Annotated in this window: 58 protein-coding genes, 2 tRNA genes and 1 pseudogene (2 of these 61 running past the window's edge); 27 read left to right on the top strand and 34 right to left on the bottom strand. The window is 65.1% G+C overall.

The window, feature by feature from the left end; all coding sequences use genetic code 11:
- On the top strand, window positions 1-285 hold the final stretch of the coding sequence (locus tag MU856_RS10125) for an MFS transporter (protein ID WP_263587479.1). Its footprint begins 957 nt before the window's first position; the window shows 285 of its 1242 coding nt (coding positions 958-1242); its start codon lies beyond the left edge, outside the window; it ends in the stop codon at window positions 283-285.
- Window positions 286-490: 205 nt separating this feature from the next.
- The gene (locus MU856_RS10130; protein WP_003050239.1) at window positions 491-1495 is read left to right on the top strand and encodes a sensor domain-containing diguanylate cyclase; all 1005 of its coding nucleotides are present in this window, start codon (window positions 491-493) and stop codon (window positions 1493-1495) included.
- Between the two features lie 31 nt (window positions 1496-1526).
- On the opposite strand, the gene MU856_RS10135 is transcribed toward MU856_RS10130, so the two are convergent.
- The 10 genes from MU856_RS10135 to coxB all read right to left on the bottom strand — a co-directional run bounded on the left by MU856_RS10135 (window position 1527) and on the right by coxB (window position 10309).
- A complete protein-coding gene (locus MU856_RS10135) occupies window positions 1527-2405 on the bottom strand; it encodes a class I SAM-dependent methyltransferase (protein ID WP_217373546.1) in 879 nt (292 codons plus the stop codon).
- Between the two features lie 4 nt (window positions 2406-2409).
- Entirely contained in the window at window positions 2410-3807 is a 1398-nt protein-coding gene (thrC, locus tag MU856_RS10140) for a threonine synthase (protein WP_186402371.1), read from the bottom strand.
- A 27-nt stretch (window positions 3808-3834) separates the two neighbouring features.
- Window positions 3835-4506 carry an SURF1 family protein gene (locus MU856_RS10145; RefSeq protein ID WP_263587480.1) on the bottom strand — a complete coding sequence of 224 codons (672 nt, stop codon included), beginning with the start codon at window positions 4504-4506 and terminating at the stop codon, window positions 3835-3837.
- The gene (locus tag MU856_RS10150) at window positions 4490-4891 is read right to left on the bottom strand and encodes a DUF983 domain-containing protein (RefSeq protein ID WP_217372445.1); all 402 of its coding nucleotides are present in this window, start codon (window positions 4889-4891) and stop codon (window positions 4490-4492) included. The genes MU856_RS10145 and MU856_RS10150 overlap by 17 nt, the downstream gene beginning before the upstream one ends.
- 1 nt (window position 4892) lies before the next feature.
- Window positions 4893-5768 carry a cytochrome c oxidase subunit 3 gene (locus MU856_RS10155; RefSeq protein ID WP_003050228.1) on the bottom strand — a complete coding sequence of 292 codons (876 nt, stop codon included), beginning with the start codon at window positions 5766-5768 and terminating at the stop codon, window positions 4893-4895.
- A gap of 80 nt (window positions 5769-5848) precedes the next feature.
- Window positions 5849-6415, bottom strand: coding sequence for a cytochrome c oxidase assembly protein (locus MU856_RS10160; RefSeq protein WP_003050226.1), 567 nt, complete (start codon window positions 6413-6415; stop codon window positions 5849-5851).
- On the bottom strand, window positions 6412-6561 hold the full coding sequence (locus tag MU856_RS10165) for a hypothetical protein (protein WP_162928272.1): 150 nt from the start codon (window positions 6559-6561) through the stop codon (window positions 6412-6414). The genes MU856_RS10160 and MU856_RS10165 overlap by 4 nt, the downstream gene beginning before the upstream one ends.
- Entirely contained in the window at window positions 6558-7469 is a 912-nt protein-coding gene (locus MU856_RS10170) for a heme o synthase (RefSeq protein ID WP_062902831.1), read from the bottom strand. Before MU856_RS10170 ends, MU856_RS10165 begins: the two co-directional genes overlap by 4 nt.
- 64 nt (window positions 7470-7533) lie before the next feature.
- Window positions 7534-9201 (bottom strand): cytochrome c oxidase subunit I, encoded by a 1668-nt coding sequence (ctaD, locus tag MU856_RS10175; protein WP_003050220.1) that lies wholly within the window; start codon window positions 9199-9201, stop codon window positions 7534-7536.
- A gap of 16 nt (window positions 9202-9217) precedes the next feature.
- Window positions 9218-10309, bottom strand: coding sequence for a cytochrome c oxidase subunit II (coxB, locus tag MU856_RS10180; protein ID WP_217372446.1), 1092 nt, complete (start codon window positions 10307-10309; stop codon window positions 9218-9220).
- 233 nt (window positions 10310-10542) lie between these two features.
- On the opposite strand from coxB, the gene pyrE reads away from it, so the two are divergent.
- The 5 genes from pyrE to MU856_RS10205 all read left to right on the top strand — a co-directional run bounded on the left by pyrE (window position 10543) and on the right by MU856_RS10205 (window position 14367).
- A complete protein-coding gene (gene pyrE, locus MU856_RS10185) occupies window positions 10543-11124 on the top strand; it encodes an orotate phosphoribosyltransferase (protein WP_186402375.1) in 582 nt (193 codons plus the stop codon).
- Window positions 11121-11864, top strand: coding sequence for a pyridoxine 5'-phosphate synthase (locus MU856_RS10190; protein ID WP_217372447.1), 744 nt, complete (start codon window positions 11121-11123; stop codon window positions 11862-11864). Before pyrE ends, MU856_RS10190 begins: the two co-directional genes overlap by 4 nt.
- Before the next feature lie 121 nt (window positions 11865-11985).
- Complete coding sequence (gene acpS / locus MU856_RS10195) at window positions 11986-12387, top strand: holo-ACP synthase (protein ID WP_003050214.1); 402 nt, start codon at window positions 11986-11988, stop codon at window positions 12385-12387.
- A 2-nt stretch (window positions 12388-12389) separates the two neighbouring features.
- A complete protein-coding gene (lepB, locus tag MU856_RS10200) occupies window positions 12390-13247 on the top strand; it encodes a signal peptidase I (protein ID WP_186402377.1) in 858 nt (285 codons plus the stop codon).
- A 25-nt stretch (window positions 13248-13272) separates the two neighbouring features.
- Complete coding sequence (locus MU856_RS10205; RefSeq protein WP_234179842.1) at window positions 13273-14367, top strand: AI-2E family transporter; 1095 nt, start codon at window positions 13273-13275, stop codon at window positions 14365-14367.
- Window positions 14368-14401: 34 nt separating this feature from the next.
- On the opposite strand, the gene MU856_RS10210 is transcribed toward MU856_RS10205, so the two are convergent.
- Both MU856_RS10210 and MU856_RS10215 read right to left on the bottom strand, forming a co-directional pair.
- Complete coding sequence (locus MU856_RS10210; RefSeq protein ID WP_062902837.1) at window positions 14402-14923, bottom strand: FKBP-type peptidyl-prolyl cis-trans isomerase; 522 nt, start codon at window positions 14921-14923, stop codon at window positions 14402-14404.
- A 97-nt stretch (window positions 14924-15020) separates the two neighbouring features.
- Window positions 15021-15500: pseudogene (locus tag MU856_RS10215) on the bottom strand (DUF6456 domain-containing protein).
- Between the two features lie 85 nt (window positions 15501-15585).
- On the opposite strand from MU856_RS10215, the gene MU856_RS10220 reads away from it, so the two are divergent.
- The gene (locus MU856_RS10220; protein ID WP_186402379.1) at window positions 15586-16146 is read left to right on the top strand and encodes a helix-turn-helix domain-containing protein; all 561 of its coding nucleotides are present in this window, start codon (window positions 15586-15588) and stop codon (window positions 16144-16146) included.
- Between the two features lie 18 nt (window positions 16147-16164).
- Window positions 16165-17331, top strand: coding sequence for a glycosyltransferase (locus MU856_RS10225; RefSeq protein WP_263587481.1), 1167 nt, complete (start codon window positions 16165-16167; stop codon window positions 17329-17331).
- Window positions 17332-17335: 4 nt separating this feature from the next.
- On the opposite strand, the gene secF is transcribed toward MU856_RS10225, so the two are convergent.
- Genes secF through yajC form a run of 3 tightly spaced genes read right to left on the bottom strand, consistent with a single transcriptional unit; the run spans window position 17336 to window position 20331 of the window.
- Window positions 17336-18322, bottom strand: a complete 987-nt coding sequence (gene secF, locus MU856_RS10230) for a protein translocase subunit SecF (RefSeq protein WP_186402381.1) — start codon at window positions 18320-18322, stop codon at window positions 17336-17338.
- A gap of 16 nt (window positions 18323-18338) precedes the next feature.
- On the bottom strand, window positions 18339-19952 hold the full coding sequence (gene secD / locus MU856_RS10235) for a protein translocase subunit SecD (RefSeq protein ID WP_186402382.1): 1614 nt from the start codon (window positions 19950-19952) through the stop codon (window positions 18339-18341).
- Between the two features lie 49 nt (window positions 19953-20001).
- A complete protein-coding gene (gene yajC, locus MU856_RS10240) occupies window positions 20002-20331 on the bottom strand; it encodes a preprotein translocase subunit YajC (protein WP_003050198.1) in 330 nt (109 codons plus the stop codon).
- 254 nt (window positions 20332-20585) lie between these two features.
- Between yajC and MU856_RS10245 the strand changes: the two genes are divergently transcribed.
- The 4 genes from MU856_RS10245 to MU856_RS10260 all read left to right on the top strand — a co-directional run bounded on the left by MU856_RS10245 (window position 20586) and on the right by MU856_RS10260 (window position 26072).
- A tRNA-Pro gene (locus MU856_RS10245) sits at window positions 20586-20662 on the top strand.
- A 194-nt stretch (window positions 20663-20856) separates the two neighbouring features.
- Window positions 20857-22098 carry an NAD(P)/FAD-dependent oxidoreductase gene (locus MU856_RS10250; protein WP_217372451.1) on the top strand — a complete coding sequence of 414 codons (1242 nt, stop codon included), beginning with the start codon at window positions 20857-20859 and terminating at the stop codon, window positions 22096-22098.
- Window positions 22099-22190: 92 nt separating this feature from the next.
- Window positions 22191-24005, top strand: a complete 1815-nt coding sequence (locus MU856_RS10255; protein WP_263587482.1) for a DUF885 domain-containing protein — start codon at window positions 22191-22193, stop codon at window positions 24003-24005.
- A 165-nt stretch (window positions 24006-24170) separates the two neighbouring features.
- The gene (locus MU856_RS10260) at window positions 24171-26072 is read left to right on the top strand and encodes an AsmA family protein (protein WP_263587483.1); all 1902 of its coding nucleotides are present in this window, start codon (window positions 24171-24173) and stop codon (window positions 26070-26072) included.
- Between the two features lie 2 nt (window positions 26073-26074).
- On the opposite strand, the gene MU856_RS10265 is transcribed toward MU856_RS10260, so the two are convergent.
- The 9 genes from MU856_RS10265 to MU856_RS10305 form a co-directional block, all read right to left on the bottom strand.
- Window positions 26075-26407, bottom strand: coding sequence for a DUF4102 domain-containing protein (locus tag MU856_RS10265; RefSeq protein WP_062902845.1), 333 nt, complete (start codon window positions 26405-26407; stop codon window positions 26075-26077).
- A 158-nt stretch (window positions 26408-26565) separates the two neighbouring features.
- A tRNA-Met gene (locus MU856_RS10270) sits at window positions 26566-26642 on the bottom strand.
- 59 nt (window positions 26643-26701) lie between these two features.
- On the bottom strand, window positions 26702-27187 hold the full coding sequence (locus tag MU856_RS10275) for a 2'-5' RNA ligase family protein (protein ID WP_062900328.1): 486 nt from the start codon (window positions 27185-27187) through the stop codon (window positions 26702-26704).
- A gap of 230 nt (window positions 27188-27417) precedes the next feature.
- Entirely contained in the window at window positions 27418-28179 is a 762-nt protein-coding gene (locus MU856_RS10280; RefSeq protein WP_263587484.1) for an alpha/beta fold hydrolase, read from the bottom strand.
- 2 nt (window positions 28180-28181) lie between these two features.
- Entirely contained in the window at window positions 28182-29114 is a 933-nt protein-coding gene (gene mltG / locus MU856_RS10285) for an endolytic transglycosylase MltG (RefSeq protein ID WP_263587485.1), read from the bottom strand.
- Window positions 29115-29243: 129 nt separating this feature from the next.
- Window positions 29244-30503, bottom strand: a complete 1260-nt coding sequence (gene fabF, locus MU856_RS10290) for a beta-ketoacyl-ACP synthase II (RefSeq protein ID WP_058811978.1) — start codon at window positions 30501-30503, stop codon at window positions 29244-29246.
- 169 nt (window positions 30504-30672) lie between these two features.
- Window positions 30673-30909 (bottom strand): acyl carrier protein, encoded by a 237-nt coding sequence (locus MU856_RS10295; protein WP_003039428.1) that lies wholly within the window; start codon window positions 30907-30909, stop codon window positions 30673-30675.
- 222 nt (window positions 30910-31131) lie between these two features.
- Window positions 31132-32892, bottom strand: coding sequence for a tetratricopeptide repeat protein (locus MU856_RS10300; RefSeq protein WP_263587486.1), 1761 nt, complete (start codon window positions 32890-32892; stop codon window positions 31132-31134).
- Between the two features lie 519 nt (window positions 32893-33411).
- On the bottom strand, window positions 33412-33963 hold the full coding sequence (locus tag MU856_RS10305) for a DUF3617 domain-containing protein (RefSeq protein ID WP_062900331.1): 552 nt from the start codon (window positions 33961-33963) through the stop codon (window positions 33412-33414).
- A 53-nt stretch (window positions 33964-34016) separates the two neighbouring features.
- Here MU856_RS10305 and uvrB point away from each other — a divergent pair, with 53 nt between their 5' ends.
- A complete protein-coding gene (gene uvrB, locus MU856_RS10310; RefSeq protein WP_263587487.1) occupies window positions 34017-36203 on the top strand; it encodes an excinuclease ABC subunit UvrB in 2187 nt (728 codons plus the stop codon).
- Window positions 36204-36300: 97 nt separating this feature from the next.
- On the top strand, window positions 36301-37806 hold the full coding sequence (locus MU856_RS10315) for a S10 family peptidase (RefSeq protein WP_263587488.1): 1506 nt from the start codon (window positions 36301-36303) through the stop codon (window positions 37804-37806).
- A 104-nt stretch (window positions 37807-37910) separates the two neighbouring features.
- Here the strand turns inward: MU856_RS10315 and MU856_RS10320 are convergent, their stop codons facing one another.
- Window positions 37911-38348 carry a hypothetical protein gene (locus MU856_RS10320; protein WP_263587489.1) on the bottom strand — a complete coding sequence of 146 codons (438 nt, stop codon included), beginning with the start codon at window positions 38346-38348 and terminating at the stop codon, window positions 37911-37913.
- Window positions 38349-38476: 128 nt separating this feature from the next.
- On the opposite strand from MU856_RS10320, the gene MU856_RS10325 reads away from it, so the two are divergent.
- The gene (locus tag MU856_RS10325) at window positions 38477-39172 is read left to right on the top strand and encodes an NRDE family protein (protein WP_062900334.1); all 696 of its coding nucleotides are present in this window, start codon (window positions 38477-38479) and stop codon (window positions 39170-39172) included.
- A 10-nt stretch (window positions 39173-39182) separates the two neighbouring features.
- Here the strand turns inward: MU856_RS10325 and infC are convergent, their stop codons facing one another.
- Together infC and MU856_RS10335 are read right to left on the bottom strand one after the other, a co-directional pair.
- Entirely contained in the window at window positions 39183-39719 is a 537-nt protein-coding gene (infC, locus tag MU856_RS10330; RefSeq protein WP_003039450.1) for a translation initiation factor IF-3, read from the bottom strand.
- Between the two features lie 185 nt (window positions 39720-39904).
- On the bottom strand, window positions 39905-41092 hold the full coding sequence (locus MU856_RS10335) for a penicillin-binding protein activator (RefSeq protein ID WP_062900335.1): 1188 nt from the start codon (window positions 41090-41092) through the stop codon (window positions 39905-39907).
- Window positions 41093-41102: 10 nt separating this feature from the next.
- Here MU856_RS10335 and rsmI point away from each other — a divergent pair, with 10 nt between their 5' ends.
- From rsmI to MU856_RS10355, 4 genes are read left to right on the top strand one after another with little or no spacing between them, the layout of a single operon-like run.
- Window positions 41103-41963, top strand: coding sequence for a 16S rRNA (cytidine(1402)-2'-O)-methyltransferase (gene rsmI, locus MU856_RS10340; protein WP_263587490.1), 861 nt, complete (start codon window positions 41103-41105; stop codon window positions 41961-41963).
- A 14-nt stretch (window positions 41964-41977) separates the two neighbouring features.
- Window positions 41978-42328, top strand: a complete 351-nt coding sequence (locus MU856_RS10345; protein WP_263587491.1) for a YraN family protein — start codon at window positions 41978-41980, stop codon at window positions 42326-42328.
- Window positions 42329-42339: 11 nt separating this feature from the next.
- Window positions 42340-43290: a glutathione synthase gene (gene gshB, locus MU856_RS10350; RefSeq protein ID WP_234179774.1), complete on the top strand. Its 951-nt coding sequence runs from the start codon at window positions 42340-42342 to the stop codon at window positions 43288-43290.
- Window positions 43291-43312: 22 nt separating this feature from the next.
- Window positions 43313-43921: a DedA family protein gene (locus MU856_RS10355; protein WP_003039464.1), complete on the top strand. Its 609-nt coding sequence runs from the start codon at window positions 43313-43315 to the stop codon at window positions 43919-43921.
- Here MU856_RS10355 and MU856_RS10360 read toward each other — a convergent pair.
- From MU856_RS10360 to MU856_RS10380, 5 genes are all read right to left on the bottom strand, one after another.
- A complete protein-coding gene (locus MU856_RS10360) occupies window positions 43918-44811 on the bottom strand; it encodes a tyrosine-type recombinase/integrase (protein ID WP_062900339.1) in 894 nt (297 codons plus the stop codon). The two genes, MU856_RS10355 and MU856_RS10360, sit on opposite strands and share 4 nt — an antisense overlap.
- Before the next feature lie 97 nt (window positions 44812-44908).
- Window positions 44909-46054, bottom strand: a complete 1146-nt coding sequence (gene hemW, locus MU856_RS10365; RefSeq protein ID WP_263587492.1) for a radical SAM family heme chaperone HemW — start codon at window positions 46052-46054, stop codon at window positions 44909-44911.
- A 155-nt stretch (window positions 46055-46209) separates the two neighbouring features.
- The gene (gene rdgB, locus MU856_RS10370; protein ID WP_263587493.1) at window positions 46210-46833 is read right to left on the bottom strand and encodes an RdgB/HAM1 family non-canonical purine NTP pyrophosphatase; all 624 of its coding nucleotides are present in this window, start codon (window positions 46831-46833) and stop codon (window positions 46210-46212) included.
- Between the two features lies 1 nt (window position 46834).
- On the bottom strand, window positions 46835-47551 hold the full coding sequence (gene rph, locus MU856_RS10375; RefSeq protein WP_186402404.1) for a ribonuclease PH: 717 nt from the start codon (window positions 47549-47551) through the stop codon (window positions 46835-46837).
- Between the two features lie 45 nt (window positions 47552-47596).
- Window positions 47597-48397 carry a dienelactone hydrolase family protein gene (locus MU856_RS10380; RefSeq protein WP_263587494.1) on the bottom strand — a complete coding sequence of 267 codons (801 nt, stop codon included), beginning with the start codon at window positions 48395-48397 and terminating at the stop codon, window positions 47597-47599.
- Between the two features lie 182 nt (window positions 48398-48579).
- On the opposite strand from MU856_RS10380, the gene MU856_RS10385 reads away from it, so the two are divergent.
- The 5 genes from MU856_RS10385 to grpE are packed head-to-tail and all read left to right on the top strand — an operon-like array spanning window position 48580 to window position 52540.
- Complete coding sequence (locus tag MU856_RS10385; RefSeq protein ID WP_263587495.1) at window positions 48580-49275, top strand: ferritin-like domain-containing protein; 696 nt, start codon at window positions 48580-48582, stop codon at window positions 49273-49275.
- Window positions 49272-49742, top strand: coding sequence for a GtrA family protein (locus MU856_RS10390; protein ID WP_186402407.1), 471 nt, complete (start codon window positions 49272-49274; stop codon window positions 49740-49742). Before MU856_RS10385 ends, MU856_RS10390 begins: the two co-directional genes overlap by 4 nt.
- A 1-nt stretch (window position 49743) precedes the next feature.
- Complete coding sequence (locus tag MU856_RS10395; protein WP_263587496.1) at window positions 49744-50931, top strand: glycosyltransferase family 4 protein; 1188 nt, start codon at window positions 49744-49746, stop codon at window positions 50929-50931.
- Between the two features lie 9 nt (window positions 50932-50940).
- Window positions 50941-51984 carry a heat-inducible transcriptional repressor HrcA gene (hrcA, locus tag MU856_RS10400; protein WP_062900347.1) on the top strand — a complete coding sequence of 348 codons (1044 nt, stop codon included), beginning with the start codon at window positions 50941-50943 and terminating at the stop codon, window positions 51982-51984.
- Between the two features lie 4 nt (window positions 51985-51988).
- Window positions 51989-52540 (top strand): nucleotide exchange factor GrpE, encoded by a 552-nt coding sequence (gene grpE / locus MU856_RS10405; RefSeq protein ID WP_062900348.1) that lies wholly within the window; start codon window positions 51989-51991, stop codon window positions 52538-52540.
- A 124-nt stretch (window positions 52541-52664) separates the two neighbouring features.
- Here the strand turns inward: grpE and def are convergent, their stop codons facing one another.
- Together def and recR are read right to left on the bottom strand one after the other, a co-directional pair.
- Window positions 52665-53198, bottom strand: a complete 534-nt coding sequence (gene def / locus MU856_RS10410) for a peptide deformylase (RefSeq protein ID WP_062900349.1) — start codon at window positions 53196-53198, stop codon at window positions 52665-52667.
- Between the two features lie 31 nt (window positions 53199-53229).
- On the bottom strand, window positions 53230-53826 hold the full coding sequence (gene recR / locus MU856_RS10415; protein ID WP_062767246.1) for a recombination mediator RecR: 597 nt from the start codon (window positions 53824-53826) through the stop codon (window positions 53230-53232).
- A 121-nt stretch (window positions 53827-53947) separates the two neighbouring features.
- On the opposite strand from recR, the gene fmt reads away from it, so the two are divergent.
- Both fmt and truA read left to right on the top strand, forming a co-directional pair.
- The gene (fmt, locus tag MU856_RS10420; RefSeq protein ID WP_263587497.1) at window positions 53948-54868 is read left to right on the top strand and encodes a methionyl-tRNA formyltransferase; all 921 of its coding nucleotides are present in this window, start codon (window positions 53948-53950) and stop codon (window positions 54866-54868) included.
- A protein-coding gene (gene truA, locus MU856_RS10425) for a tRNA pseudouridine(38-40) synthase TruA (protein ID WP_263587498.1) crosses the window boundary here: on the top strand, window positions 54865-55475 show its 5' portion. Its footprint extends 130 nt past the window's final position; only the first 611 of its 741 coding nucleotides appear in the window; its start codon is at window positions 54865-54867; the stop codon falls past the right edge of the window. The genes fmt and truA overlap by 4 nt, the downstream gene beginning before the upstream one ends.

A 55475-nucleotide genomic window follows, 5' to 3' on the forward strand; every position in this document is an offset into this window, starting at 1 on the left:
ACCGCCTTCGTCGCCGGCGCGGCCTGGGTTTCGACGCTGACCACGCTCAACGTCGCCATGCAGCTCCGCTCGCCCGAAGAGATTTTGGGCCGCTGCCTGTCGATCTATCAGGCGGTAACCTTCGGCGCGATGGCGCTCGGCGCCTGGCTGCTCGGGACGCTCGCCGATCTCACCGACCTGCCGACGGCACTTTTCACCGCTGCCGGATGGCTGACTTTTACCGGTCTTTTGCTCCCGCTCATCGCCCCGATGCCGCGCCGCGATGACGGCCGCGTGATCCCCTGAAATTTTTTGTCCGTACCGGTACAAAAGACGCGCCGCGCCACCTTAAAGGCCGACGCCGGCGCCCGTTAAAGCGGGTATGACCACACATGCTACATCATCGAACGAGCCGGTAGGGCGGCTCCTTGGTTGGCTGGGGCTCCGCCACGGAAAAACCGGCGCCCAGGCAGGAGACGCGGCATCGCCCGGGGGGCGTACCCCGCGCGACATGGTGACGGAAGCCCGTCAGCAGCTCGTCGGCGCGATCGCTTCCTTCCTGCTCGACCATGATCTCGATGTATCGGCGGCCAATCTCCTGATCGCGCACAGTGCCTTTTCGGGGATCAATCCGAGGCTTGCGCGGCAGATCGCGACGCGATCGCAGACCGCCGACGGAATCACCCAGCAGTGGCTGGACGAACTGGCGCAGCAGGAACCGATCCAGCCCGACCGCGCCGAACTCGATCGCCTCGTCACCCGCCTCGAAACCAACCTCGATACTTTCCAGACCAACACCAAGGCCGCGCGCAACGCGACGAGCGATTATGGCGTCAAGCTCGAAAAACATGTGACCGACCTTCAGCAGGTGCAGGTCACGGGCGAACTCGTCACCCATCTCGCCGATCTCGCCAAGGCCATGCTCGACCGCACGCGCCATGCCGAAGAAGAAATGCGCCGCAGCGAGGATGAAGCGAAATCGCTGCGCCGCAGCCTCGCCCGCGCCAAGCGCGACGCCGAGGTCGACTATCTGACCGGCCTGCCGAACCGCCGCGCCTTCGAGGTGCTGCTCGAGCGCCATTATGAAGAAGCGCGCGCGAGCTGCGAGCCGCTGAGTGTTGCCTTTTGCGACATCGACAATTTCAAGCTGGTCAACGACACCCACGGCCATGAGGCGGGCGACCGCGTCATAAAGCTGATCGCCGATACGCTGGCGCATATCTCGAACGACCATTGCCACGTCGCACGCCACGGCGGCGAGGAATTCGTCATGCTGTTCCGCGGCCTGCCGCCCAGCGAAGCCGCCGCACGTCTCGACGAGGCACGCGAACAGCTCGCGGGCCGCCGCCTTATCAACCGCAAGACCGACGAGCCCTTCGGCCAGATCACCTTCTCGGGCGGGGTCGCCGACGTTTTCGGTTACAATAATGCGCGCGACGCGCTGAAAGCCGCCGACGACGCGCTCTACCGCGCCAAGGAAAGCGGCCGCAACCGGATCGAGCTGGCGGGGATCTGAGGCCCCCTGCCCATCGATCACCAATCGAGAGTCAGCGACTCCAGCGCGCGAAAATCGCGGTGGGCAGCAGCAGCCCCCGCGCCTCTTCGCGCACCGCAAGCTCGCCACATTCGACCTTGCCCGGCAAATCGGCGAAAATCTGCGCCAGCAGTTCGCCGATCGCCAGCGCCGACATGCGCACCGCATAAACGGTGAGGAACAGGGCGCGGCTGTCGGCATCGAGGAGCTGGCGGCAATCGGCGAGCAAGGGCGCCAGCCCCTCCTCGATCTGCCAGCGTTCGCCGCCGGGACCGCGTCCGAACTTCGGCGGATCGAGCAGGATCGCATCGTAGCGCCGCTCGCGCCGCACCTCGCGCGCGGTGAACTTGCCGGCATCGTCGACGATCCAGCGGATCGGCCGGTCGCTCATGCCCGCGAGTGCGGCATTGTCGCGCGCCTGCGCCACCGATTTCTTCGACGCATCGACATGCGTGACCGCCGCGCCCGCCGCGGCGAGCGCCTGGCTGCCGACACCGGTATAGCCGAACAGATTCAGGAACGCGGGATCGGCCTTGTCGGCGACGCAGCCGCGCAGCCAGTCCCACACCGGCGCCATGTCCGGGAAAAAGCCGAGATGGCGGAACGGGGTGCAGGACGCGGTGAAGCGCGCTTCGCGCCAAGCCAGCGGCCACCCTTCGGCCGGCACGGGGCGATGGAAATACCAGCGGCCGCCGCCATCTTCGTCGGATGCGGGGATGAATTCGCCGTCGGCGGCATCCCACTCGCTTTCGGCCAACGCAGGTTGCCACATCGCCTGCGGTTCGGGACGGATGAAACGATAGGAGCCGTAGCGTTCAAGCTTGCGCCCGCCGCCGCTGTCGAGCAGCCCGTAATCGTCCCACCCCTCGCCGACGAGCGTCGCGAGCGGCAGCAGATCAGCCACGGGCCGCCTCGCGCAGGATATGGGCCTTTACCGCGTCATAGTCGCCGGGCAACTTTTCATAGCGCTCCTCGCGGTCGAACAGATTGCCGAGGCGGGTCGGCAGCGCCGGACGAACGCCTGTCGCGCGTTCGACCGCATCGCGGAATTTGGCGGGATGCGCAGTCGCGAGCGTCACCACCGGAACGTCGGCATCGATATCGAGCGCGCGCGCCGCGGCCAGCCCGACGGCGCTATGCGGATCAATGATCTGCCCCCCATGTTCCTGCGCCCAGCGCAGCGCCAGCGTCATGCCATCGGCATCGATGCGCGCGCTCGAAAACAGGTCGCGGGCGCCGGCAAGCATATCCTCGGGAATCGTCATCGCTCGGCTGCGGTCAAATTCGGCCATCATCGCATCGATCGCAGCCCCGTCGCGACCCGCGAGGTCGAAGAGCAGCCGCTCGAAATTGCTGCTCACCTGAATGTCCATCGACGGCGTCGCGGTCGCGGTCACGCTGCCCGCGCTGTAATCGCCACTCGACAGGGCGCGGTGCAAGATGTCGTTGACGTTGGTAGCGACGACCAGCTGCGCCACCGGCAGCCCCATGCGCGCCGCGACATAGCCTGCGAACACGTCACCGAAATTGCCCGTCGGCACGCTGAACGCGATCGCGCGGTCGGGGGCGCCGAGGCGGACCGCGGCATAGAAATAATAGACCACCTGTGCCATCAGCCGTGCCCAGTTGATGCTGTTGACCGCCGACAGCGTCAGCGCGCTGCGCGCCTCGGCATCGCCGAACAGCCGCTTCACCATCGCCTGCGCGTCGTCGAAGCTGCCGTCGATCGCGATGTTGTGGACGTTGGGCGCCAGCACGGTCGTCATCTGGCGGCGCTGCACGTCGCTGACCCGCCCTTCGGGGTGGAGCATGAAGATACGGATATGCTCGCGCCCAGCGACCGCCTCGATCGCCGCCGATCCCGTATCGCCCGACGTTGCGCCGACGATGGTCAGATCGGTATCGCCGCCGCTCAGGAATTTTTCGAACAGCTGACCGAGCAGTTGCAGCGCGACATCCTTGAAAGCCAGGGTCGGACCGTGAAACAGCTCGAGCAGCCAGTGGCGATGGTCAAGCTGGACGAGCGGCGTCACCGCATCATGACTGAAGCGGCCGTAGGCGGCCTGGCACAATTCGCGCAGTTCGGCCTCGTCGAGCACGCCGGCGACGAAAGGCATCATCACGCGCACCGCGGTTTCGGCATAGTCGAGCCCCGCGAGCGCGCGAATATCCTGCGCCGACATCTGCGGCCAGGCGGCGGGGAGGTAGAGTCCCCCGTCGCTCGCAAGGCCGGCGAGGGTAGCGGCACGGAAGTCGAGGGTCGGCGCGGAGCCGCGGGTGCTGATATAGTCCATGACGGAAAAGCGCCTAGCGGCGCACCGTCACCGCTGCAAGCGGCGGCGCACCGCGATGATATAGATAATTAGCGCGATCGCCGCGAACAGGAACCATTGCACGGCGTAAGCGAGATGGTTGTTGGGCATGTCCGCCGCCGATGGCACCGCACTGGGCCGTAGTCCCACGGCGGGCTGGTCGGCGACCAGCATCGCGCGCGCCGGCACCGCACGGCCGGTCAGCCGCTCGATCAGGCTCGGCTGCTCGGGCCCCGGTACGATCGTGCCCTGAACCGCGCCGCCCGCCCATTTGGGCGGCGTGAAATCGTCGGCGATACCGATGTCGACCAGCACCCCCGGCCCCTCGGCGCCGGTGCGACAATCCGCAATCATGCGAATACCGCCTCCGCCCTCGCGATCGGTGCCGCTGCGCGGATCCCAGCGCACCGGTTCGAGACAGATAACGCTGCTTTTGCGATAGAGCATCGCGTCGGGAACCGGCGGCAGCTTCGGATAAGTCACCGTCGCCGACATCGCCCCGTTGCGCTCGTAAAGCGCGATCAGCGCTTCCTTCTCTCCCTTGCGCTGCAACTGCCAGATGCCGAGCGCGATCATCGTCGCCACGGCGGCCAGAACCAGGATCGTCGGAATCACCGGCCAGCCGCGCGGCGGCGGCGCGGCGGCTTCGCCGGGCGAAGGAGCGTCAGGCGTCGTCGTCATGCCGGTCCACCAGGCGCCCTTCCGCCGCCTTGCGCTGATGCTCGCTCGCGAGCAGCGCGGCCTTGCCAACCCGCAGGCCGTAGATGACTGCGGCGGCCGTTATCGGCACCCACAACAGCACATGCACCCACAGCGGCGGCTCGAATGCGAAATCGACGGCGATCGCCGCGGCAACGATCAGCGCACCGATGATCATGGTCAGAAACGCCGCCGGCCCGTCGCCGACATTATAGGTCGAATAGTCCAGTCCGCAGGCGCGGCAGCGCGGCGCGAATTTGGTCGGCCCGTCGAACAGCGTCGGCGCGCCGCATTCGGGGCAGAGACCGAAAAGGGCAGCGCGCCAGACCGGCGGCTGCCCCTTTTGATGCTGTTCGCTGTCCGGCAATTTAGTGCGCGGCGACCGGTGCGCCCCAGCCACCCCAGACATAGACGATGATGAAGAGGAACAGCCACACCACGTCGACGAAGTGCCAATACCAGGCAGCGGCTTCGAAACCGAAGTGCTGCGTCGGCGTGAAATGGCCCTTGTAGACGCGGACGAGGTTCACGATCAGGAAGATCGTGCCGACGAGAACGTGGAAACCGTGGAAGCCGGTCGCCATGAAAAAGGCCGAGGTATAGTTGATCGTGCCGAAGGGGAACGGCGCTTCGGCATATTCATAAGCCTGAATGCAGCTGAAGGTCAGGCCGAGGATGATGGTCAGCCACAGACCCTTCTTGAGCCCTTCGCGATCGCCGTGGATCAGCGCATGGTGCGCCCAGGTGATCGTCGTGCCCGAGCAGAGCAGGATCAGCGTGTTGAGCAGCGGCAGCGAGAAGGCGTCGATGACATGGATGCCCTTCGGCGGCCAGATCGACGCGGCAACGGCGCCTTCCTGCCCGAACAGCGAGGTCACCGCACCGTCGACGATCTCGACCGGCGCCGGGAACAGCGAGAAATCGAACCAGGCCCAGAACCAGCCGACGAAGAACATGACTTCCGATGCGATGAACAGGATCATGCCATAGCGCAGGTGCAGCTGAACGACCGGCGTATGATCGCCGGCATGCGCTTCCTTGATGACCTCGCCCCACCAGCTGAAGAAGGTGGCGATCACACCCATGAAACCGAGACCCAGCACCCATTTGCCGGCACCGCCGAAATGGTCGGCGTGCATCGCCATGACGAGGCCGAAGAACATCACCAGCGCGGCGACCGAGCCGAAAAGCGGCCAGACGCTGGGATTTACGAGGTGATAATCATGATGTTTGGCACCGGCCATGTCACAGTTCCCGTTTTTTGCCCCAGCGCGATGATCCCCATCATCTGCCGGTCCTTGGTAAGACTCTATTGGTTGCGGCCTTAGCTCGCCTTTTTGCCCTCGTCCACTGGGTAGAAGGTGTAACTGAGGGTGATTTCCTGAATGTCGCGCGCGTCGGGATCGTCCTTGATCTTGGGATCGACGAAGAACAGCACCGGCATGCGGATCTGTTCGCCCGGCTTCAGCGTCTGCTGGGTGAAGCAGAAGCACTGGATCTTGGTAAAATATTTCCCCGCCTGGTCGGGCGTCACGTTGAAGGTCGCGGTGCCGGTGATCGGGTGCGGCGAATTATTCTGCGCGATGAAGATCGCCATGTCGCGCGCGCCGATGCTGACCGTATCGGTGGGATGTTCGGGATAGAATTTCCACGGCAGCTTGGGCGATACATTGGCATCGAAGCGCACCGAGACGGTGTCGCTCAGCACCTTCGGCGTCTCGGCCGCGGCGACCGGGTCGTAACGCTGCGTCGTGCCGCCAAAGCCGGTGACGCGGCAGAAAAGATTGTAGAGCGGCACCGCCGCGAAACCCAGCCCGACCATCGCTGCCGCGAGCAAGGCCGCGAGCGCCGCGGTGCGGCCATTTTTCCGGCGTGTCGCTTCGTCCGTCATGTCGGCACCACCATGCGCGCCATCGTAATGAAGAAAAAGAGGAAAGCGAGCCCGCCGAGGATCCAGCCCATCAGGTTGGCGCGCACGCGCTGGCGGCGGCGATATTCGGCTTCGTCGAACGGCTGTTGCGGATTTTCGTCGGTCATAGCGGCAACCAGTGATCGGCGACCACCGCGCCGAAGAGGATGAAGAGATAGGCGATGGAAAAGGCGAAGAGGCGCTTTTCGGGCTGCATCCGGTCGTCCGCGCCCGCACTGCGCAAGCCGACCTGCGCCGACAGCAGCACGAACAGCGCCGACAGGATCGTCGCCGTCCAGCCATAGAGCGCGCCCGTGTAGCCGAGCGGCCACGGCGCGATCGCCGCCGCTGCCATCACGATGGCATAGAACAGAATCTGGCGGCGCGTCGCGCGCTCGCCTGCGACCACCGGCATCATCGGAATTCCCGCTGCGGCATAGTCCGAGCGCACGAACAGCGCGAGCGCCCAGAAATGCGGCGGGGTCCAGAGGAAGATCAGCAGGAACAGCGCGATCGGCAGTGGTGCGACGCTGCCCGTCGCCGCGACCCAGCCGATCAGCGGCGGGAATGCCCCCGCCGCGCCGCCAATCACGATATTCTGCGGCGTCCGCGGCTTGAGCCACATTGTGTAGATGAAGACGTAGAATAGGATCGAGACGGTCAGCAGTACCGCCGCCTGCCAATTGGCGGCGAACAGCATGAGGAAGACCGAAAAGGCAGCGAGTCCGACGCCAAACTGCAACGCCGTCTGGCGGTCGAGACGACCGGCGGGCAGCGGGCGGTTCGCCGTCCGCTTCATTTTCGCGTCGATCGTCGCTTCATACCATTGGTTGAGCGCCCCCGATGCGCCTGCCCCGAGCGCGATCGCGAGGATCGACGAAAAGGCAAGTACCGGATGAACGCTGCCCGGTGCCGCGAGCAAACCGCACAGCGCGGTAAAGACGACGAGCGACATCACGCGCGGCTTGGTCAGCGCGAACAGGTCGCGCCAATCTGCGGGAAGCGACATCTCGCCGTGGGTCAGGCTCTGCGCCATGCTAACTCCAGGCCGGAAAGCGGGACGCCCCCTGCCAAGGCTATTAGCAGGGGGCGCAGCGCAATCAGGCGATACGCGGCAGTTCGTTGAACTGGTGGAACGGCGGCGGGCTCGACAGCGTCCATTCCAGCGTCGTCGCACCTTCGCCCCACGGGTTGTCGGCGGCCTTCTTGCCCGCGAACAGCGACCAGGCGATGTTCACGAAGAAGAAGATCATGCCCACGGCCATGATCACATAGCCGAACGACGAGATATAGTGCCAATAGGCGAAGGCTTCCGCATAGTCGGGATAGCGGCGCGGCATGCCCTGCTGGCCCAGGAAGTGCTGGGGGAAGAACAGGACGTTCACGCCGATGAAGAAGATCCAGAAGTGCAACTGTCCGAGGAACTCGTTGTACATCCGGCCCGACATCTTCGGGAACCAGTAATAGAAGCCCGCGAACAGCGAGAAGACCGCGCCGAGCGACAACACATAGTGGAAGTGCGCGACGACATAATAGGTGTCGTGCAGGTTGGTGTCGACGCCGCCATTGGCGAGCACGACGCCGGTCACGCCGCCCACGGTGAACATGAAGATGAAGCCGATCGCCCAGACCATCGGGGTCTTGAAGCTGATCGAACCGCCCCACATAGTCGCGATCCACGAAAAGATCTTGATGCCGGTCGGGACCGCGATGACCATCGTCGCGGCGGTGAAGTACATCTTCAGGTTCACGCTCATGCCGACGGTGAACATGTGGTGCGCCCACACGATGAAGCCGACGACACCGATCGCGACCATGGCGTAGGCCATGCCAAGATAGCCGAACACCGGCTTGCGGCTGAAGGTCGAGATGATCTGGCTGACGATGCCGAAGCCCGGCAGGATCATAATGTATACTTCGGGGTGGCCGAAGAACCAGAAGAGGTGCTGATAGAGCAGCGGATCGCCGCCGCCCGTGGCGTCATAGAAGGTGGTGCCGAAGTTACGGTCGGTCAGCAGCATGGTGATCGCGGCGGCGAGGACCGGAAGCGCGAGCAACAGCAGGAAGGCGGTGACGAGCACCGACCAGACGAACAGCGGCATCTTGTGCAGGGTCATGCCCGGTGCACGCATGTTGAAGATCGTGGTGATGAAGTTGATCGCACCGAGGATCGATGCCGCACCCGCAAGATGGAGCGAGAAGATCGCCATGTCGACCGCCGGGCCGACCGACCCGCTGGTCGACAGCGGGGCATAGACGGTCCAGCCGGTGCCGGCGCCGAGGCCGCTGCCGCCGGGAACGAACATCGAGCCGCACAGCATGACGAACGCAACCGCCGTCAGCCAGAAGGACACGTTGTTCATGCGCGGGAAGGCCATGTCCGGCGCACCGATCATCAATGGCACGAACCAGTTGCCGAAGCCGCCGATCATCGCGGGCATGACCATGAAGAAGACCATGATCAGGCCGTGCGCGGTGATCATGACGTTCCAGAAATGCTTGCCCGCGGTCGCGTCCGCCGCGCCGCCGAGCATATGCGCCCAGCCCGGAAGATACTGGATGCCGGGTTCGGCGAGTTCGAGACGCATCATCCCCGAAAGCGCACCGCCGACGATGCCGGCGATGATCGCGAAGATCAGGTAGAGCGTGCCGATGTCCTTGTGGTTCGTCGACATGAACCAGCGGACAAAGAAGCTGGGCGTGTCATGGTCGTGGTCGTGCGCGTGGTCGTGGCCATGCGCCGGTGCAGTCGCTGCGATATCGGTCATCTGTCGGACCCCCTGATTAATTCTTGGCGGCCGGTGCGGCGGCGGGCGCCGCAGCCGGAGCCGCTGTGGTCGTGTCGGCGGCGGGGACAGTCGTCGCCGGAATCGGGCCGGTCGGGGCCGGAGCGGCGGCAGCGGGCGCTGCCGCAGCGGCGGCCTGGGCGCCGTCGGGATTGCCGCCCTTCGAGCGGACCCACGCCTTCCACTTGTCCATCGGCAGCGCTTCGACCGCGATCGGCATGAAGCCGTGGTCAACACCGCACAGTTCCGAACACTGGCCGTAATAGACGCCGGGCTTGTCGACGGTGAACGTCGTTTCGTTGGCGCGGCCCGGAACCGCGTCCATCTTGGTCCACAGCGCGGGAACCGCGAAGCTGTGGATCACGTCCGCGCCGGTGATGATCAGCTTCACCTGCTTGCCGACGGGGACGACCATGCGATTGTCCACCGCGAGGTGATAAGGCTCGCCGGCGGCGACGGCCTTGTCTTCGGGCAGCATCTTCGAGACATATTCGCCGATACCCTGGTCGGGATAGGCATAGCCCCAATACCATTGATAGCCGGTGACCTTGATCGTCAGCGCATCCTTCTTCGGCGGCTCATATTGCGCCGCGAGCAGGCGGATCGACGGAACCGCGATCACCGCAAGGATAAGGACCGGGATCGCGGTCCAGATGATTTCTATGAAGGTGTTGTGCGTCGTCTTCGACGGCACCGGATTGGCCGACGCGCGGTAGCGCACGACGACCCACAGCAGCAGACCGAGCACCAGCAGCGAGATGAAGGTGATGACGGGCAGCAGCATATAATGGTTGAACCAGTAAGCGCGCTTGCCGATCGGGCTTTCCTGCTCCTGGAAGTTCCATCCGCCCTCGACCGGCTGACCGATGCCTGCGGTCGGCTTCATCGGCACATAGGTCGCATCGCCGGCCGGTACCGCAGCCTTGTTGCCGGCGGGAGCCGCCGCATCGCTGGTCGCCGCGGCCGGAGTCGCGTTCGTCGTCGCGGCCGGCGCCGCAGCGGGAGCTGCCGCCGGGGCCTGCGCCTGCACCGCGCCCACGGTGCCGAGCGACAAAGCCGCCGCAATTACAAGGGTTTTCAAGCTCTTCATAAGGATAGTGCCGCCCGTTGCCTGTTGCTGTTCTCGATCCCCCAACCTCTCCGTCTCGGCAGCCGGGCACAGGCCCGGACAGCCCGCGAACAGGCTGAAACTCGCCGGGGCTATAGACCCGCTTGCCGCTTGCCTCAAGCATCTCTAACACTATTTTGCAGCACGATAATCTTCGTGCCCGAAACCCGCTCATCCGACGCGGGCGACTTGATGGACAAAAGACCGAACCTCCCATGACCGACGACGAAATTCTGGCCGAGTTCCGTGCCGCAGAGGCGCTGCTGCAGGGGCATTTCCTGCTCTCTTCGGGGCGTCACAGCGAATATTATCTGCAATGCGCACGGGTGTTGATGGACACCGAACGCGCCGGACGGCTGGCGATCGCCCTCGCCGCCAAGCTGCCGCGCGACCTGCGCGCGGCGATCGACATGGTCGTTTCGCCCGCAATGGGCGGCGTCATCATCGGCCATGAAATGGGCCGCGCGCTCGGCAAGTCCGCGATCTTCGTCGAACGGCCGACCGGCACATTCGAATTGCGCCGCGGCTTCGCGATCCCGGCCGGCGCCAAAATCCTGATGGTCGAGGATGTCGTAACCACCGGCCTGTCGTCGCGCGAAGCGATGGAGGCGGTCCGTGCTGCGGGTGGCGACGTGATCGCCGAAGCCGCCCTCGTCGATCGTTCGGCAGGCAGCGTCGACCTCGGCGTTCCCTTCTACCCGCTCGTCGCGATCAATTTTCCGACCTATGCCGAAGACGAACTGCCGCCCGAACTCGCTGCGACTCCCGCAGTGAAGCCGGGGAGCCGCGCGAATTGAGCGCGTCCTCCCCTCGGCGGCTACGCCTGGGCGTCAACATCGACCATGTCGCGACGATCCGCAACGCGCGCGGCGGCGACCATCCCGATCCGGTGCGCGCGGCCGAAATCGTCGCGTCGGTCGGCGGCGACGGCATCACCGCGCATCTGCGCGAAGACCGCCGCCACATCCGCGATGATGACCTCGCCCGCATCCAGGCCGCGACCGACCTGCCGCTCAACCTCGAAATGGCGGCGACCGACGAGATGCTGGCGATTGCGCTGCGCCATGCGCCGCACGCCGCCTGCATCGTACCCGAAAAGCGCGAGGAGCGCACGACCGAGGGCGGGCTCGACGCCGCCGGCCAGCACAACCATCTTGCCCCGATCGTGGCGCGCCTGTCCGACGCGGGAATCCGCGTCAGCCTGTTCATCGAACCCGACGCGCGCCAGATCGAGGCGGCGATGCGGCTGAAGGCCCCCGTCGTCGAATTCCACACCGGCCGCTATGCGCATGTGGAGGGCGAGGAACGCGCCGCCGAACTCCGCCGCCTCGCCGACGCCGCCGCACTGGCGTGGAAGAACGGGATCGAGCCGCACGCCGGCCATGGCCTGACTTATGACAATGTCATCCCTGTCGCTGCCATCCCGCAACTCGCCGAGCTCAACATCGGCCATTATCTGATCGGCGAGGCTATCTTCACCGGGCTCGAACCCGCGGTGCGCCGCATGCGCGACCTGATGGACGAGGCGCGCGGATGAAGAATTTCGTCATTGCGAGCGAAGCGAAGCAATCTCCAGCCCTCCGCCTTGCGCGAGGCCGATGGCTGGAGATTGCGGCGTCGCCTTCGGCTCCACGCAATGACGGCCTTTTGGGGTCGTCATGATCATCGGCCTGGGCTCCGATCTCTGCAGCATCGAACGCATTCAGGCTTCGCTCGACCGTTTCGGCGAGCGTTTCGAACTGCGCGTTTTCACCGAAGTCGAGCGGGCCAAGGCGGCCCGGCGGCCCTTCACCCGCGCCGGCACCTATGCGAAGCGCTTCGCCGCTAAGGAGGCTTTCTCCAAGGCCGTCGGCACCGGCTTCAAACGCGGCGTGTTCATGAAGGACATCGGCGTCGTCAATGCCCCTTCGGGCGCACCGACACTGGCCCTCACCGGCGGCGCCGCGGAGCGGCTCGCCGCGATGCTGCCCGACGGCCATAGCGCGCGCATCCACCTCACGCTCACCGATGACCATCCCTGGGCGCAGGCCTTCGTAATCATCGAAGCCATCAAGGATTGACCATGGCAAAGAACAAGACGGCAAAGAACAAGGCCGCGGACGAAGGCAGCATGCTCAAACTGCTGCGCGACATCGTCGTGATCCTGATCCTGGTGCTCGGCATCCATAGCTGCGTTGCCAAGCCCTTTTACATCCCGTCCGATTCGATGATGCCGATCCTGCGCAACGGCGACCGGCTGATCGTCAGCAAATATCCCTATGGCTGGTCCTACGCCTCGGTCAGCTTTCACCTCGCACCCAAGAAGCCGGGGCGCTGGTTCGGCAAGCTGCCCGAACGCGGCGACATCGTCGTGCTCGAACATCCCGTGACGCGCGTCGATTATATCAAGCGCGTCATCGGCCTGCCCGGCGACACGATCGAACTGCGTGGCGGCGCGCTGATCATCAACGGCAAGCCGATCAAGCGCGAGGTGCGGCCGATGCTGTCGGTGCCTGTCGATGCCAATATGCCGGGTTCGGACAGCAGCCTCGGCCGCTTCGTCACCCGCGACGCGGCCGGCAAGGCGGTGCTCGAATTGCCGATCGTGCGCGAGACGCTGCCCGGCGGAGCGACCTTCGACACGATCGACATGGGGCCAGGCTATCTGACCGATGATTACGGGCCGATCACGGTGCCCGCCGACCACCTGTTCCTGATGGGCGACAATCGCGACGGCAGTGCCGACAGCCGCGTGCCGGTCGACCGCAAGGGGCTTGGCGGCCCGGTGCCTTTCGACGCGATTGCCGGCCGGGCCGAGATCATCAGCTTTTCGACCGACGGTACCGCCGAATGGTATAACCCGCTGAGCTGGTTCGAGGCGCTGCGCCCCGGCCGCGCCGGAACCAATCTCCGGCCGGAGCGTCAGGCCAGCGAGAACTGAGGCGCAATAGCGGGGAAGCGAAGCGATGGCCGACAAGGAAACGCGGATCGAAGCCCCCGGCCCGACCGAGATCCGCAGCCAGCTCGTTCGTACCGAACTGCTCAAGGCCGGCGTTTGGCTCGGCGTCGCGCTGCTCGTCGGCGTCTGCGTCATCCTGATCCAGCCCATTCTGCTTATCTTTGCCGGGATCGTGATGGCGGCGATGCTCGATGGCGGCACCCGCCTCCTTGGCCGCGTGCTGCCGATAGGACGCGGCTGGCGCCTGCTGATCATCTGCCTGTCGCTCGTTGCATTTCTTGCCTGGACCGCGATGTTCGCAGGCTCGCAGATCGCCGATCAGGCGGCGACACTGCAAAAGGTGATCATGAGCCAGGTCGAGCGCGCCGCCAATTGGGCGAGCGAGCATGGCATGGGCACGATCGACATCGACACCAAGACGATCACCGAGAATCTCGCAGGCACCGTCGGGCGCGTTACCGCAGCGGTCGGGTCGGTGCTCGGCGCACTCACCAGCCTCGTCATGGTCGTCGTACTCGGCATCTTCATTGCGATCGAACCGCGACTCTATGAACGCGGCATCGCCTGGCTGCTGCCGATGAAGAACCGCGACGATTTCTACGTGACGACCGCGCGCATGGCCTTCACGCTGCGCCGCCTGATGGCGGGACGGCTGCTCGGCATGGCGGTCGAGGGTGTCGGCACCTGGCTTGCTTGCATGGCGGTGGGGATACCGATGGCGGCGCTCATGGGGCTGCTCACCGGCCTGCTTGCCTTCATCCCCAACATCGGTGCGATCGTGTCGGGGGTGCTGCTCGTCCTCGTGGGCTTTTCGGCGGGCACCGACACCGGCCTTTGGGCGATCGGCATCTATTTCTTCGTGCAGACCGTCGACGGCTATCTCATCGTCCCGATGGTCGCGAAGCAGACCGTCGACCTCGCCCCGGCGCTCGTCCTCGGCGCGCAGATCCTGCTCGGCACCTTGCTCGGTATCATGGGGCTGTTCCTCGCCGACCCGATCGTCGCGATGATCAAGGTCGCACTGGAGCGCGAGGCCGAGCGGAACGCGAGCGCCGCCCCCAAGAAAGCCGCCCCCAAGAAAAACGCGGCGGCGAGCGCCTAGCTCACCGCCGCGTCTTAAAAACGGAAAATCCCGATCAGGGCTGCGGCGCGGCGCCCGACGCTCCGGGTGCGCCGCCGGGGGCGCCCTGCATCATCTGTTGCTGCTGCATCATCTGCTGCATCGCGCGCACTTCGGCTTCGCTGCGGAAGTCGATCAGCTCGATGTCGAAGTGCAAGGTGCTGTTCGCGGGGATCGGCCCGGCGGCGCGGTCGCCATAGCCCAGCGCCGGCGGAATCACGACCTTGTACTTGCCGCCCTTTTTCATGCGGGTCAGCGCATCGGCAAAGCCGGGGACGACCTGCGATACCTGGAGCGGCGCCTGCTCGTTCGAATCGAACACGGTGCCGTCGTCGAGCTTGCCTTCATATTTGATGAGGACGATGTCGGCCTTGGTCGGGCTCGGGCCGCTGCCTTCCTTGACGACCTCGAAGCCGATCCGCGGCGTGTGCGTCAGGGCGAACGCGACGCCGATGCCCAGCAGCGCGATCAGGCCGATCCACAGCAGCCACAGCCCGCCCTTGCTCACCGGGCGCAATGGAACCGTCGTTACGCTCATGCTCTTGTCCTTCCCCTGCCCGTTCGGGCGAAAACATCGGCGAAGCCTATAGGCGGTGCGGTGCGCGAGGGTCCAGCGAGAAGTTGCGCCGCCCCGCTCAGCCGGTTCCATAGAAGCGCACCAGCCGGTCGAGCGCCAGCGTCAAAACCAGCTTTCCCGATCGCGATGGCCACCCCAGCGCCTTTTCGGCGCCGCCGATCCCCTCGCCCGCACAAATCACGCCTCAGCAGATGTCGGCCAACCCCGGCCCGACATGCTCCACCGCGGCGTGGAAGCGCCGATGCGCGTCGATGCGCGGCAGCGAGGCATCGGTGGCCCGGGCACCACCGCGGCTTTTCGACGGCGGCGCGGCGTCCCAGCGCATCGTCCCCCGTCCCGCCAGCCCTGCCCGCTCATAACCGGTCCGCAGCCGCTCGCGGGCGCGATACTGCGCGTCCGAGACCATCCCGCGCGCCGCGAGCCATGTCAGCGGACTTTCCGCGACATTGACGGTGACATGCCGCATCACCTGCGGCCCCGCCTTGCCGGGATCAACCCGATCGGGATGCAGGCGGGTTACGAAATGGCGCGTCGTCATGCGATTCTCCTGGCTGGGAGTGCCGGCTTGACATTGGAATATTTTGCAGGAAAGAAAAAACCGATTTGGTTATCGGAGGTTCGTCTTGATCAACAGCATCCGCGCCGTGCGCCGCGCCAAGGGACTAACGCTCGAAGAGGTTGCGCAGCGCTGCGACCCGCCGACGACCGCCCAGACGATCGGGCGCCTCGAAACGGGAACGCGCACCCTGTCGCTCGGCTGGATGAACCGCATCGCCAAGGCGCTCGGCGTCGATGCTGCCGATCTCGTCCAGCTGCCGCAGGATACCCAGCTTGCGATTACCGCGCTGCTCGGCGCCGATGGCGCCCACGCGCCGACGCGCGTCGAACAGGCGCTGACCGCGCGTCCGACCGAGGACATGATCGCGATGCGCGTCACCTCATCGATCGGCGACTATCGCGCGGGCGACGAGATATGGTGCCGCAAGGTCGAGGGCGACTGGACCAGCGCGCTCAACCGCGACCTGCTCGTGCCGCGCCCCGCGGGGCGTTACATTTTTGCGCGGCTGCTCAACGTCGATCGCGAAAAGCTGCACCTGCTGCCGCTTGGAGCCGGTCAGCGCCAGCAGGTGGTAAGCAACCCGCCATGGGCCGCGGTCGCGGTCCGCCTCATCCGGACGCTTTGATGGCGCGATGAGGCGGACATGAAGCCCCTCCGCATTCTGTCGGTCGCCACGCTCTTTCCAGATGCGGCGCGCCCCAATTTCGGCCTTTTCGTCGAAAAGAGCCTGCTTGCGCTCGCCGCGCAGCCGGGCGTCATGCTGACCATCGTCGCCCCCATCGGCCTTCCGCCCTTCCCGCTTTCGCTCCATCCACGATATCGGGCGCTGCGCGGATTGCCACAGCGCGAGGCGTGGCGGGGCCTCATCGTCCATCGGCCGCGCTTCACGCTGATTCCGAAATTCGGCGCAGCGCGCAATCCGGCGGCCATCGCGCGCGCCGTGCTGCCGATTGCGCAGCAAGGCAGCTTCGACGTCGTCGATGCCCAATTCTTCTATCCCGACGGCCCCGCCGCAATGAATATCGCGGACGCCCTCGGTACTCCCTTTTCGGTCAAGGCACGCGGCGCCGACATCAGCCATTTCGGCCACGATCCGGCGACCCGCCCGCAACTGCTCGCCGCCGCCGAACGCGCCGCCGGATTGCTTGCCGTGTCGGAGGCGATGCGCGGTGACATGGCGGCGATCGGTATCGATGCGGGCAAGACGATGGTCCACTATACGGGCATCGACACCATGCGCTTTCACCCCGGCGACCGCCCTGCCGCCCGGGCGGCGCTCGGCATGGGGGACGCGCCCGCCATCGCGACCGTCGGCGCGCTGATCCCCCGCAAGGGCCAGGCGCTCGTCATCGAAGCGCTGCCTGCCCTGCCGGGCGTCCATTACTGGCTGGCGGGTGCGGGCGAGGAGGAAGCGCGATATCGCGCACTGGCGCAGCGGATCGGCGTCGCCGACCGGGTTCACCTGATGGGGCCCGTCGCCAACGCCGACTTGCCGCAGCTCTATCGCGCGGTCGATGCCGTGGTGATGCCGTCGGTCAGCGAGGGGCTTGCCAATGCGTGGGTCGAGGCGCTCGCCTGCGGCACCCCGATCGTCATCAGCGATGCCGGCGGCGCGGCCGAACTCGTGACCTCGCCAGCGGCAGGGCGAATCGTCGAGCGCACACCAGCGGCGATCGCCGATGCGGTGCGCACGCTATTGGCGGCGCCCGCCGCGCCGGATGCGGTCGCGGCGAGCCTTGCTGACCGCTTCAACTGGGACCGCAACGGCCGCGAGCTCGCGGAGCATCTCCGTCGCTGCGCGGGCCGCTGAGCGATCAGACGACCGCGCCGTCGTCGTCCTCTTTGCTGGTCACGCGTTCGGCGCCCTGCGTCGCGGCGCTGGTCCGCGGGACGAAACTGTCGGGACCGACCTTCAGCCACACCAGAATCGGCGCCGACATGTAGATCGACGAATAGGTGCCGACGAAAATGCCGAGCAGCATTGCAGCGGTAAAGCCGAAGATCACGTCCGGCCCGACCCACAGCAGCACCGCGAGCGCGATCAGCATCGTGAAGCTCGTCATCACCGTGCGCGCCAGCGTCTCGTTGATGCTGAGGTCGAGCAGCGGGATGATCTCCATCTTGCGATATTTCTTCAGATTTTCGCGGATGCGGTCATAGACCACGATCGTATCGTTGAGCGAATAGCCGATGATCGTCAGCAGCGCGGCCACGATGTTGAGGTCGAACTGCATCTGCGTCAGCGCGAAGAAACCGAAGGTCAGCATGACGTCGTGGAACAGCGCGAACAGCGCGCCCACCCCGAACTGCCATTCGAAGCGGATCCAGATATAGATCGAAATCGCGATCATCGCGAGCGCGAGACTGAGCACGCCGGTACGCAGCAACTCGCCCGAAACCTTGCCCGACACCGTTTCGACCGATCCGGTCTTGGCGGTCGGGAAGGCCTTGTGAATTCCGTCAACAAGCTGCTTGCCGGCCCGGTCGGCGGCCGCCTTGTCGCCTTCGGGCAGCGCGGTACGGATCGCCACCGCCTGATCGGATCCGAATTGCTGAATCGTGGCTTCGCCGAGGCCTATGTCGTTAACTTTTTCGCGGATCTCGTCGATCTTGGGCATGGTGCCCGAAAATTCGACGCGCACCGACTGGCCGCCGACGAAATCGACGCCAAGGTTCAGCCCGCGCACCGCGACGAGCGCGATCGATGCGACGATCATCAGGAAGCTGATCCCCATGGCGATGTTGCGCCACTTGAGGAAATGGATGTTGGTGTCTTCGGGGACGAGTTTCAGCAGACGCATGGGATCGGTCCCTCTATCAAATATTCAGCGACGCCGGACGCGTCTTGTGCACCCAGTGCGCGGCGAACATGCGGGTCACGGTAACTGCGGTGAAAACGCTGGTCACGATGCCGATGGTCAGCACAACCGCGAAGCCCTTGATCGGCCCGGTGCCGAACCAGAACATCAGCGCGGCGGCAATGACGTTGGTGATATTGGCGTCGAAAATCGCGCGACTGGCTTCCTTGTAGCCCAGCTCGACCGCCTGAAAAACGCGTCGCCCGCGTTTCAATTCTTCGCGGATACGTTCGTTGATCAGCACGTTGGCATCGACCGCGGCGCCGATCGTGAGTACGAATCCCGCGATACCGGGCAACGTCAGCGTCGCGTTGAAGGCGGCCATGATCGCGACGATCAGGAAGATGTTAAAGAAGAGCGCGACGTTCGCGTAGATGCCGAAGCGGCCATAGACGACGATCATGAACGCCAGCACCGCGACCGTCGCGATGATCCCGGCGATCGCGCCCTTGCGGATCGAATCGGCGCCGAGTTCGGGCGTCACCGTCCGCTCTTCGACGACGGCCATCTTGACGGGCAGTGCTCCCGATCGCAGCGAAATCGCCAGCGCATTTGCGCTTGCGACGGTGAAATTGCCCGAAATCTGCGCGCTACCGCCCAGGATCGGCTCGTTGATCGACGGCGCCGACAGCACCCGGCCGTCGAGCACCATGGCAAAGCGCTTGCCCACATTCTGCGCCGTCACCTTGGCGAAGGTCGCCGACCCACCCGAATCGAAGCGGATGGTGACGACCGGCAGGCCGCTCTGCGGATCATAGCTCTGCTTGGCGTCGATAAGCTGGTCGCCGCTGATCATGACCTGGCGGCGCAATACTTCGAACGGCACGCCATTGCCGGCGTCAGGCGAATAGGGAACGACCTCGCTGCCGACCGGGACGCGCCCCGCGGCGACTTCGTTGGGATCGGCATTGGCATCGACCATGCGGAATTCGAGCCGCGCGGTCTTGCCGATCAGATCCTTCAATTGCTGCGGGTCCTGAAGGCCCGGCACCTGCACGACGATCCGGTCGTCGCCCTGACGGATGATCGTCGGCTCGCGCGTGCCGAGCGCGTTGACGCGCTTGTCGATAATGTCGCGGGCGGTATCCATCGCACGGCTGATGGCCTGCGCCTGACCCGCCTTGGTCGGCGTCATCACGATGCGCGTCGTATCGACGACATCGATCGTCCAGTCGCGCTGGCCGGTCAGCCCCGCACCCTGCGTCTCGCGGAATAGCCGCTCGCGCGCTTCGTCGAGCTGCGCCTGATCGCGGACCAGAAAGCTGATCTTGCCGCCCGCGGTCGACAATTCGCCGATTGCGATATCGTCATCGGGTCCCCGCTCGCCGCGCATCGCGGTGCGCACGGTCTTTTCCATATTGGCAAGCTGCGTCTTCTGGAGATCGCCAAGATCGGCCTCGAGCAGCAAGTGGCTGCCCCCTGCAAGGTCGAGGCCCAGATTGACCTTCATCTGCGCGAAGGACGGCAGGCTTTCGAACTGCTTTTGGGGAAGGAAGCTGGGAATGGAAAAGATGACACCAAGCGCCAGGATGACGCTGATGCCAATGACTTTCCAGCGCGGGAAATCGAGCATGACGGGGTTCCGATGGTCTGAGCGGCGCCGGTTCCCCGACGCCGGCGCGTCAGTCGTTGGCGGGCTTGGCGCCCGGCTGGAGGACGTCGGAGATCGTCGACTTCACGATCTTGATCTTCACGCCCTGGGCGATTTCGACATCGGCGAAATCATCGTCGACGCGCGTCACCTTGCCGACAATCCCGCCGCCGGTGACGACCTGATCGCGCGGCTTCACCGATGCGATCTTGGCGCGATGCTCCTTCATGCGCACCTGTTGCGGACGGATGAGGAAGAACCAGAATACGACGAAGATCAAAAGATAGGGCACCAGCATGATGAAGCCGGCTGCCCCGCCCCCCGATCCGGCCGCCTGGGTCAGAAGCAATTGGGTCGACATGAATGAAAGACTTTCCGTTACCGTGGCGCGGCCTCTCCCCATGGAAGGACCGCGCAAAAATAAGCGCGGCGCCTATCACGCAGGGGCGTCCCGCGCAACCGTCGCTGCGCCCCTCCCCCACGGCAAGCTCCCCGCCAGATGGGGTCGACGACGGCGCGATCAAGCCCGCCGAAAGAAACACCGGCAAATGCCCATCGCCGCTTGCATCGCCAGCAAAGCCGCGCTAGGGGCCTCGCCTGCCCGAAAGGGCCGGTCGGGACGTAGCGCAGCCTGGTAGCGCATCACACTGGGGGTGTGGGGGTCGGAGGTTCGAATCCTCTCGTCCCGACCAAATTTACTGCAAAACCATATCGCAAAGCGCTCGCTGCATCTGCGCGCCATTGCTCCGCCCGTGGGAACCAGCGCGCGCGGCCGCGAGTATGCGACGGTTATGCACCCCTCGCTTCGCCTCGTCGGACTCTTGGTCAACCTCCGTTCGGCAGTCGCCTTCCCCATCAAGGGCCAACCACTCAGGGCGATGGCGCGATGACCCGCGTGTCCGAGCCTTCGGTCACCCAGCATCGCGATCTGCGAACGGGGCGCCCGATCTGGCTCCGCCACCGTCGCCTCCCGCTTGCAATCAAAGGGCTTGCACGATCGCTGCGCTGCGACGTGGCGGTCGTCGGCGCCGGCATATCGGGCGCGCTGATTGCGGAGACGCTCAGCGACGCCGGGCTCGGCGTGGTGGTCGTGGATCGTCGCGGCCCCGCCGCAGGATCGACCGCCGCGTCAACCGCGATGCTGCAATATGAGATCGACCTCCCGCTCTCGCAAATGGCCCGGCGGATCGGCACGGAACGCGCAACGCGGATCTGGCGCCGCTCGCGGCTGGCGGTCGACGCCTTGCGCGAACGAACCGAACGCCTTGGTCTCGATGTCGGCGCTGCCACGCGCTCTACGCTGTATCTCGACGGCAATATTCTCGACCCGGCCGCGCTCGCCGTCGAAGCGGATGCCCGGCGCAATGCGGGTTTCGAGATCGAATATATCGGCCCTGCCGAGGTCGAGCGACGCTACGGGATCAGCAGGCGCCATGCGATCGTCGGGTACGGCAATTACTCGGCCGATCCGCGACGCCTGGCCGCGGCCTATCTGCAGGTCGCGCAGGAGCGCGGGATGCGCCTATACGCGCCTGCCGAGGTGATCGGCGTGGATAGCAACGACAGCGGCGTCCAGCTTCAGATCGACGGCGGGGCCACGATCACCGCGGCGCACGCCGTCTTCGCAACCGGCTACGAGATGCTGAAAGGCATCTCGAAAAAGGGAAATTACATTATGTCGACCTGGTCGATCGCGACGCGTCCGCAACCGCAGCGGATCTGGCGCGACGCGGCCATGATATGGGAGGCGTCCGACCCCTATCTCTACATTCGCACAACCCCTGACGGCTGCGTCATCTGCGGCGGGGAAGACGAGGATATTTCCGATGCGACGGCGCGCGACGCGAAGATTGCGGACAAGGCGAAAACGCTCGCCCGCAAGCTCGGGGCGCTGCTTCCCGCTATCGACCCCACGCCCGCTTATGCCTGGGCCGGAAGCTTCGGCAACAGTCCGCTCGGTATCCCGACGGTGGGACGCATACCGCGCATGCCCAATTGCTATGCGGCGATGGGCTATGGCGGCAACGGAATCACTTTTTCGATGATGGCGGCTCAAATCCTGCGCAGCACCATCTGCGGCGATCGCGATCCCGACGCCGACCTGTTCAGCTTTCACCGATCTTTCTGAACGCCAACACCTGCACGGCTTCACCGCCAACGGAAATATAATTGCGCATCCTCGGACCTTGGGCAACAAGGTCCTTCGTTCAACAGGAGAATATGATGCGCCTTGCCGTTGCCCTGATGCTGCTGCCCGTCGTCCCGATCGCCGCCAACGCCCCGGCATTTGCCCAAACCGCGTCACAGACCCGAGCGCAGGATGCCGCGCTGTTGCAATTTCTCGATCAGGCTTTCGACGCGCGCCTGACGCTCAGCCCGGAATCGCAAACGCAGCTTGGCCTCAAAACCAACTACGACCGGCTCGATGACTATAGCGATGCGGCGGCATTGCGGGAGCAGGCGCTGGCCGAAACGCAGCTCAAAGCCATGCACGCCCATTTCAAGCCCGACCAGCTCGGTGAAAGCGCGCGGGTGAGCTATCGACTGTTCGAATATGAAGTCGAGCGCGGCCGCGAATCGCTTCGCTTCCGCAAACTGCGTTTTCCCGTGTCGACCAATGGCAGCCCCGCGGGCGACATCCCCGTTCTGCTGATCAACAATCACAAGATCGACAGCGTGGCAGACGCCGAAGCCTATATCGCACGACTGCGCGACACCGACCGCGTCATGCGCGAAGTCGCGGCGCGAATGCGCGACCAGGCGGCGGCGGGGATCATCCCCAACAAGGTCAATTTCGCTCCCGCCCGCGCTGATGCACTCAAAATCCTTGCCGGTGCCCCGTTCGACGGCGGCGGCGATTCAACGCTGATGGCCGACTTCCGCAAAAAAGTCAGCGCGCTCGATGCGCCGGTGGCGACGAAGGAAAAACTGCTCGCGGATGCCAGCGCGGCCCTCACCGGCCCCTTCAAGCATGGCTATGAGACATTGATCGCCGCGATCGACGAGATCGAACCCAAATCGACAGGCAATTTCGGTGCCTGGCACCTTCCCGATGGCGCGGCCTATTATGCGGACCGCCTCAAGAGCTCGACGACGACAAATCTTACCGCGGACGAGATTCACGCACTTGGCCTCGCACAAGTCGCGGCTATCCACAAAGAAATGGAAGCCGTGATGCGCGAGGTCGGCTTCAAGGGCACCCTCGCCGAATTTTTCGACAGCATCCGCACCGACCCCAAGTTCAAATATCCGAATACCGATGCGGGCCGCGAAACCTATCTGGCCGACGCGCGCGCCGTCATCTCCTCGGTAATGGAGGCCGCACCGCGCTATTTCCGCGTTCTGCCCAAGGCGCCGCTCGAAGTGCGGGCGGTCGAGAAATGGCGTGAGGCCACGGCGTCGACCGCCTTCTACAACCCGCCGTCGGCGGACGGGACGCGGCCTGGCATCTATTATGTCAATCTTGTCGACATGAACCAGACGCAGAAGGTGCAGGTCGCCGGGATCGCCGCGCATGAAGGGGCACCTGGCCATCATTTCCAGATCGCGCGCCAGCAAGAGCTGACCGGCATACCCAAATTCCGGAAATTCGGCGGTTATGGCGCCTATATGGAAGGCTGGGGCCTCTATTCGGAGCGGCTTGCGGACGAGATGGGCGTTTACAAGACGCCTTATGACCGCTTCGGCATGTTGTCGCTTCAGGTGTGGCGCGCGATCCGGCTGGTTCTGGACACCGGCATCCATTCGAAGCGCTGGACGCGCGAACAGGCCATCGCCTATTTCAAGGCCAACAGCTCGGTATCGGACACCGACATTGCGCGCGAAGTCGATCGCTATTTCAACTGGCCGGGCCAGGCGACGAGCTACATGGTCGGCCAGCTCAAGATCGCCGAACTTCGCAAACGCGCCGAAACCGAACTCGGCCCGCGTTTCGACATTCGCGACTTTCACGAGGCCGTTCTAAGCGAAGGCGCGCTGCCGCTCGACATCCTGGAAGAACAGGTCGAGCGCTACATCGCCGCGCACAAGCAATAGTCGCACCTCCCCGCGCGCCTCGCCTCACCGCGGCGCGTGGGGAACGGCGCCGGCGCCCGCGAACGACCATCAATGGCGCGCAAGGAACCTTGCGCTCGCTCCCGCATATCGAAGACGCATGTTTTCGATAACCTCCCCGACCGTTCGCGCTTGCGAGCGAACCGCGTGAACCGCCCCGCTCTGCCGCACCTGTCGCGCAAAGCGCGCGTGGCCCTTGTCGTCGCCGCGGGAGTGGTTCTTCTCGCCGCTTTGCTGCTCGCGACCTTTCCGGTGGGAATGCTGCGCGGGACGGCCGAGGCGCGCCTGAGCGAAAAATTCGGCGCGCCCGTTCATATCGGGGCGCTGGAGAGAAAGGATGTTTTCTCCTTCTCCCCCGAGATCGAAGCCCGCAGCGTCCGCATCGGGCAGCCCGCCTGGGCGGGACGCGGCGACATGGCGACGATAGGACGCCTGCGCATCCGTCTGCCCATCCTTAAGCTTCTGACCGGGACGATTGCGCCGCGCTCGATCGATATCGACGGGCTGTCGCTGGCGCTGGTGCGCGATGCCGAAGGGCGGAGCAATTGGGGTGGCCCTCGGCCCGGCGGTTCGGACAGTTCGCCGCCGCCTGCCATCGGCACCGTTCGGATAAATGAGGGCCGCTTTACGCTGAAGGATGCCAAGCGCCGCCTTGATATCGCCGGAACGATCGAAGCCAAGGACGCCAAAGGTCTCGCAATCGCCGCCGAAGGGCAATTCAACGGTGCCGCCGCGAAGCTTGGCGCGGCGGCGCGTTGGACCCCAGACGCCGATGGCCGCTGGCCCTTTTCCGCCGAACTGACGTCGGACCTGCTCCGGCTACGCGCGTCGGGCACGATGGCCGCCCCCCTCGACACCGCGCATATGACCATGCGGATGGCGGCGCGCGGTACCAGCCTCAAGCAACTCGACTATATTATCGAGGCGGGGCTGTTCGGTACCCAGGCGATCGACCTTGACGGCGCGGTGCGCCGCGACGGGACCGACTGGTTTATCGACAAGCTCGACGGGCGCATCGGTCGTTCGACGATTGCCGCCACCGCGAAGATACTGAAGCGCGACGGTCGCACCAGGATCGACGCCAGCATCGATGCGCCCCGGCTGGACTTCGACGATCTGGCCGACGACGCCGGACTTGCGGCAGCACGCGCGCAGGAAGCGCGCATCGGCCCGCGCATCTTTCCCGACACGCGGATCAATCTTGCGAAAATGGGGCCGACCGACGGTGTCATCCGCATCACGATCCATCAGTTGCTCGTGAAGGGCGGGTCGGTGTTCAAAAGCCTCAAGGGCCAGCTGTCGCTCGACCATCGGATATTGACGTTCGACAAGGCCGTCGCACAGCTTGGGCGCGGCACTATGAGCGGCCGGATAAGGGTCGATTCCCGCGGCAAGGTTCCCCTGCTGACGACCGAATTGCGTATCGACGGAGCCAGCTTCGACGATTTTGTCGGTCAGCCCGACATGATCCGCGGCCCCGTGCGCGGGCTGGTTCGGATTTCGGGACGCGGCGACACCGTCCGCCAGGCCTTCGCTTCGGGGAACGGGAAGATCGCGTTCGTTGCCAGTGGCGGCGCAATGAACCGCGCTGCGGCTTATGTGATGGCGCAGGATCTTGGCGGAGCGATCGGACAGAAACTAGGCGACGACGAGGCAATGACACCGATCCGGTGCGCGATCCTCGCCTTCTCGGCCAAGGACGGGCTGCTGACGCCCGCCCCGCTGGTCATCGACACCACCATCGCCCGGGCGCGCGGGCGCGGCCAGATAAACCTCGATGGTGAGCGCATCGCGCTGGCCATGAATGGCGCGGGGAGCGAAAAGCCGGATCTCAAGCTCGTCGACCCGGTGAAGGTCGAGGGAACGCTGTCGCAGCCCACCATCGATTTCGCGCCGCCGGGAAAGAAATCGGGCGGCGGTCTATTCGGGGCTGTGACGCGGTCGATCGGCGCGGCGCTCGGCCTGCATAAGGACCCGCAGCGCGATGCGCCGCTTCCCAAGCCCGGAACGGTCAACTGCCGCGCACTTGCCGCCGAGGCGCTACGCTAGGGTCAGGACCCCGGGTTCGGAACGCAACCCAACGGCGTACCAAGACGGCGAAGGGGCCAGACCATTTTGACCCTGCTGAGCGACGCGGCCCATTCTCGAGCTTCGTCGATTGAAAATGCCGGGTGAGCTCCCAAGATCAGTTCGACGGTTTTCTTCGTTCCGGCCCCAAGGCGCTTGAAGCGCCGCTGCTTTCTTTCATGTGCAGCGACAACGACAGACAGGCTCGGGACTTCCCGGTCGGCTAGCGCGCCACCCTTGAGCCGCTCGATATGAGCGGAAGTCAGTTTCACGGGTTTGTCCATGATGACCTCGAAGGAATCGAGGCCATGGAACATTCGCAAGAATTCTCGCAAAAGATGTGTCCAAGCAGGTTCAAATCCGATGTGATTTGTCCAGGCAACGCGCTTTTGGACGAAGATGTGTCGCCATTGGCAGCACTTCGACGAATGGCAGAAAACTGCCGGAAATGCTAGGTTTGAAGATGATTCGGACTTGGTAGCGGAGGAGGGACTCGAACCCCCGACACGCGGATTATGATTCCGCTGCTCTAACCTGCTGAGCTACTCCGCCCCGAAAGACCGCCCGTGGGCGAGCGGCGCCTATAGGATGCACCATGCGTCCGGTCAATATCATGCGCGCGGCCCGCGAAAATTCCTTGCGAATGCCGCCTCCCACGGGCCTCCGCGGTAGTGATGGGCCGCGATTCCGGTGATTTCGACCGGCCGCGGACGAAAGTTGCGCGCGAGGTCGGCAAGCAAGGCGCGCGCCTCGGCCGGAGAAACCTTGTTCTGCACCGTGACATGCAGACGCGGCGTCGCCTGATCCTGCGGCGTCAACAGTGCCGCAAAGCGATCGGCAATGCGCGCCCGGATCGCGATCAGGTCCGGGCTGTCGATCCGAAACGCAACCCCGCGCCCGAGAGAATAGACGGCCGACACGACGGCGCGCGGCGGCGGCGTATCAGCGGCGATGGCGCGGAACAGAGCCGCAAGTTCCTCGAGCAGCGACGGCGGCAGATGATGGAAAAGCGTGATATGCGCCGAGAGGTAATTGCGTTCGGGCGGGAAATGCGCGCGGCGCAGCGCATCGAAGTAGCGCTGATCGGCCGCGCCCATCGTTCCAGTGATGACGATGGGCGCGGCGTCAGCGACGCGAGCGGGAGGGGGGGTGTCCGCGCCGCCGCTTGCGAGATGGGATGGACGGTGAGCTCGGGAGGGGAGTTCGCTGTCGTCCATGGGACGCCCTTTCTCGCTGCAGCAGCCTCTGCGCCCAAGCGCGCCCGGCATCCAATCGATTAATTGGTTCAGAATGATCGCCCGAAACGATCAGAAAAATTCGGGTGCGCTTACAGGCTGTTCCAGAAAGCGTGAAGCGCCGCCGCAACCGCGTGCGGCCGCTGGGCGATCGCCCAATGTCCCGCATCCCCGACGATCGTCAGCGGCATCGCCCGATTCGCCGCGAACCGCTGTGCCACCGAAAGCTCGACATAGGGGTCGCCCGCCCCCCAGACGAGCATCCCCGCGCGCGGCAGGCGGCCCAGGTCGAGCGCCCAGCCGTGCGCGAAGCTGAGCCCATGCGCCGACCGATAGAGTTTCAGTATCGCGCGCCTTTTGTCCTTGAGCGCCCACTGCGCCGCTTCTTCCTGCGCGATGTCGGCTGGAACGCCCTGATCGATCAGTCCGCGGGCAAGCGCGCCGGGACGACTGATCGCCATGAAAGCTTCGCCCAGCAGCGGCGTGTTCCAGATGCGCGCGACCCGGTGACCGCGATAGTCGGGATCGATCACCGCATTGGAAACCGCCCAGCTCCGGATCAGGTCGGGGCGCAGCATCGCGACGCGCTGCGCAATCAGCGCCCCCCAGTCGTGACCGACGATATCGATGGGACCATGCTGGGCCGCCAGCGCCGCGGCCTCGCCGGTCGCCCAATCGGCATAGGCCTCCTTCGTCGCAGCGAAACCGGCGGGAAGCGGCCCGGTGAAGCCGGGAAGCGCAGGAACGGCAACCGGTGTATCACCCAGCGCCAGAGCATCCAGCAGCGGACTCCAGATTGCCGGACTGTCGGGAACGCCGTGCAGGAAAAGCTTTGCAGTCATTCCCCCGGTCATCGCTACATCTCCCCCCTGTCGCGGCGCAGTTCATACCATTTCTGCACATTGGCATTATGCTCGGACAGGGTGCGCGCAAAGACGTGGCCACCGTCGCCCTTCGCAACGAAATAGAGATACTCATTGGGCTCGGGGTCAAGCACTGCGGCGATCGACGCCTTGCCGGGATTGGCGATCGGCCCCTTGGGAAGCCCGGCCATGGCGTAGGTATTATAACCGTTCACCGCCTGGATTTCGGAGCGCAGGATGCGGCGACCGAGCGGCTTGCCCTTGGTGATCGGATAGATGATCGTCGGATCGGCCTGCAGACGCATCCCGATGGCGAGGCGATTGGTATAGACGCCGGCGACCGTGCGGCGCTCCGCCGCAACCCCGGTTTCCTTTTCGACGATCGACGCCAGCGTGATCGCTTCGTTGCGGTCCTTTGCCGCGGTGCGCGGGCTCCGCTTGGCCCAGAGCGCGTCGAAGGTCTTGGTCATCGCCGCCTGCATCCGCGCAACCACGGCTGCACGGCTCTCGCCGGTGGTAAAGGCATAGGTGTCGGGCAGCACGCTGCCCTCGGCGGGCACCGCGACCGTTCCCGTCAGGCGCGGCTCGGCCATCAGCCGCTCCCACACCATGATCGACGGCATGCCTTCGGGGACGGTCACGAATCGCTGGACGGTTCGGCCTTCCTGCATCATCCGCAGGATGTCGCCGGCGCCCATGCCCTTCTTCACCTCATATTCACCGGGCTTGATCGGAGCGTCGGAACCGAAGAGGCGCGCGCGGTTGCGAAAGCCGGAGGCCGAGGTTGCGCCCGCCTTTTCCAATATTTCGCCCGCTTTGGCGATGCTGGCACCGGGCGGAATAACGACCACGGTATCGCGCGGCGCGCCGCCGGAGCAGGCCGCAAGCAGCAGCGCGAGAAAGAATGTGAGGATTATCCGAGCCAAATTCCAACCTCACTTCTTTCGTCACCCTGAACTTGTTTCAGGGTCCACGGCCTGCCTCATCCATCGACGCAGCGCCAAAGGAGAGTGCGGGTCATGGATGCTGAAACAAGTTCAGCATGACGACATGGGTTAGTCGAGTGCCTTGACGATCACGCTCGCATTGGTGCCGCCGAAACCGAAGCTGTTGTTGAGCGCGGCCTTCACCGCGCGCTTCTTCGCCTTGTGCGGCACCAGGTCGACGCCCTCGGTCCCCTCGTCGGGATTGTCGAGGTTCAGCGTGGGCGGCACGATCTGGTCGCGGATCGCGAGGATGCAGAAGATCGTCTCGACCGCGCCGGCACCGCCGAGCAGATGGCCAATCGCCGATTTTGTCGAGCTCATCGATACATCGCCGATCGCGTCGCCGAACAGGCGCTTCACCGCGCCGAGTTCGATCGTGTCGGCCATCGTCGACGTGCCATGGGCGTTGATATAATCGATGTCGGCGGGCGTCATTCCCGCCTTCTTCAGCGCCATTTCCATCGACCGATAGGCGCCGAAACCGTCGGGGTGCGGCGCGGTGACATGATAGGCGTCGCCCGAAAGGCCATAGCCGACGACTTCGGCGTAGATCTTGGCGCCGCGCGCCTTGGCATGTTCATATTCCTCGAGCACGACGACGCCGGCGCCTTCGCCCATGACGAAGCCGTCGCGATCCTTGTCATAGGGGCGGCTCGCCTGTTCGGGGCGGTCGTTGTAGCTCATGTTGAGCGCGCGCGCCTGTGCAAAGCCTGCAATGCCTATCGGACAGATGGTCGATTCCGATCCGCCGGCGAGCATGATGTCGGCATCGCCATCCTTGATCATCCGCGCCGCGTCGCCGATCGAATGGGCGCCCGTCGAGCAGGCGGTGACGACCGCATGGTTCGGCCCCATCAGGCCGTATTTGATGCTGACCTGACCCGAAATCAGGTTGATGAGGCGGCCGTGGACGAAGTGCGGGCTGACACGGCCCGGCCCCTTTTCGGCGAGCAGCAGGCTTTCGCTCTCGATCCCCGGCAGGCCGCCGATGCCCGACCCGATCGAGCAGCCGGCGCGCAGCTTTGTCTCATCGTCCATCTCGGTCAGCCCGGCGTCTTCGAGCGCCTGTCCGGCGGCGTCGATGCCATAGATGATGAAGGGATCGACCTGCCGCTGCACCTTGTGGTCGACGCGCTTGTTGGCGTCGAAGCCATATTCATGGTCGGCCGGCTTGACCTCGCACGCGATCGTGCATTTCTGGTCGGAGGCGTCGAAGCGGGTGATCGTTCCCGCGCCCGACTTCCCGGCAAGCAGATTGGCCCAACTGGTTTCGACGTCTCCGCCCAGCGGCGTCACCAATCCCAAACCCGTCACCACAACCCGGCGCATAGACTTTCCTTTCGTCGGTTCCGGCCCTTGCGGAACCCGGCATCATTCTTGTCGGGGCATGCCCATAAAAAAAGCTTCCCGGCCACTGCGCGCGAGCGCTCGGGACCGGGAAGCCGGAAACGCGTGGGCAGCGTCGCCGCCGCGTCCGGCTGTGCCGGACCGGACCGCTTTAGCCCTTGTTCGCTTCGATGTAGTCGATCGCGTCCTTGACGGTGGCGATCTTTTCCGCCGCGTCATCGGGAATTTCGACACCGAATTCTTCTTCGAACGCCATCACCAGTTCGACGATGTCGAGGCTGTCAGCGCCCAGATCGTCGATGAAGCTCGCTTCTTCGGTGACCTTGTCGGCTTCGACGCCCAGATGTTCGACGACGATCTTTTTAACCTTTTCGGCCGAATCGCTCATGCACAGTTCCTTTTTTCTGACTGTCTCGTGAATGTTGGGATTTGCCCTAGTGTCCGTCGGCGGGGCTGGCAAGAGGGCTGGCGCGTTGTGGGCGCCGAAGCTCGCATCAACCCGCCCTTTCCTGCCGCGCGGCGGGTGCAGACGCCTCCCCCTTTCGTCCCCTGGGCAACCACCGCATAAATAGGAAACGGCACCGCGGCCTTCAAGCGCCAGGCGCACCGTTCATCGCGCGACCGGCTGCGGTGCCACTACCCCCGATTCCCGCAGCGCCTGCGACGCACGCCGGATCACTTCGGGATTTATCATGAACTGGCGCAGCACCTTTTCGGGTGGCGCATCCTGCGGCTGGCGCGTGTAATCGAGCAGATGCCGCCACAGGCCGCGCGCTTCATCGACCTTTCCCTGCCGCGCAAAAACGATGGCCCGGACCATCGTATATTGCGGCTCCATGGTGCTGGTCGATGGCATATGATCGAGGACAGCCAGCGCGTCGTCCTGCCGCCCCTGCTGAGAATAGACGAAGGCGAGCGTGACCGCCGGGACGCCTGGCGCCGACGCGTCGAGCGCCAGCGACCGTTCGAGCAGCGCAATGCCCTCTAGGGGCTGGTCGCAGGCAATCTTGAACACGCCCTGGAATCCGGCCGTGTCGGCGTCATAGGGGTTGAGCCGTACCGCGGCATCGCCAAGGCCAACGCCGCCGCGGCAATTGCCGCCATAATATTGTGCGCGCGCCATCGCGAAGGTCGCCGCCGCGGTTTCGGCGCCGGTGTCATAGGCCCGCTGTGCGAGCGAGACGGCTTCGGCATAGGCCTTGTCGCCCGCCGGTGTGCCGCGCAGCGGCTGCCAATCCCCGAAGCGGACGAGCGACAGCGCGGACAGCGCCGCGGCGTTGCGCGGATCGCGAAAGATCGTCGCGCGCAGGCAGGCATCGACCTTCTTCGCGGTGTCCTTGTTGCGCAACTGCCGCAGCCGGTTGAACTGCGCCAGGCACGGATAGCCGGGCGCAAAATTCTCCGGCTGCCGCGCCAACTGATCGCGAACGATCACGCCATAATCGCCAGCAATCTGGGCAATCGCAGGGTCGATTGCCTCGAATCCAGGCATCTGATCTTGGGTCAGGTGAAATTGCTGCGACCAGATGGTACGCTGATCGGAAACGCGGTTGAGGACCAGCGTGACATCGGCCGGCCCCGCGAGCGTGCGGACGAGCGAAACATCGAGGCGATAATCGGGGCGCTGAGCTGTATCGGGCTTGCCCGCCGACGCTGCACTGCGCAGATCGACGAGGTCGAAACGGCGCAAGCCGTCGCGCAGCCGCCCGTCGAGCGCGCGGGCCAGCGCGCGCGAAACGGGAGTGCTCCCCGATTGCGGAAGCGCAATCTCAAGCAGCGGCGGCGGCACCGCCGAAGGCGCGAACATCCGCTGCCAGTTGCCGGCAAGCCACCAACCGCCCGCCAGCATGGCAACCGCGACAATGACCAGCACCGTCCACCAGCGCGCCCGCGACGATGGCGCTCCAACGCCGGGATGACGCATTGACGTCACACCGGCCCCGCCCGCCTCCGCAGCCACCGCCTCTTCGCCGACACCAGGGGTTACAGCGGCGCTACGTGCCGGCGGTGCGGTGCGGTGCTGCACCACGATCTCGTAGCTGCCCTGCGGCACGCGCAGGCGATGAACCCACGGCGTTTCAGCATAATAACGGTCGAGCAGATTGCGCAGGCGGCCCACCATCACGCGTGGATAGCTGTCGACCGCCGGGTCGAAATCGGCGTTACGCCCCAGCGCCTCGGTCGCGATCGCATAGGCCTTGGGGGCGCTGCGGCCGCCGCGAAGCCGGTGTTCGACCAGATATTGCAGCAGGCGTGACAAGACCGGCGAGCGCAGGAACAACTGGGACTCGCGGAGCCTCTCGAACTCCTCGGCGATGATCTGGTCGGTTTCGCCGGCCTCGAGTGTCTTGTTCGCTTTCGCGCGGTCCATGCAACCCTCTTATACCCTCTGGCGGGGTCTGTCCGCTAGATACGCAAATCGATGAATGCGGCCAGCCATATTTGTTTCAATGTAACGGTAACAGCCCGGATTGGCCATATTTCGCCGGGTTTAACCCGCCTCGGAGAGGTGAAAGAACAGGACGAAAAGATTAAGGAAATCCTAATTTTGGGCGACATGCCGCAACGTGACCCCATGTTACTGTCATCTTCCCCGACGCCATGAGATCGTTCGATTGTCGTGATGCGCGCTTGCGCGGTCACGGCCCGGTTCGGGCTTTGCCTGCCGGGCAATTGAGGTTTCAGGATCGAAGCGCGCGAGCTGGTCCCTGGCGCACTCCGGTATATCCCGAGGCCTCATGAACAAGTGACTTCGCCGGGCGGGATTGTAGCCCCACCTGCACCCCGCCCGGCAAGTCCGCACTTACCCTATTCCGCAGAATGGTCGCTCCCAAGCGTCACGCCAGTGCGATCCAGATGGGGCCGTCGGCCGAAGTCTGCGCTCGTCACGTCAGACCTTGCAGGCGCCGGTCCGTTTGGCCGACATTTGCATCTTCATCGACATGCCCGCAGGGCCTTCGCCCTCCCCCGTACTCGCCATTTCCATCTCATAGCTGTCGCCGCTGTAGGTGCCCTTCATCGTCATCGTGCGCGGACCGGCTTCGCTGGTGCAGCTCATCTTCGCGTCGATCACGCCATGCGCCATCTCGAAATGATCATAGGTGCATTTGCCGCCCGAATTTTCCGCCATCCGCGCCTTCGGATCGCGCGCGTCCTCGGGGGTAAGGCAGTTTTCGAAACTGTGTCCCTGTGCCAGCCGCGCCTTCATCTGCTCCTGCATCTGCGGCGGCAGTTTTTCCATTCCGGGCATCGTCATGTCGGTGATCTTCACCGTGCCGGCCCATTGGCCGGGCTTCATGAACTCGCCCGAAGCGACGGCATCGGCGACTTTGTTCTGCACCGATTCGACCGATTCATTCTTGGCCGACACGCCCTTGCCGCTGTCGCATGCGGACAGCGCGAGCAGCGCGCCCGTCACCATCAGAATATTGCGCTTGAACATCACCCAGACTCCCGCCGTTGCCGATGCGCGGCATCCTCACCATATTGGCAGCGATGGCAATTCAGATTCGCACCTCGCTCGACGAAATCGACACGGCGCAGGACTATGTGCCGCACCGTCCCGCCCGCCCCGACAAGGTGGAGGGCGGCAAGCGGTTCGAACTGGTCAGCGACTATTCCCCGGCGGGCGATCAGCCGACCGCGATCCGCGAGCTGGTCGATACCGCCAGGGAGGGCGAGCGCGATCAGGTGCTGCTCGGCGTCACGGGATCGGGCAAGACCTTCACCATGGCGAAGGTGATCGAGGAGTTGCAGCGCCCGGCGCTGATCCTCGCGCCCAACAAGATCCTCGCGGCGCAGCTCTATGGCGAGTTCAAGAGCTTCTTTCCGAACAATGCGGTCGAATATTTCGTCAGCTATTACGACTATTACCAGCCCGAGGCCTATGTGCCGCGGTCCGACACCTATATCGAGAAGGAAAGCAGCGTAAACGAGGCGATCGACCGCATGCGCCACTCGGCGACGCGCGCGCTGCTCGAACGCGACGACGTCATCATCGTCGCCTCGGTATCGTGCCTTTACGGCATCGGATCGGTCGAGACTTATTCGGCGATGATCTTCGATTTGAAGAAGGGGCAGGTCGTCGACAGCGGAGAGATTATCCGCAAGCTCGTCGCGCTCCAGTACAAGCGCAACGACCAGGCGTTCGCGCGCGGCAATTTCCGCGTCCGGGGCGACAGCCTCGAAATTTTCCCGTCGCACTATGAGGACATGGCGTGGCGCGTCAGCTTCTTCGGTGACGAGATCGAGGAGATCACCGAATTCGATCCGCTGACCGGCAAGAAGATCGCCAGCCTCAACTATGTGCGCGTCTATGCCAACAGCCACTATGTAACACCCGGTCCGACGCTGAAGCAGGCGACCGAAGCGATCCGCCACGAACTCGCCGAGCGGCTAAAGGAACTCGAAACCGAGGGCCGGCTGCTCGAAGCGCAGCGGCTCGAACAGCGGACAAATTTCGACCTCGAAATGATAGCCGCGACCGGAAGCTGTGCAGGGATCGAAAATTACAGCCGCTTCCTGACCGGCCGCCTGCCGGGCGAGCCGCCGCCGACCTTGTTCGAATATCTGCCCGACAATGCCTTGCTGTTCGTCGATGAAAGCCACCAGACGATTCCGCAGATCGGCGCGATGTCAAAGGGCGACCATCGCCGCAAGATCACTCTCGCCGAATATGGCTTTCGGCTGCCGTCCTGCATCGACAACCGGCCCTTGCGCTTCGCCGAATGGGACATGATGCGGCCCCAGACGGTCAGCGTGTCGGCAACCCCGGGGACGTGGGAAATGGACCGCACCCAGGGCGTTTTCGCCGAGCAGGTGATCCGCCCGACCGGGCTGATTGATCCGCCGGTCGAGATCAAGCCGGTCGAGGAGCAGGTCGACGATCTGATCGCCGAGGCGAAGAAAACTGCCGCGGCGGGCTATCGCACCCTCGTCACTACGCTCACCAAGCGCATGGCCGAGGATCTGACCGAGTTCCTCCACGAAGCGGGGCTGAAGGTCCGCTACATGCACAGCGACGTCGAAACGCTCGAGCGCATCGAGATCATTCGCGACCTCAGGCTCGGCGTGTTCGACGTGCTCGTCGGCATCAACCTCTTGCGCGAAGGCCTCGACATTCCCGAATGCGGGCTCGTCGCGATCCTCGACGCCGACAAGGAGGGGTTCCTGCGCAGCGAAACCAGCCTCGTTCAGACGATCGGCCGCGCCGCGCGCAACGTCGATGGCCGCGTCATCCTCTATGCCGACCGCATCACCGGCAGCATGGAACGCGCGCTGCGCGAAACCGACCGCCGCCGCGCCAAGCAACAGGCGTATAACGAAGAACATGGCATCACGCCGACGACGATCAAGCGCAATATCGGCGACATCATCGCGCATGTCGCGTCGAAGGATCAGGTCACCATCGACCTCGGCGACGACCAGCCGCAGCATATGGTCGGCCACAACCTCCGCGCCTATATCCAGGAGCTGGAAAAGAAGATGCGCGACGCCGCCGCCGATCTGGAATTCGAGGAAGCCGGTCGCCTGCGCGACGAAATCCGCCGCCTCGAAGCCGACGAACTCGGCCTGCCCGCAGACGAACAGGTCGCCCCGCGCGTCGGCCGCTCGAACGAGGGCAAGCCGGGTACGCGCAAGGGGCGCTTCGGGAAGCAGAGCAAGACGAAGTGGGGGCGTTGACGCCCCCTTCGACCAAAGCCCGATTGTAACCGACAAGTAGCCTTGTCTCCCCCTTACGCGCGGCCTAGCGTCCGCTCCGCAAACGGGGAGAATATCTATGAAAACGGGTCTGTCGCTGATCGCGCTGGCGCTTGCCGCTGCGGTTCCTGCCACGCTTGCCGCGCAGGACGCGCCGGCCGAAAAAGCCAAGCCGGAAAAGGCCGGGGACATCGTGCCGCAGATGCACACGACGCGCCTTTCGGGCACGTTCGGCGGGCAGAAGATCGGCTATGCCGCGACGATCGGCGAGACGATCCTCAAGAACAAGGATGGCGGGCCCGAAGCGGCGATCGTCACCACCTCCTATATCAAGGAGCCGCGCGATCCGGGCCGCCCGGTGACTTTTCTGTTCAACGGCGGCCCCGGGTCGGGCACCGTCTGGTTGATGATGGGTGCGTTCGGGCCGAAGCGCGTCGCGATCCCCAGCGATGCCAAGGATGACGGCGCCCCGCCCTACCCCATCGTCGACAACCCCGATTCGCTGCTCGACGTGACCGACATCGTGTTCATCGATCCGCCGGGCACCGGCTTCTCGCACCTGATAGGCAAGGCCGATCCCAAGGATTATTACGGCGTGACGCAGGACGCGAAGGCCGTCGCCGAAGTCATCCGCGGCTGGCTCAGCGACAATGGCCGCTGGAACAGCCCCAAATTCCTGGGCGGGGAAAGCTATGGCACCACGCGCTCGGCGGCGGTCGCGAACCAGTTGATGAATGTCACCTTCAACGATGTCGGCCTCAACGGCATCATCCTCATCTCGACCGTGCTCGATTTCGCGGCCGGGTCCGATACGCCGGGCAATGAACTCAGCTACATCACCAACCTTCCGTCGATGGCGACGACCGCCCTCTATCACGGCAAGGCGAGCGCGCCGTCGGTCGAACAATTCGCAGAAGAGGCGCGGCAGTGGGCGATCGGCCCCTATGCCGCGGCGCTGCTCAAGGGACAGAAGCTGCAGGGCGAGGAACGCGCCACGATCCGCCGCGAGCTTGCCCGCTTCACCGGCCTGTCCGAAACCTATCTCGAACAGGCGGATCTGCGTGTCACGCCCGGCCGCTTCTACAAGGAACTGCTGCGCGACCGCGGCCTGACCGTCGGCCGGCTCGACAGCCGCTACACGGGCAAGGACTATGACAATGCGGGCGAAGAGCCCGACAATGATCCCAGCTTCTATGGCATCGACGCGGGCTACACCGCCGCGATCAATAGCTGGGCGCGCGATACGCTGGGGTTCAAGACCGACCGCGAATATCAATCGATCAGCGGCATCGGCGGCCAGTGGGACTGGCGCATCGGAGGCCGCGACTCCAATGCCTATCTCAACGTCGCGCCCTATATCGGGCAGGCGCTGCGCGAAAACAGCGGACTGCGCGTCTTTGTCGGTCAGGGCTATTATGATTTCGCGACGCCCTTTTTCGCCGCCGAATATTCGCTGTCGCGCACCGGCATCCCGCAGGACCGGATCGAATATAAATATTATGACGCCGGACACATGATGTATATTCGCGACGAGGATCGCCACAAATTGTCGTCGGACATCCGCGCGTTCATTCGCGCGCGGTAGGCAGGACGGGACGCGACGAATCGATAGCGTCGCACCGCGAAGGCAAGGCCAAAAACGGCCCCCGCCTTCGCGGGGGCGACGCTTTATCGGCTTATGCGCGCCATCTAGCGCAGCACCCCCGCTGCCGCCTGTTTGCGCGCATAGACGAACAGCGCGATCAGGATGACCCAGATAACCGCAGTGAAGATCATCGGGAAGGTCCCGAACATCCGCATCAGGTCGCCATAATGCATGCCGAACTGGTAGATACAGCTGACGGCGAGCCCGACGAGCGAAACCAGGAACGCCGTGACCGCATGGCGGCTGCGAACGAGCAGCAGAAGCGATCCGAGCACCGATCCCCAAACGCCGAGCGCCCATCCGGCGTTCGCCCAGGCGGGAAAGCCTGTGAACCATGCCTGCTGCTCGGGCGTGAAAGCGGCCAGATAATCGGGATTTTGTATCTTGGTCATCACATAGTCCACCGCGCCGAAAGCGTTCCAGACGAGCGATACGGCCCCGACAACCCACAGGTGCCACGGCGTTTTGACGGCTACATTCATGTTGATCTCCCCCTCCAGAAAGATGGGGGCAGACTATCATCCATTCGCGCGCTGGACAATTGGTGATTTACGCGCGCAACACACCATGAACGCTTGGCAAATCCGTCGCGCTCTCCGATAGGCAGCGCATGTGTGTCGTCGCCCTTGCCCGCCGCGTCCATCCCGACTGGCCGCTGATCCTGATCGGCAACCGTGACGAGTTTCACGCCCGGCCGGCGGCGGCGCTCGCCGAATGGGACGATGGCAGCGGCATCGTTGCTGGGCGCGACCTGCAAGCCGGCGGGACGTGGCTCGGCGTGCATCGACCGAGCGGACGCGTCGTCGTGGTGACCAATGTCCGCGGCGCGATGCCCGATCTGGCGAAGGAATCGCGCGGCGCGCTGGTGGTCGACATGTTGCGCGGCGGTGGGCGTTTCACCGATCCGTCCGAAGCCGATCTCGACCGGTTCAATGCCTTCAATCTGTTCGCCGCCGATGGACGTGCCCGCCTGCTCACCAACCGGCCGCAGCCGCTGATCGCAGCGCTGGCGGACGGCGTTCATGCCCTCGCCAACGAACCCGTCGACCACCCCTGCCCGCGCGCCGAACGGCTGCGCGCTGCACTGGCCGCCACGGTCGAGGCCGGCGCCGATCCCGAAGGGTTGCTCGATACACTGACCGCCGAAGGAGGCCCGGCGCTGTTCCTGCGCGGCGAGGTCTACGGCACGCGCGCCTCGACGCTGGTCATGATCGGCGCGAGCGGCGATGCCCGCATGGTCGAGCGCCGATACGAAGCGGGCGGCCGCTCCGGTGGAACGACCGCCCTCGATTTTCGTATCGGCTGAGCCGCAAATCCTATTTAGGCGCGAGCACCATCAGCATCTGACGCCCTTCGGTGCGCGGATGCGCCTCGACCTTGGCGATCTCTGCCGTCATCTCCGCCACGCGCTGCAGCACGTTGAGGCCGAGCTGCGTATGGCTCATTTCGCGGCCGCGGAAGCGCATGGTCATCTTGACCTTGTCGCCTTCCTCGAGGAAGTCGAAGACCTTCTTCATTTTCACTTCGAAATCATGATCGTCGATGTTCGGACGCATCTTGATCTCTTTGATTTCCTGGGTCTTCTGCGTCTTGCGGGCCGCATTGGCCTTCTTCTGGGCTTCGTATTTATACTTGCCCACATCCAGGAACTTGCACACCGGCGGATCGGCGTTGGGGGATACTTCGACCAGATCGAGGCCGACTTCGGCCGCCTGTTCGATCGCTTCAGCAGTCAGCATTACGCCCAGATTTTCGCCTTCCTCGTCGATCACACGGACCTTGGGCGAGGCGATGAATTCATTGTATCGCGGGCCGTTCTTCGGCGGCATTGGCGCCAGCGGGCGGCGGGTCATGGGCGGGCGTATAGCTGTATCTCCTGTGTCGTTTCAGTTCGTATGCGCAGCGGGCGCGCAAACGCGCGCGCGGTGCACATATAATGAACATTGGCGCGGCGTAAAGGTTGCCGTGCGCAATTTACCGGCGGTTTTCGTCCGACTGTGGCGGCTATGCCACGCCCGCTGCCCCTAGGATCCGGACCCTACCATTTGGCGGGTGCGGGGTCGATCACGCGGAAGCCGCCCGCTCCCACCTCGCTGACCTCCAGCGCGCGGATTGCAATGCCGCGGTCGTTGAAGCGGAAGATGCCGTCGATGCCGCCGAATCCATCCGCCGCCATCAGGCGTCCGGCAGGAAAGTTGGTCCCCGGCTTCCAGTCACGCGCAATGCGCACCGTCAGCAGCACCGAATCATAGCCAAGGCTGGCCAGACGATAGGGCGCCTTGCCGAACCGTGTGCGATATTTGGTGGCAAGCTGGCCGTAGAGGCCATCTGAAACGCTGGCGAACCACGCACCGCGCATTGCCGGATTGCCGCCCAAGGTGGCATCGGTGTTCCACAATTCGGTGCCGAGGATCTGGCGCTGTCCCGCGCCCTTGATGATCGGAACCGCGCGCACTGCATTGCCGCCGACATCGGCGATCAGCACCGCGTCCATCGCACCGGCGCTCGCCAGACGGCGCGCCGCGCCCGTCAACGCCGCGGCGCTGCGGTCATAGGTTTCGGTCGCGACGAGCGTTCCGCCCGCATTGGCGACCGCCGCCTTGAATGCCGCCATCGAACGCTCACCATAAAGATTCTTGGGGATCAGCGCGCCGAAGCGCTGCTGCCCCTTGGCCCGGGCAAAGCTCACGACCCGCTCGACCGACTGGCCGGGGACGAAGCCCATGATGAAGACCCCGTTGCCCGCGACGCTGCTGTCGTTCGAAAAGCTGATGACGGGCACCTTCGCCGCCCGCGCGATCGGCGCCACCGCGGTCACATCCTCGCTGAGCAGCGGGCCGAGGATCAGCTTGTTGCCGTCGGCCACCGCCTGCTTCGCGGCCGCGGCGGCGCCCAGCGCGGTGTCATAAGTCGTGATGCGGACCTTGTCGGCCTTGGTATCTAGCAGCGCCATCGTCGTCGCATTGGCGATCGCCATGCCCACATCGGCGTTGGTTCCCGTCTGCGGAACGAGCAGCGCGACGCGGTGGCGGTCGGTATCGGTCGGCAGGCCGGGGCCGACATTGTCGGTGGGCTTGTCGGGCGGCGGCGGGGTCGCCGGACCGCTGGTCTTCGGCACCACCTGGCATGCGGCGAGCAGCCCGCCAAGCGCCAGCGTCGCGATACCGCGCAGCAATTGCCGCCGCGGCGACGCATTCCCTTGGCGCTCGCGCGTCGTTTCTGCCATCTCTGACGCCATGCCGGATTCGACCATCTCTATATCTCCCTTGCCCGGTCTCTATATCGTCGCGACGCCCATCGGCAACCTTGGCGACATCACCCCGCGCGCCGCGGCGGTGCTTGCTCGCGCCGACGTGATTGCGGCGGAGGACACGCGCGTCACGGCAAAGCTGCTCGCACATCTGGGTTTGCGTGTTCCGATGACCCCCTATCACGATCATAGCGACGAACGCGCCCGTGCGGCGCTGGTTGCCCGGATGGCGGACGAAGTCGTCGTGTTGGTGTCCGACGCGGGAACCCCGCTGATTTCGGACCCCGGCTACAAGCTGGTGCGCGATGCGCGCGCGGCGGGACGGGCGATCACTACCCTGCCCGGCCCCTGCGCGGCGATCGCCGCCATTACCCTGTCGGGCCTGCCGAGCGATCGCTTTCTTTTTGCGGGCTTCCTGCCGAACAAGACCAAGGCACGCGCCGACACGATCGCCGAATTCGCCGCTTTGCGCGCCACACTCGTCTTCTACGAAAGCGGGCCACGCCTCGCCGCGACCCTGACCGCGCTCGCCGCCGGCCTTGGCAATCGCGAGGCGGCGGTCGCGCGCGAAATCAGCAAATTATACGAAGAATGTGTCACCGGCTCGCTCGAAGATCTCGCCGCGCGCTACGCCGACGCACCACCAAAAGGCGAAATCGTCGTGATGGTCGGCCCGACCCAGGAGCACGCCGTCGAAGCTGCCGACGACGCAGCGATCGACGCGGCGCTGCGCGATGCGCTGGACGAGCAGCCGGTGGCCAAAGCCGCCAAGGCCGTCGCCAAGCGCTTCGGGCTCGACCGTCACGCCGTTTATGCGCGCGCACTCGCGCTTAGGGATCGCGCTTGAACCGAGGATCGCGCTTGAACCGCTCCGCCGCCGAAGCGTGCGGACGCCGGGCCGAGCTGCGCGCTGCCTGGTGGCTGTGCCTGCATGGCTGGCGTATCCGGGGCGAACGGCTGCGCGTTCCCGCGGGCGAAGTCGATCTGGTGGCGCGGCGCGGCCGCACCCTCGCTTCCATCGAGGCAAAATGGCGCGACAGCACCGCCGACCTCGATATGGCGATCGGCGAATTTCGCCTGCGCTGCGTCGCGGCAGCCGCAGAAATGCTCAGCGCGCGCTTTACGCGACCCGATGATGATATTCGCATCGACGTGATGCTCCTTGCGCCGGGGCGCTTGCCTCGCCATCTGGTCCACGTCTGGCAGCCCTGAAGGAAGACGGAATGACCCTGCGCGCGGCGGTTCAAATGGACCCGATGGATGGCATCAATATAGGCGGTGACAGCAGTTTCGCGTTGATGCTGAAAGCGCTCGAACGCGGCTACACCCTCTATCACTACGATGTGCGCGGGCTGACCTGGGAGGCCGGACGGCTGACGACACGGGCGCACCCCGTGCTCGACGTCAAGCGCGAGACCAGCGCGCATTACCGCTTCGGCGATCCGGTGACGATCGACCTTGGCCGCGATGTCGATGTCGTGCTGATGCGGCAGGATCCGCCCTTCGACCTCGGCTATCTTACCGGCACCTGGTTGCTCGAACGCATTCGGGGCGAAACGCTGGTGGTCAATGATCCCGTTTCGGTGCGCAACGCGCCCGAAAAGGTTTTCGTGCTCGATTTCCCGCAATTCATGCCGCCGACGATGGTCACGCGCGATCTTGACGCGGTGAAGGATTTTCAGGCGCGCCACGGCGCCGTCGTCGTCAAGCCGCTGCACGGCAACGGCGGCAAGGCGGTGTTCCGTATCGACGCCGACGGCAGCAATCTCGGCGCACTGGTCGAACTTTTCGGTCAGGTCTGGCCCGAACCCTTCATGGTCCAGCAATTCCTGCCCAGCGTGTCCAAAGGCGACAAGCGGATCGTTCTGGTCGACGGCGACGTGGCCGGCGCGATCAACCGCAAGCCCGGCGAAGGCGAATTCCGGTCGAACCTTGCCGTTGGTGGCTATGCCGAAGCGGCCGAATTGACGCCGCGCGAGCAGGAAATCTGCGCCGCGCTCGGCCCGCAGCTCAAGGAACGCGGCCTGATCTTCGTCGGTATCGATGTGATCGGCGGCGAATGGCTCACCGAAATCAACGTCACCTCGCCGACCGGGATCGTCGCGATCGACCGTTTCAACAACAGCGATACGGCCGGCATGATCTGGGATGCGATAGAACGCCGGATCGCTTGAGCCGCCACCGCGTTTGCCATCCATGACCGAATTCATCCTCGATCTAATTCAGGCGTGGGGATATTGGGGCATTGCCGTCCTGATGTTCCTCGAAAACGTCTTCCCGCCCGTCCCGTCCGAAGTCATCATGGGGCTGGGCGGCATTGCGGTCGCGCAAGGACGCTTCGACTTCTGGACCCTCGTCGCGGTCGCGGTCGCCGGCACCACCGCGGGCAATTGGGTGTGGTATGCAATCGGGCGCTGGATCGGCTACAAGCGGCTGAAGCCCTTTATCGACCGCCACGGCCGCTGGCTGACGCTCGACTGGCACGAGGTCGAGCGGCTGCACGCGGGCTTCGTCCGATATGGTCCGGGCATCGTCTTCGTCGCGCGCTTCATGCCCGTCGCGCGGACGATGGTGTCGCTGCCCGCGGGCATGGTGCATATGAATCAGGCGAAATTCCTGCTGTGGACCGCCGCCGGATCGACAATCTGGATCGCCGCGCTCGCCGGTGCGGGCAACTGGTTCGGCAAGCAGTTCGCCGATATCGAACAGTTCGTTGGCCCGCTCGCGCTCGTCGCGATCGGCTCGCTGGTCCTTCTCTACTTCTGGCGCGTCTTCACCTGGAAACCCAAGCACCGCCGCGACTAACCGGCGCGCGGGTGGGCGCTGCGATAAACGTCGAGCAGATGCGCGGCATCGACTGCGGTGTATATCTGCGTCGATGCCAGACTCGCATGGCCCAAGAGTTCCTGCAGGCTGCGCAAATCGGCCCCGCCCGCCAGCAGATGCGTTGCGAAGCTGTGGCGCAGCGCGTGCGGCGTCGTGCGCTCGGGCAGGCCGAGCGCGCGGCGCGCCTGCCGCACGCTGGCGCGCACCACACCCGGTTGCAGCGGCCCGCCGCGCGCGCCGACGAACAGCGGCGCATCCTTTCCCATCGGCCAGGGGCAGGCCGCGGCATAGCGTGCGACCGCCGCCGCGACCGCGGGCAGGATCGGCACGATCCGCGTCTTGCCGCGCTTGCCGGTCACGCGCAGCGTTTCACCGAGCGGCAGCGCTGCGCCCGATAGCGACAGCGCTTCTCCGATGCGCAGACCCGCGCCATAGAGCAGCAGCAGCAAGGCAAAATCGCGCGCGCCGACCCAGGCTTCGCGGGCATTGTCCTCGACATCCTGCGCAAGCTGCATCGCCTCGGCCGGCGCGACCGGGCGCGGCAGTCCCTTTTTGACGCGCGGACCGCGCATCTGCGGTACGCTGGCGTTCGACCCGCCGACGAAGCGCAGAAAGCTGCGCAGCGCCGACAATTCGCGCGCGGCCGAGGCATTGCCCAGCCCGTCGGCCCGGCGATCGGCAAGATAGGAGCGCAGATCGTTCGGGGTCAGGCCTTTGAGCATGCGCGCATCGACTGCCCCGCCGCGATGATGCGCCAGAAAGCCGCAAAAGCGCTCGGCGGTCGCGATGTAGGCGCGGCGCGTATGGTCCGACCGGCGCTTTTCATGCGCCAGATGGGCGTTCCAGTCGCGGATCAATTGATCGGTCACGGCTCCCCTCCCATTCCGTCCGTGTCGAGCCCGTCGGCTGCCTGGGTAGGCGCCCAGGATGAACTTCGGCTTCTGGATGCGAACGGTCTTGGAGAGCCTAGTGGGTTTTCACCACCTCGGAAAGGATGCTGTCGAGCAGCAATATGCCGTCGTCGGTCACGCTCAGCCGGTCGCCAGCCTGCCGCATCATCCCCTGCCCGACCAGCCGCGCCACCGCGTCGGCATCGACGAACGCATCGCGCCCCAGCCCGCTCCGTGCCTCGATCCGCGCCAGATCGATGCCCTCGGTCAGCCGCAGGCCCATCAGCATCGCCTCGGTCGCGCGTTCGTGCGGCGGCAGGTCGGTCTCGACCTTCAGGCCGTGGCCGTTGCGTTCGACCGCCGTGATGAAATTCTCAGGCTTCTTGTGGCGCTCGGTCGCCTGGGCAAGCCGCCGTCCATGCGCGCCAGGCCCGACCCCCGCATAATCGCCGTAGCGCCAATAGGTCAGATTATGGCGGCTTTCCTCGCCCGGCCGTGCATGGTTCGACACTTCGTAACGCGGCAGCCCCGCCGCGCGCGTCATCGCCTGCGTCGCGTCGAACAGGTCCGCGGCCGCATCGCCGTCGGGCAGGAGAAGCTCGCCTCTGGTAGCGAGCGTCGCGAAGCGCGTGCCGGGTTCGATGGTCAATTGATAGAGCGAAAGGTGCCCGGTGCCGAACCCCAGCGCATCGGCAAGTTCGCGCTCCCAATCGACAAGCCCTTGGCCCGGCCGCGCGTAGATAAGGTCGAAGCTGGCACGGCGGAAATGCGCCTGCGCTGCCGCAATCGCCCCCCGCGCCTCGTCGCCGCCGTGCGCGCGCCCCAGAAATTCAAGCACTTGCGGATCGAAGCTCTGAACCCCGATCGACACCCGATTGACCCCCGCAGCCGCAAGATCGGCGAAGGCGGCAACCTCGACCGAGTTCGGATTGGCCTCCAGCGTGATCTCGCAGTCGTCGGTCAGGCCCCATAGCGCCGCCGCCTCGGCGATCACCGCCGCCACCGTCGCAGGCGGCATCAGGCTGGGCGTGCCGCCTCCGAAGAAGATCGACGACACCCGCCGCCCCGGCAACAGCGCCGCCTCATGCCGCAAGTCGGCAAGCAACGCATCGCGCCAGACCGCCTGATCGACGCTTTCGCGGACATGGCTGTTGAAGTCGCAATAGGGGCACTTGCTGACGCAAAAGGGCCAATGGACATACAGGGCGAGCGGTTCGGTCATACCAAGGAATATAGCGATGCCCATCTCACTTCGTCATGCTGAACTCGTTTCAGCATCCATGGCCCGAGCTCGATTTTCGTGCGGTGCTCAAAGGCAGGGGTGGCCCATGGACCCTGAAACAAGTTCAGGACGACGAATCTCGGGACGCCAGCGCTCTAAAACACCCCCGCCACCAGCTTCGCAAAAGCATCGGCCCGGTGGCTGATCGCATGTTTCTCGGCCGGATCGATCTCGGCATAAGTCAGGGACTTGCCAGTCGGCACGAAGACCGGATCATAACCAAACCCCAGCGTACCGCGCGGCGGCCAGGTCAGGCTACCGCCTGCCCGCCCCTCGAAAATCTCGGCATGCCCGTCGGGCCAGGCGAGCGCCAGCGTGCAAACGAAACAGGCGCTGCGGTCGACGTCCGATCCTTGCTCGGCGAGCAACCCCTCGACCTTGCCCATCGCCATATACCAGTCGCGGCCCTTTTCGCCCTCGAACCACTGCCGCTCGGCCCAGTCGGCCGTATAGACGCCGGGCCGCCCGCCCAGCGCCGCTACTTCTAGCCCGCTGTCATCCGCAAGCGCGGGATGCCCCGAAGCCGACGCACTCGCATGCGCCTTCAACAACGCATTCTCGGCGAAGGTCGTCCCGGTTTCGTCGGGTTCGGGAAGGCCGAGGTCGCTCGCCGACACCGGTTCGATGCCATAAGGCAACAGCAGCGCGCGAATTTCGCGCACCTTGCCCGCATTATGGCTCGCGATGACGAGTTTGCCGGGAGCGAGCTGGCGCGTCATGTCAGCGTCCCACCGCCTTCGCCTGCGCCGCGAAAATCTCGCCGCAGCCGATGCGCGCGAGGCGGAGGAGGCGCAGCAGGCCTTCCTCGTCATAGGTCGCGCCTTCGGCGCTCGCCTGCACTTCGACGATCTGGCCCTTGCCGGTCAGCACGAAATTGCCGTCGGCTTCGGCGTTCGAATCCTCGTCATAATCGAGGTCAAGGACGGCGGCGCCCTGATACATGCCGCACGAAATCGCCGCGACCTTGTCCTCGATCGGATCTTCGGCAATCGCCTTGGCCGCGATCAGCTTGTCGACCGCGAGGCGCAGCGCGACCCACGCACCCGAGATCGACGCCGTGCGCGTGCCGCCGTCGGCCTGGATCACGTCGCAATCGATCACGATCTGGCGCTCGCCGAGCTTCTTCATATCGACGACGGCGCGCAAGCTGCGCCCGATAAGCCGCTGAATTTCCTGCGTTCTCCCCGACTGCTTGCCCTTCGCCGCCTCGCGACTGCCGCGTGTGTGCGTCGCGCGGGGCAGCATGCCATATTCGGCGGTGACCCAGCCCTGGCCCTTGCCGCGCAGGAAGGGCGGCACCTTTTCCTCGACGCTGGCGGTGACTAGCACCTTGGTGTTGCCGAAGCTCACCAGCACGCTGCCTTCGGCATGGATGGTGAATTCGGTTTCGATGGCGATGGGGCGCATCTGGTCGGGCGCGCGGCCGGAGGGTCGCATGATATTCCTTTCATCGTTGAAGGCGCGGCTCTTAGGCGCGCGCTGTCATCCACTCAACCGCATCTTGAAGAAATCGAGGATTTCGTCGCGCGCCTGCACCGTCGGCTGGCCTGCCTCGTCGATCAGGTGGATGGTGACGACGCTGTGCGGGTTCTTCATCGGACTGTCGGGGTTCGCCGCCTCGTCGGGCAGGACGCGGCCGACGAAGCGCTCGCCCAGCGCGTCCGCATACGCCGCAAAGCGCGCCGCTTTGCAGAATTTGTCGCCCGCAAAGCGATAGGCGAGTACGGTCAGATCCTCGGCCTCCATCCGCGCCTTCACCGCCGCCAGTTCATCGGGTGCGATATGCATGCCCGCGGGATCATTCAGCGGCAGCGACGGCTGCGCGAGCACCGGCGCCAGCACCGCGGGTTCGAGCATCATCGACAGCGCGAAATTGCCGGTGAAGCACATACCAATTGCCCCGACGCCCTTGCCGCCGCATTCTTCGTGCGCCAGCGCCGCGAGCGCGCGCAGCCACCGCGTCGCGGGCGAGCTTTCATTTGCCTGAAAGGCGCGGAACTGGCGGCTGATGCAGCCCCCGATCATCGTGAACAATGCGCCCGGCATGCGCGGCACGGCGCCGTCCTTCCCGAAGATATGCGGCATATAGACAGTGAAGCCCGCATCGCGGACCCAGCGCGCGAACCGCGCGACATGCGGGCTGATTCCCGGCATTTCGGTCATCACGATCACCGCCGGGCCGCCGCCCGTCACATAGACGAGCCGGTCGGTGCCGAGCAGGCGAATCATCCGCCGGTCGAAATCGTCGAGCGGATCGTCGCGATCGAGCGGACGTGTGGTCATATTTCTCTCCCCCCCGGGTGGCCCCCTGAAGCTGGGTAAAGGTAGGTAGAAGATGCGCCCGATGCACCTGTTTTCGTCGCGCGCTCGGCCCAATTTCGGTATCGCAATACGATGAGGCGTCGTAGCGCCATTCGACTAGCGCCGCGAAGGGTGATAATCAGTCGCTTTGGTGGGAGATGCCTATGCTGCGCTGGTTGCGCGAACGCTATCTGCTCGTACTCGGGTCGATCTATATTTATAACGAACATCGTGGCTATACGGCGATCGACCGGGTTATCGAAGCGGTTCGCGCGCGGACGCCCGACGATCTGGCCTTGATCGCCGCGATCGAAAGCCACCGCGTCGACGAGCGCAAACATTATATGATGTTTCGCCGCTGGTTCGAACGGCGCGGTTCGATGCCGCTCGATGTCGATCGCACCTTCGGGCATATCGACCGCTTCGTCGAAATCATTTTTCGCACGCCGATCGACAAGCTCGATACGCAGGCGGTCATCGATCGTGACGAGCTGTTCGAACGGCTCTGCCGCGTTATCGCGCTGACCGAACGGCGCGGTTACAAGCAGGTCGAAACCCTGCTGAAAAACCGCTTCGTGCTCGACGATCCGATCCTGACGCGGATTTTCCGGATCATCCACAAGGACGAACCGAGCCACTGGGCCCCCTATGAGGCGTGGCTCGTCGCGCACGGGCGCCGGCGCCCGCGCTGGTGGGAACGGGCGATCGACGCTTTCATCCATTCCGAATTGCTGTTCATCAAGCTGCCGTGGCTTTTCCTCAACCCCTGGGTGGGGCGCCGCACCGCCTGGCCCGATGCGCGCGATGATGAAGCCTATTGCGATCGCCCGCTCCCCGCCGTCGCCCACGCTGCTGCATGACCGACTATAGCGGAGGGGTGGAACTGCCCGCCAACGGACAGGCCCCGGCGGGCGAAGCCGGGCTGGCGTCGCGCCTGTTCAATCGCCGCGTCGGCGGCATGCTGCTCAAGAACACGGCGGTCAGCAGCGCCGTCTTTCTGGTCGGGCTAGCCGTTCTCTGGGGTCTGGTGCAATGGGGCAGGATGCAGGCGGTCCCCGCGGCGGCGATCGGCTTTCTGACTTCGAACAGCCTGCACTATGCGCTCGGCCGTTCGTGGATATTTCGCGGCACCGATCGCGCCATCGGGTCGGGCTATCTGATCTTTCTGGTCAATGCTGGGGTGGGCATGGCGATCACCATCCTGCTCTTTGCCGCCTTGCTCAAATGGACTGCCATCCACTATCTCGTCGCCCGCGTGATCGTGTCCGTCTTTGCCGGGCTCGCGATGTTCGTGCTGAACGCGGTGCTCAATTTTCGACAGGTGTAAGGTGCGGATCGCGCTATTTACGGGAAATTACAATTATGTGCGCGAAGGCGCGAACCAGGCGCTCAACCGCCTTGTTGCGCATCTCGAGCAGCATGCGGGCGCCGCGGTACGGGTCTATTCCCCCGTCACCGACACGCCGGCGTTCGAACCGGCGGGCGACCTGGTCCCGGTGCCGTCGATCGCGCTGCCGGTGCGCAGCGAGTTTCGGCTCGCGCTCGGCCTGCCCCGCGCGACCCGCCGCGACCTGACGCGGTTCGCGCCCGACATCATCCATGTCGCGACCCCCGATATTCTCGGCACCCGCGCGCAGACCTTCGCCCTCGATCGCGGCACGCCGCTTGTCGTCAGCCTGCACACGCGGTTCGAAACCTACCTTGGCTATTACGGCCTCGACTGGCTGCGGCCGGTGGTCGACCGTCACATCCATCGTTTCTATCGCCGCGCCGATCATGTCCTCGCCCCAACTCCGGGCCTTGTCGACGAGATGCGCACGCTGCGCGGCGATGACCGGGTCAGCCTTTGGAGTCGCGGCGTCGATCGCGACCTTTTCTCGCCGTCGCATCGCAGCCTCGAATGGCGCCGCGCGCGTGGAATCGCCGACGACCGGATCGTCATCCTCTTCTTCGGCCGCCTGGTGCTGGAAAAGGGCGTCGAGGAATATGTCGCGATATTGCGCGAATTGCTGTCCAGCCACCCAGTCACGCCGCTGGTGGTGGGCGCAGGACCGGCGACGGAGGCCTTTGCTGCGCTCCCCTCTGCGGTGCTGACCGGTCATCTTGATGGGCAGGAACTCGCCCACGCGGTTGCCAGCGCCGACATCATGCTCAACCCGAGCACGACCGAAGCCTTTGGCAATGTCGTGCTCGAGGCGATGGCGTCGGGCATGCCCGTGGTCAGCGCCGACGCGCCGAGCGCGAGCGCGCTGATCGTGGAGGGCGAAACGGGTCATCTATGCGCGCCCGGCGACCGCCGCGCCTATTCGGACGCGCTCGTTCGGCTCATTGCGGACGGCGACGCGCGGCGCGCAATGGGCGCCGCCGCACGCGCAAGAAGCGCCGCCTTTTCCTGGCACGCCGCATCCGAAAGCGTCGCGCGCCTCTATCGCACGATCCTCGCGCCGCCTCGGCAGGCCCGGCCGGACGGCGACGGCGTCAGCGCCATCCTTGCCCCCGCCCCTTCGCATCCCTAAATCCATGCCATGACGACCCCGCCGATCACCGAATTGACGACGCGCGCGCGCGATGTGTTCCGGCTCGTCGTCGATGCCTATCTGGAAAATGGGCAGCCGGTCGGGTCGCGTACGCTGTCGAAGCTGGCGACGCTCAACCTGTCGCCCGCGTCGATCCGCAATGTCATGCAGGATCTTGAAGAACTCGGTCTGCTCGCGAGTCCGCACACCAGCGCCGGACGCCTGCCGACCGAACAGGGGCTGCGTCTGTTCGTCGACGGGATGATGCAGGTCGCCGAACCCTCGGCCGAGGATCGCGCGCAGATCGAGGCGAGCCTCGCCGAAGGCGGCCCGATCGAAAGCGCGCTGGCGCAGGCGACGGCCACGCTGTCCGGCCTCTCGGCCTGCGCCGGCCTTGTCCTCGTCCCCAAGCATGAACGCGTGCTCAAGCAGGTCGCCTTCGTTCCGATGGCCGACCGTCAGGCGCTAGTCGTGCTCGTCGCGGGCGATGGATCGGTCGAAAACCGCGTCATCGACCTGCCCGCCGGATTGGTGCCGTCGGCGCTGGTAGAAGCAGGCAATTATATCTCGGCCATGCTCGGCGGCCTGACGCTGGCCGAGGCAATGGCGCGGGTGCGGCGCGAGATAGAGGACGAACGGATCGCGATCGACCGCGCCGCCGCCGATCTGGTCGCGCGCGGGCTGGCCATCTGGTCGGTCGACGGCGCCGATCGGCCGGTTCTGATCGTTCGCGGGCAGGCGAATCTGCTCGACGACAGCGCGGTCGGCGATCTCGACCGGGTGCGCCAGCTGCTCGACGAGCTCGAAACAAAGCAGGACATCGCCGGCCTGCTCGACAGCGCGCGCGAAGGCAGCGCGACGCGCATTTTCATCGGGTCGGAGAACAAGCTCTTTTCGCTGTCGGGATCGTCGGTTATCGCCGCGCCCTATCGCGGATCCGATGGACGGGTGGTCGGCGTCGTTGGGGTTATCGGCCCGACCCGCTTGAACTATGCGCGCATCGTTCCCATGGTGGATTTTACAGCACAATCGCTCTCAAGACTGATACGATAGGGTTATGACGAACATCGAAAACGAAACGCCGGTCGAAGACGGCCAGGCCCCGGAAACCGAAGCGGCAGCGACTGCCGAGGCCCCCGCGCAGGACGAAGCGGGCAAGCTCGCCGAACAACTCGCCGCGGTGCAGCAGGATCTGCTCTACGCGCGCGCCGAAACGCAGAATGTGCGCCGCCGCGCCGAAAAGGAAGTCGCCGACGCGCACGCCTATGCGGCGACCAAATTCGCGCGCGATATCCTGTCGGTCGCCGACAATCTCGGCCGAGCGCTCGCTTCGCTCAGCGAAGAACAGCGCGCCGACGAGGCGATCAAGCCGCTGCTCACGGGGCTCGAGGCGACCGAGCGCGAACTGATGAGCGTGTTCGAACGCCACGGCATCACGCGCATCGCCGCGATCGGCCTGCCGCTCGACCCGAACCAGCATCAGGCGATGCTCGAAATCCCCAGCGACAAGGACGCCGGCACGATCGTGCAGGAAATGCAGGCTGGCTATATGATGAAGGACCGCCTGCTGCGCCCCGCGATGGTGGGGGTCGCGAAGAAGGCGGAATAACCCCGCGTATAATTCCAACGCGTTCCCCCGCGAAGGCGGGGGTCCATCGCCGACCGTTTCAGATTTGCGCCGCCAGAAGATGGGTCCCCGCCTTCGCGGGGACACACTATCGCGACGCGGGCACTCAGGCCGCCTTGCGCAGCTTCGCGAGCTTCTTCAGCACCATGTCGCGCTTCAGCCGCGACAGATGGTCGATGAAGAGAATACCTTCCAGATGGTCATGCTCGTGCTGGATGCACGTTGCCATCAGGCCGGTCATGCGCTCCTGGTGGTGCTTGCCGTCCACGTCCTGCCAATCGACCGTGACTTCGGCGGGACGCGTCACATCGGCATATTGTTCGGGGACCGACAGGCAGCCTTCCTGATAGACGCTATGCTCTTCGCTCTCGTCCGAAAAGACGGGATTGATGAAGACGCGCGGCTCGCGGATCACCTTCTTGCCTTCCTCGTCCTCGGGATCGGGTTCCTGAAGATCGATGACGAGAATGCGCTTCGGCACCCCGACCTGAATCGCCGCCAGCCCGATGCCGGGCGCGTCGTACATCGTCTCGAACATGTCGGCGACGAGCTGCTTCAGCTCGGCGTCGAACGTCTCGACGGGCTTTGAAATCACGCGCAGCCGCGGATCGGGGGTCTCTATGATGGGTAGGATGGCCATGGGTGCGAGGTATGGACTGACGGCGCTTCCGTCAAGAGACCGGTCGCCGCGCCCTCAGCGCCTGCGCCAGCGTTCCCTCGTCGAGATAATCGAGTTCGCCTCCCACCGGCAAACCATGCGCGAGCTGCGTCAGCCGCACCGGATAGCCCTCCAGTCGCTCGGCGAGATAATGCGCCGTCGTCTGCCCCTCGAGCGTCGCGTTCATCGCGAGGACCACCTCGTCGATGCCGCCCGCCGCGACGCGCGCCACCAGCGCGTCGATGCTCAAATCCTGCGGCCGCACACCTTCGAGAGCCGACAATCGCCCGCCCAACACATGATATTTGCCGGGAAACAGCCGCGACTTGTCAAGCGCCCACAGGTCCGACACTTCCTCGACCACGCACAGGCTGCGCGGGTCGCGGCGCGGATCGGCGCAGATCGCACAGGGGTCGCTGGTATCGACATTGCCGCAGATACCGCACGTCACCAGCCGCTCGGACACCGTCTGGAGCGCCGCGAGCAAGGGCGCGAAACTGCTCTCGCGCTTTTTCATCAGATGCAGCACCGCGCGCCGCGCCGACCGCGGGCCAAGGCCCGGGAGCCGGGCGAGTTGCTGGACGAGGGCTTCGATTTCGGTGGACGCCATGGGTAGGGTGGTAATGACCCACAGCGTGGCCCGCAACATTCGTCATTGTGAGCGCAGCGACGAAGCAATCTCCAGCCATCGACCTTGCACAACATCGCATCCTCCGCCAAAGGCGCTGCCCATGCGCATTGCCTTCATGGGAACGCCGCCCTTTGCGGTGCCGACGCTCGCCGCGCTCCACGCGACGGGGCATGAGATCGTGGCGGTTTACACCCAGCCGCCGCGCCCGGCGCAGCGCGGCAAGAAACTTCAGCAGAGCGCGGTGCATCTCTGGGCGGAGGCGCACGGCCTGCCCGTCCGCACGCCGAAGAGCCTGCGGACCGAAGAAGCGCAGGGCGAATTCGCCGCCCTCGACCTCGATGTCGCGGTGGTCGCCGCCTACGGCCTCATTCTGCCGCAGGCGATCCTCGACGCGCCGCGCGAAGGTTGCCTCAACGTCCATGGCTCGATCCTGCCGCGCTGGCGCGGCGCGGCGCCCGTGCAGCGCGCGATTCTGGCGGGCGATAGCGAAACGGGCGTCACCATCATGCAGATGGATGCGGGGCTCGACACCGGCGGCATGCGCCTGATCGGCCGCACGACGGTTGCGGGCAAGACCGCGGGCGAACTGACCGACGAACTCGCCGCAATGGGCGCGGCGCTGATGGTCGAGGTGCTGGCCGACCTGTCCGCCTGTCCGCCCGCGCCGCAGCCGGATGACGGCGCCACCTATGCCGCCAAGATCGACAAGAGCGAGGCGCGGCTCGATTTTCTGGTCAGCGCGCCCCAGACCGAACGCCAGATACGGGCGTTCAACCCGGCACCCGGCGCCTTTTTCGAGCTGGAGGGCGAGCGGTACAAGATTCTCGCGGCCGATGTCGTGCATCCCGCCGACACCGTCGCCGGAGCCGCGCCCGGCGTCACGCTCGACGATGCGCTGACCATCGCCTGCAACCCCGGCGCGATCCGCGCCACCCGTGTGCAGCGCGCGGGCAAGCCGGCAATGGATGCGGCCGAACTGCTGCGTGGTCGACCGATAGCTGCGGGAACGCGCCTGGCATGACCCGCTTCGCCCTCACCATCGAATATGACGGCCGCCCGTTCATGGGCTGGCAGCGCCAGTCGCATGGCCCCAGCGTTCAGCAGGCGATCGAGGAAGCTGTCACCCGCATCACCGCCGAAACGGCCCCCGTTCACGGCGCCGGGCGCACCGACGCCGGGGTCCATGCGATCGCGATGCGCGCGCATGTCGACATCGAAAAGGCCATCCAGCCCTTTCGCCTGATGGAAGCGCTAAACGCCCAGCTTCGCCCCGCGCCGGTGGCCATCCTTGCGTGCGAGACGGTCGCCGACGACTGGCACGCGCGCTTTTCGTGCCTCGGCCGCGCCTATGAATATCGCATCGTCAACCGCCGCGCGCCGCTGACCTGGGACAAGGGGCTCGCCTGGCAATTTGCTAAGCCGCTCGACGCCGAAGCGATGCACGGCGCGGCGCAGGCGCTGGTGGGGCGGCACGATTTCACCACCTTCCGCTCGGTGCATTGCCAGGCCGAAAGCGCGGTGAAGACGCTCGACCGCCTGTCGGTCAGCCGCCATGGCGACGAGATCGTCATCGAAGCCGCGGCGCGCAGCTTTCTGCATCATCAGGTTCGATCGATGGTCGGCTGCCT

The sequence above is a fragment of the Sphingopyxis sp. GC21 genome (genome assembly GCF_025727575.1).
GTDB lineage: Bacteria > Pseudomonadota > Alphaproteobacteria > Sphingomonadales > Sphingomonadaceae > Sphingopyxis > Sphingopyxis terrae_A.

What these genes read in the sequence shown, in the direction of transcription:
- secD (WP_186402382.1), bottom strand. Translation starts at nt 19,952, where the DNA reads ATGCTCGATTTCCCGCGCTGGAAAGTCATTGGCATCAGCGTCATCCTG.
- thrC (WP_186402371.1), bottom strand. Translation starts at nt 3,807, where the DNA reads ATGGACTATATCAGCACCCGCGGCTCCGCGCCGACCCTCGACTTCCGT.
- MU856_RS10385 (WP_263587495.1), top strand. Translation starts at nt 48,580, where the DNA reads ATGCTGCGCTGGTTGCGCGAACGCTATCTGCTCGTACTCGGGTCGATC.
- fmt (WP_263587497.1), top strand. Translation starts at nt 53,948, where the DNA reads ATGCGCATTGCCTTCATGGGAACGCCGCCCTTTGCGGTGCCGACGCTC.
- MU856_RS10170 (WP_062902831.1), bottom strand. Translation starts at nt 7,469, where the DNA reads ATGGCGCAGAGCCTGACCCACGGCGAGATGTCGCTTCCCGCAGATTGG.
- rdgB (WP_263587493.1), bottom strand. Translation starts at nt 46,833, where the DNA reads ATGACGCGCCAGCTCGCTCCCGGCAAACTCGTCATCGCGAGCCATAAT.
- MU856_RS10130 (WP_003050239.1), top strand. Translation starts at nt 491, where the DNA reads ATGGTGACGGAAGCCCGTCAGCAGCTCGTCGGCGCGATCGCTTCCTTC.
- recR (WP_062767246.1), bottom strand. Translation starts at nt 53,826, where the DNA reads ATGGCGTCCACCGAAATCGAAGCCCTCGTCCAGCAACTCGCCCGGCTC.
- acpS (WP_003050214.1), top strand. Translation starts at nt 11,986, where the DNA reads ATGATCATCGGCCTGGGCTCCGATCTCTGCAGCATCGAACGCATTCAG.
- hemW (WP_263587492.1), bottom strand. Translation starts at nt 46,054, where the DNA reads ATGACCGAACCGCTCGCCCTGTATGTCCATTGGCCCTTTTGCGTCAGC.
- rph (WP_186402404.1), bottom strand. Translation starts at nt 47,551, where the DNA reads ATGCGACCCTCCGGCCGCGCGCCCGACCAGATGCGCCCCATCGCCATC.
- MU856_RS10295 (WP_003039428.1), bottom strand. Translation starts at nt 30,909, where the DNA reads ATGAGCGATTCGGCCGAAAAGGTTAAAAAGATCGTCGTCGAACATCTG.
- coxB (WP_217372446.1), bottom strand. Translation starts at nt 10,309, where the DNA reads ATGAAGAGCTTGAAAACCCTTGTAATTGCGGCGGCTTTGTCGCTCGGC.
- gshB (WP_234179774.1), top strand. Translation starts at nt 42,340, where the DNA reads ATGACCCTGCGCGCGGCGGTTCAAATGGACCCGATGGATGGCATCAAT.
- MU856_RS10355 (WP_003039464.1), top strand. Translation starts at nt 43,313, where the DNA reads ATGACCGAATTCATCCTCGATCTAATTCAGGCGTGGGGATATTGGGGC.
- MU856_RS10305 (WP_062900331.1), bottom strand. Translation starts at nt 33,963, where the DNA reads ATGTTCAAGCGCAATATTCTGATGGTGACGGGCGCGCTGCTCGCGCTG.
- MU856_RS10325 (WP_062900334.1), top strand. Translation starts at nt 38,477, where the DNA reads ATGTGTGTCGTCGCCCTTGCCCGCCGCGTCCATCCCGACTGGCCGCTG.
- MU856_RS10255 (WP_263587482.1), top strand. Translation starts at nt 22,191, where the DNA reads ATGATGCGCCTTGCCGTTGCCCTGATGCTGCTGCCCGTCGTCCCGATC.
- lepB (WP_186402377.1), top strand. Translation starts at nt 12,390, where the DNA reads ATGGCAAAGAACAAGACGGCAAAGAACAAGGCCGCGGACGAAGGCAGC.
- uvrB (WP_263587487.1), top strand. Translation starts at nt 34,017, where the DNA reads ATGGCAATTCAGATTCGCACCTCGCTCGACGAAATCGACACGGCGCAG.
- fabF (WP_058811978.1), bottom strand. Translation starts at nt 30,503, where the DNA reads ATGCGCCGGGTTGTGGTGACGGGTTTGGGATTGGTGACGCCGCTGGGC.
- hrcA (WP_062900347.1), top strand. Translation starts at nt 50,941, where the DNA reads ATGACGACCCCGCCGATCACCGAATTGACGACGCGCGCGCGCGATGTG.
- MU856_RS10225 (WP_263587481.1), top strand. Translation starts at nt 16,165, where the DNA reads ATGAAGCCCCTCCGCATTCTGTCGGTCGCCACGCTCTTTCCAGATGCG.
- MU856_RS10300 (WP_263587486.1), bottom strand. Translation starts at nt 32,892, where the DNA reads ATGGACCGCGCGAAAGCGAACAAGACACTCGAGGCCGGCGAAACCGAC.
- MU856_RS10335 (WP_062900335.1), bottom strand. Translation starts at nt 41,092, where the DNA reads ATGGCAGAAACGACGCGCGAGCGCCAAGGGAATGCGTCGCCGCGGCGG.
- ctaD (WP_003050220.1), bottom strand. Translation starts at nt 9,201, where the DNA reads ATGACCGATATCGCAGCGACTGCACCGGCGCATGGCCACGACCACGCG.
- MU856_RS10155 (WP_003050228.1), bottom strand. Translation starts at nt 5,768, where the DNA reads ATGGCCGGTGCCAAACATCATGATTATCACCTCGTAAATCCCAGCGTC.
- def (WP_062900349.1), bottom strand. Translation starts at nt 53,198, where the DNA reads ATGGCCATCCTACCCATCATAGAGACCCCCGATCCGCGGCTGCGCGTG.
- MU856_RS10165 (WP_162928272.1), bottom strand. Translation starts at nt 6,561, where the DNA reads ATGACCGACGAAAATCCGCAACAGCCGTTCGACGAAGCCGAATATCGC.
- MU856_RS10210 (WP_062902837.1), bottom strand. Translation starts at nt 14,923, where the DNA reads ATGAGCGTAACGACGGTTCCATTGCGCCCGGTGAGCAAGGGCGGGCTG.
- pyrE (WP_186402375.1), top strand. Translation starts at nt 10,543, where the DNA reads ATGACCGACGACGAAATTCTGGCCGAGTTCCGTGCCGCAGAGGCGCTG.
- MU856_RS10320 (WP_263587489.1), bottom strand. Translation starts at nt 38,348, where the DNA reads ATGAATGTAGCCGTCAAAACGCCGTGGCACCTGTGGGTTGTCGGGGCC.
- secF (WP_186402381.1), bottom strand. Translation starts at nt 18,322, where the DNA reads ATGCGTCTGCTGAAACTCGTCCCCGAAGACACCAACATCCATTTCCTC.
- MU856_RS10250 (WP_217372451.1), top strand. Translation starts at nt 20,857, where the DNA reads ATGACCCGCGTGTCCGAGCCTTCGGTCACCCAGCATCGCGATCTGCGA.
- MU856_RS10380 (WP_263587494.1), bottom strand. Translation starts at nt 48,397, where the DNA reads ATGACCACACGTCCGCTCGATCGCGACGATCCGCTCGACGATTTCGAC.
- infC (WP_003039450.1), bottom strand. Translation starts at nt 39,719, where the DNA reads ATGACCCGCCGCCCGCTGGCGCCAATGCCGCCGAAGAACGGCCCGCGA.
- MU856_RS10265 (WP_062902845.1), bottom strand. Translation starts at nt 26,407, where the DNA reads ATGTTCCATGGCCTCGATTCCTTCGAGGTCATCATGGACAAACCCGTG.
- grpE (WP_062900348.1), top strand. Translation starts at nt 51,989, where the DNA reads ATGACGAACATCGAAAACGAAACGCCGGTCGAAGACGGCCAGGCCCCG.
- yajC (WP_003050198.1), bottom strand. Translation starts at nt 20,331, where the DNA reads ATGTCGACCCAATTGCTTCTGACCCAGGCGGCCGGATCGGGGGGCGGG.
- MU856_RS10280 (WP_263587484.1), bottom strand. Translation starts at nt 28,179, where the DNA reads ATGACCGGGGGAATGACTGCAAAGCTTTTCCTGCACGGCGTTCCCGAC.
- MU856_RS10160 (WP_003050226.1), bottom strand. Translation starts at nt 6,415, where the DNA reads ATGACGGACGAAGCGACACGCCGGAAAAATGGCCGCACCGCGGCGCTC.
- rsmI (WP_263587490.1), top strand. Translation starts at nt 41,103, where the DNA reads ATGCCGGATTCGACCATCTCTATATCTCCCTTGCCCGGTCTCTATATC.
- MU856_RS10390 (WP_186402407.1), top strand. Translation starts at nt 49,272, where the DNA reads ATGACCGACTATAGCGGAGGGGTGGAACTGCCCGCCAACGGACAGGCC.
- MU856_RS10205 (WP_234179842.1), top strand. Translation starts at nt 13,273, where the DNA reads ATGGCCGACAAGGAAACGCGGATCGAAGCCCCCGGCCCGACCGAGATC.
- MU856_RS10145 (WP_263587480.1), bottom strand. Translation starts at nt 4,506, where the DNA reads ATGACGACGACGCCTGACGCTCCTTCGCCCGGCGAAGCCGCCGCGCCG.
- MU856_RS10315 (WP_263587488.1), top strand. Translation starts at nt 36,301, where the DNA reads ATGAAAACGGGTCTGTCGCTGATCGCGCTGGCGCTTGCCGCTGCGGTT.
- MU856_RS10275 (WP_062900328.1), bottom strand. Translation starts at nt 27,187, where the DNA reads ATGGGCGCGGCCGATCAGCGCTACTTCGATGCGCTGCGCCGCGCGCAT.